The organism is Flavobacterium agrisoli, assembly GCF_016522065.1.
In the GTDB taxonomy this organism is placed as follows: Bacteria; Bacteroidota; Bacteroidia; order Flavobacteriales; family Flavobacteriaceae; genus Flavobacterium; species Flavobacterium agrisoli.
In genome coordinates this window covers 115,343-173,013 of record NZ_JAEHFV010000001.1, presented here as the reverse complement: position 1 = coordinate 173,013, position 57,671 = coordinate 115,343, and the positions used below count along the sequence as shown (strand labels likewise).

Annotated in this window: 38 protein-coding genes (1 of these 38 cut by a window edge); 2 read left to right on the top strand and 36 right to left on the bottom strand. The window is 34.0% G+C overall.

Annotated elements, in window-relative coordinates; translation table 11 throughout:
- Nucleotides 1-100: 100 nt before the first annotated feature.
- The 10 genes from I5M07_RS00665 to I5M07_RS00620 all read right to left on the bottom strand — a co-directional run bounded on the left by I5M07_RS00665 (nucleotide 101) and on the right by I5M07_RS00620 (nucleotide 8,997).
- Nucleotides 101-739, bottom strand: coding sequence for an alpha/beta hydrolase (locus I5M07_RS00665; protein ID WP_200104264.1), 639 nt, complete (start codon nucleotides 737-739; stop codon nucleotides 101-103).
- Between the two features lie 5 nt (nucleotides 740-744).
- Nucleotides 745-1,677 carry a ring-cleaving dioxygenase gene (locus I5M07_RS00660; RefSeq protein ID WP_200104263.1) on the bottom strand — a complete coding sequence of 311 codons (933 nt, stop codon included), beginning with the start codon at nucleotides 1,675-1,677 and terminating at the stop codon, nucleotides 745-747.
- A 46-nt stretch (nucleotides 1,678-1,723) separates the two neighbouring features.
- Entirely contained in the window at nucleotides 1,724-3,091 is a 1,368-nt protein-coding gene (locus tag I5M07_RS00655; protein ID WP_200104262.1) for an alginate export family protein, read from the bottom strand.
- 3 nt (nucleotides 3,092-3,094) lie between these two features.
- On the bottom strand, nucleotides 3,095-3,544 hold the full coding sequence (locus I5M07_RS00650) for a DMT family transporter (RefSeq protein ID WP_200104261.1): 450 nt from the start codon (nucleotides 3,542-3,544) through the stop codon (nucleotides 3,095-3,097).
- On the bottom strand, nucleotides 3,541-3,975 hold the full coding sequence (locus I5M07_RS00645) for a DoxX family protein (protein WP_200104260.1): 435 nt from the start codon (nucleotides 3,973-3,975) through the stop codon (nucleotides 3,541-3,543). Before I5M07_RS00645 ends, I5M07_RS00650 begins: the two co-directional genes overlap by 4 nt.
- A gap of 79 nt (nucleotides 3,976-4,054) precedes the next feature.
- Complete coding sequence (locus I5M07_RS00640) at nucleotides 4,055-5,848, bottom strand: amidohydrolase (protein ID WP_200104259.1); 1,794 nt, start codon at nucleotides 5,846-5,848, stop codon at nucleotides 4,055-4,057.
- An 11-nt stretch (nucleotides 5,849-5,859) separates the two neighbouring features.
- Nucleotides 5,860-6,549, bottom strand: a complete 690-nt coding sequence (locus I5M07_RS00635; protein ID WP_200104258.1) for a hydrolase — start codon at nucleotides 6,547-6,549, stop codon at nucleotides 5,860-5,862.
- A gap of 29 nt (nucleotides 6,550-6,578) precedes the next feature.
- Nucleotides 6,579-7,109, bottom strand: coding sequence for a YceI family protein (locus I5M07_RS00630; RefSeq protein ID WP_200104257.1), 531 nt, complete (start codon nucleotides 7,107-7,109; stop codon nucleotides 6,579-6,581).
- 70 nt (nucleotides 7,110-7,179) lie between these two features.
- On the bottom strand, nucleotides 7,180-7,995 hold the full coding sequence (locus I5M07_RS00625) for an alpha/beta fold hydrolase (protein WP_200104256.1): 816 nt from the start codon (nucleotides 7,993-7,995) through the stop codon (nucleotides 7,180-7,182).
- A 180-nt stretch (nucleotides 7,996-8,175) separates the two neighbouring features.
- Nucleotides 8,176-8,997: an alpha/beta fold hydrolase gene (locus tag I5M07_RS00620; protein ID WP_200104255.1), complete on the bottom strand. Its 822-nt coding sequence runs from the start codon at nucleotides 8,995-8,997 to the stop codon at nucleotides 8,176-8,178.
- Nucleotides 8,998-9,293: 296 nt separating this feature from the next.
- Between I5M07_RS00620 and I5M07_RS00615 the strand changes: the two genes are divergently transcribed.
- Together I5M07_RS00615 and I5M07_RS00610 are read left to right on the top strand one after the other, a co-directional pair.
- Nucleotides 9,294-11,555, top strand: a complete 2,262-nt coding sequence (locus I5M07_RS00615; protein WP_200104254.1) for a histidine kinase dimerization/phosphoacceptor domain -containing protein — start codon at nucleotides 9,294-9,296, stop codon at nucleotides 11,553-11,555.
- 13 nt (nucleotides 11,556-11,568) lie between these two features.
- On the top strand, nucleotides 11,569-13,491 hold the full coding sequence (locus I5M07_RS00610) for a sigma 54-interacting transcriptional regulator (RefSeq protein WP_200104253.1): 1,923 nt from the start codon (nucleotides 11,569-11,571) through the stop codon (nucleotides 13,489-13,491).
- A 755-nt stretch (nucleotides 13,492-14,246) separates the two neighbouring features.
- Here the strand turns inward: I5M07_RS00610 and I5M07_RS00605 are convergent.
- From I5M07_RS00605 to I5M07_RS00480, 26 genes are all read right to left on the bottom strand, one after another.
- Complete coding sequence (locus tag I5M07_RS00605) at nucleotides 14,247-16,319, bottom strand: protein-disulfide reductase DsbD family protein (protein ID WP_200104252.1); 2,073 nt, start codon at nucleotides 16,317-16,319, stop codon at nucleotides 14,247-14,249.
- A 130-nt stretch (nucleotides 16,320-16,449) separates the two neighbouring features.
- On the bottom strand, nucleotides 16,450-19,272 hold the full coding sequence (locus I5M07_RS00600) for a M16 family metallopeptidase (protein ID WP_200104251.1): 2,823 nt from the start codon (nucleotides 19,270-19,272) through the stop codon (nucleotides 16,450-16,452).
- A gap of 2 nt (nucleotides 19,273-19,274) precedes the next feature.
- Nucleotides 19,275-20,663 carry a TlpA family protein disulfide reductase gene (locus I5M07_RS15955; protein WP_233621900.1) on the bottom strand — a complete coding sequence of 463 codons (1,389 nt, stop codon included), beginning with the start codon at nucleotides 20,661-20,663 and terminating at the stop codon, nucleotides 19,275-19,277.
- 15 nt (nucleotides 20,664-20,678) lie between these two features.
- Nucleotides 20,679-22,166, bottom strand: a complete 1,488-nt coding sequence (locus I5M07_RS00590) for a retropepsin-like aspartic protease (protein ID WP_200104250.1) — start codon at nucleotides 22,164-22,166, stop codon at nucleotides 20,679-20,681.
- A 28-nt stretch (nucleotides 22,167-22,194) separates the two neighbouring features.
- Nucleotides 22,195-23,040, bottom strand: coding sequence for a thioredoxin family protein (locus I5M07_RS00585; protein WP_200104249.1), 846 nt, complete (start codon nucleotides 23,038-23,040; stop codon nucleotides 22,195-22,197).
- Between the two features lie 75 nt (nucleotides 23,041-23,115).
- A complete protein-coding gene (locus I5M07_RS00580; protein ID WP_200104248.1) occupies nucleotides 23,116-24,606 on the bottom strand; it encodes a PKD-like family lipoprotein in 1,491 nt (496 codons plus the stop codon).
- 30 nt (nucleotides 24,607-24,636) lie between these two features.
- The gene (locus I5M07_RS00575; RefSeq protein WP_200104247.1) at nucleotides 24,637-25,404 is read right to left on the bottom strand and encodes a DUF4843 domain-containing protein; all 768 of its coding nucleotides are present in this window, start codon (nucleotides 25,402-25,404) and stop codon (nucleotides 24,637-24,639) included.
- 17 nt (nucleotides 25,405-25,421) lie between these two features.
- Nucleotides 25,422-26,867 carry a RagB/SusD family nutrient uptake outer membrane protein gene (locus I5M07_RS00570; protein WP_200104246.1) on the bottom strand — a complete coding sequence of 482 codons (1,446 nt, stop codon included), beginning with the start codon at nucleotides 26,865-26,867 and terminating at the stop codon, nucleotides 25,422-25,424.
- A gap of 10 nt (nucleotides 26,868-26,877) precedes the next feature.
- Nucleotides 26,878-30,198, bottom strand: a complete 3,321-nt coding sequence (locus I5M07_RS00565) for a SusC/RagA family TonB-linked outer membrane protein (protein ID WP_200104245.1) — start codon at nucleotides 30,196-30,198, stop codon at nucleotides 26,878-26,880.
- A 171-nt stretch (nucleotides 30,199-30,369) separates the two neighbouring features.
- Nucleotides 30,370-31,536 (bottom strand): FecR family protein, encoded by a 1,167-nt coding sequence (locus I5M07_RS00560; protein ID WP_200104244.1) that lies wholly within the window; start codon nucleotides 31,534-31,536, stop codon nucleotides 30,370-30,372.
- A 117-nt stretch (nucleotides 31,537-31,653) separates the two neighbouring features.
- Nucleotides 31,654-32,193 (bottom strand): RNA polymerase sigma-70 factor, encoded by a 540-nt coding sequence (locus I5M07_RS00555; RefSeq protein ID WP_200104243.1) that lies wholly within the window; start codon nucleotides 32,191-32,193, stop codon nucleotides 31,654-31,656.
- Nucleotides 32,194-32,737: 544 nt separating this feature from the next.
- Nucleotides 32,738-34,396, bottom strand: coding sequence for a sigma-54-dependent Fis family transcriptional regulator (locus I5M07_RS00550; protein WP_200104242.1), 1,659 nt, complete (start codon nucleotides 34,394-34,396; stop codon nucleotides 32,738-32,740).
- A 21-nt stretch (nucleotides 34,397-34,417) separates the two neighbouring features.
- Nucleotides 34,418-34,825: a hypothetical protein gene (locus I5M07_RS00545; RefSeq protein ID WP_200104241.1), complete on the bottom strand. Its 408-nt coding sequence runs from the start codon at nucleotides 34,823-34,825 to the stop codon at nucleotides 34,418-34,420.
- A 570-nt stretch (nucleotides 34,826-35,395) separates the two neighbouring features.
- Nucleotides 35,396-36,373 (bottom strand): M20/M25/M40 family metallo-hydrolase, encoded by a 978-nt coding sequence (locus tag I5M07_RS00540; protein WP_200104240.1) that lies wholly within the window; start codon nucleotides 36,371-36,373, stop codon nucleotides 35,396-35,398.
- Nucleotides 36,374-36,403: 30 nt separating this feature from the next.
- Nucleotides 36,404-36,733 carry an L-rhamnose mutarotase gene (locus I5M07_RS00535; protein ID WP_200104239.1) on the bottom strand — a complete coding sequence of 110 codons (330 nt, stop codon included), beginning with the start codon at nucleotides 36,731-36,733 and terminating at the stop codon, nucleotides 36,404-36,406.
- A gap of 12 nt (nucleotides 36,734-36,745) precedes the next feature.
- On the bottom strand, nucleotides 36,746-37,789 hold the full coding sequence (locus I5M07_RS00530; RefSeq protein ID WP_200104238.1) for a sialidase family protein: 1,044 nt from the start codon (nucleotides 37,787-37,789) through the stop codon (nucleotides 36,746-36,748).
- 11 nt (nucleotides 37,790-37,800) lie between these two features.
- Nucleotides 37,801-39,129, bottom strand: a complete 1,329-nt coding sequence (locus I5M07_RS00525) for a sugar MFS transporter (RefSeq protein WP_200104237.1) — start codon at nucleotides 39,127-39,129, stop codon at nucleotides 37,801-37,803.
- Between the two features lie 96 nt (nucleotides 39,130-39,225).
- Complete coding sequence (locus I5M07_RS00520; RefSeq protein ID WP_200104236.1) at nucleotides 39,226-40,815, bottom strand: SusD/RagB family nutrient-binding outer membrane lipoprotein; 1,590 nt, start codon at nucleotides 40,813-40,815, stop codon at nucleotides 39,226-39,228.
- A 17-nt stretch (nucleotides 40,816-40,832) separates the two neighbouring features.
- The gene (locus I5M07_RS00515) at nucleotides 40,833-43,928 is read right to left on the bottom strand and encodes a SusC/RagA family TonB-linked outer membrane protein (protein ID WP_200104235.1); all 3,096 of its coding nucleotides are present in this window, start codon (nucleotides 43,926-43,928) and stop codon (nucleotides 40,833-40,835) included.
- A 265-nt stretch (nucleotides 43,929-44,193) separates the two neighbouring features.
- The gene (locus I5M07_RS00510) at nucleotides 44,194-46,854 is read right to left on the bottom strand and encodes a glycoside hydrolase family 3 protein (RefSeq protein WP_200104234.1); all 2,661 of its coding nucleotides are present in this window, start codon (nucleotides 46,852-46,854) and stop codon (nucleotides 44,194-44,196) included.
- 13 nt (nucleotides 46,855-46,867) lie between these two features.
- Nucleotides 46,868-49,060, bottom strand: coding sequence for a GH92 family glycosyl hydrolase (locus I5M07_RS00505; RefSeq protein WP_233621899.1), 2,193 nt, complete (start codon nucleotides 49,058-49,060; stop codon nucleotides 46,868-46,870).
- 59 nt (nucleotides 49,061-49,119) lie between these two features.
- Complete coding sequence (locus tag I5M07_RS00500) at nucleotides 49,120-50,604, bottom strand: alpha-L-fucosidase (protein WP_200104232.1); 1,485 nt, start codon at nucleotides 50,602-50,604, stop codon at nucleotides 49,120-49,122.
- 25 nt (nucleotides 50,605-50,629) lie between these two features.
- Nucleotides 50,630-52,951 carry a glycoside hydrolase family 20 protein gene (locus tag I5M07_RS00495; RefSeq protein WP_200104231.1) on the bottom strand — a complete coding sequence of 774 codons (2,322 nt, stop codon included), beginning with the start codon at nucleotides 52,949-52,951 and terminating at the stop codon, nucleotides 50,630-50,632.
- 13 nt (nucleotides 52,952-52,964) lie between these two features.
- Complete coding sequence (locus I5M07_RS00490) at nucleotides 52,965-56,099, bottom strand: glycoside hydrolase family 2 TIM barrel-domain containing protein (protein WP_200104230.1); 3,135 nt, start codon at nucleotides 56,097-56,099, stop codon at nucleotides 52,965-52,967.
- 9 nt (nucleotides 56,100-56,108) lie between these two features.
- On the bottom strand, nucleotides 56,109-57,122 hold the full coding sequence (locus tag I5M07_RS00485; RefSeq protein ID WP_200104229.1) for an isoaspartyl peptidase/L-asparaginase family protein: 1,014 nt from the start codon (nucleotides 57,120-57,122) through the stop codon (nucleotides 56,109-56,111).
- 32 nt (nucleotides 57,123-57,154) lie between these two features.
- On the bottom strand, nucleotides 57,155-57,671 hold the 3' end of the coding sequence (locus tag I5M07_RS00480) for a putative glycoside hydrolase (RefSeq protein WP_200104228.1). Its footprint extends 563 nt past the window's final position; the window shows 517 of its 1,080 coding nt (coding positions 564-1,080); its start codon lies off the right edge, out of view; it ends in the stop codon at nucleotides 57,155-57,157.

The window sequence follows — 57,671 nt, the reverse complement described above, 5'->3', positions numbered from 1 at the left end:
TGCTCACACCTTCATAAAAAATTTATCCGATGAACTTAGCTTTTTTTCTTTACTTAAATTAGTAAAGCGCTATAAAGTAATATTAAAAATAGTCACTGACTTATTTAAACCTATTCATATAAGATTCTATTAACCATTTTTTTGCCAGAGAGATATCAGTAGTAACTAAATTATGGCCTGCTTTTAGATGGTTTAATGTTACAATGAAATTATTTGTAGTTAAGACATCTTTATATAATTCGATTTCTAAAAGAGGAACCATTGTGTCAAAATCTCCTGAAATGATCAAGATTGGAGTCTTTTTAATAGATTTAAAAGATGGAATGTTTTTGTATGGCATCATTGGTCTAAATAAAATGGCACCCGATAAAAAATTTGGATAAAGCATTACTATCGAACCCGCTATATTGGCTCCATTTGAATATCCTACAGCAATAAGGTTTTCGAGATTAAAATTTTCAGTCCTTGAAACTGATTTCAAAAAATGAACTAATTCATGAGTTCTAAATTTTAAATCCTCTTCGTCAAAAATTCCTGCTGCAATTCTCCTAAAGAATCTGGGCATTCCATGTTCAAGAACGTTACCTCTTACACTTAAAATATTAAAGTCCTCTCCTAAATTTTTCCCAATGGCTAGCAAATCATTTTCATCTCCACCAGTTCCGTGAAATAATAATAAGGTGATTGCGTTTGGAATACCAGAAGCGATGTATACGTATTTTAAAGGTTGAAATTCCATTTGCTTTAATTTATTTTGATTAAGTGAGATTCAATTTCATTTCTCATGGACTCATATTGCGGAGGTAGTTTTAAATTCTTTCCTAATTCAGAAAGTGGTTCATCGACTGTAAACCCAGGATTATCTGTAGCTATTTCAAAAAGTACTCCTCCTGGTTCCCGAAAATAAAGGGAATGGAAATAGTTTCGATCTATTTTGGGAGTTATCCCTAACCCGAGTTTATTAATTTTATCATGAAACTGCATTAAAACCGCATCGTTTTGTACTCTAAATGCCACATGATGAACTGTTCCATTAGCAACTAAACCCTTTTTTTCATCTGGCAATTCTACTAGGTCAACTATGGCTGCATTTTCAACAGAATCTACGCTGTAGCGAAACCGATTTGATTCGTTAGCAACTAATTCATAGCCAAATATGTCAGTTAATATAGCTGCGGTTGCCTTACTATTATTAAGTGTTAATGTAACTGAATGAAATCCATGTATTGCCATTTCTGGCGGTATTTCATTCGTTTTCCAAGGTATTCGGTTATCCTTTGTTTCCACAAGTTCAAATTTTAATCCGTCAGGATCTAAAAATGTTAGGTATTTCTCATTGAACTTTTTAGCGGGTTTGTTGTATATTACATTGTGTTTTTCAAAATGCTTAGTCCAAAATTCCAAACTACCATAAGGTACTGAAAAACCAATTTCTGTTGCCATTCCGGATCCTTTTCTCCCTTGTGGAATTCCATCTCCCCAGGGGAAGAACGTTAGAATTGTTCCTGCATTTCCAATTTCATTTCCATAATAAAAATGATAGGATTTTGGATCATCAAAATTTACTGTTTTTTTTATGAATCGTAGTCCCAATACAACATTGTAAAATTCATAGTTTCGAATGGGATCACTAGCTATAGCAGTGATATGATGTAGACCTTGTATTTTAGTTTCCATAATTTTAAGTTTTACTAATTATTTTATTTTGAGAATATATTGATACCTAGAATTTATATTCCAAGGAAATTACTGCATGAAAAAGGGTTGACGATTTATGATTGGTTTTAAAGTAATCAGCAGGAAAGATGGTATTGGTTTCAAATTCGAGGTTTAAATGATTTGTATAATCGCACCCAATGACGGTTCCAAATTGTTGAGCCGTAAAAGATTTTGTATTGGTAGCCAAGTAGTCCGGATGTAAAGAAGCACCATAAATCGCATCGTATACAGAATATCGCCAGAAGAGTTCATAATCCAATTCTACATAATAGTTTTTTTTTAATTTTAAGTTTATGTAAGGATGCAAATCAATTAAATTAGAAGGGCCAAATTTAGCGACTCTACCAAAATAGGCTCCCCTCGGGTATAATGCATCGAAGGTATTAAGTTTGTTATCAGTAGCATTTTTGTCACCGCTTATTAATTCTGTTTTTAATCCAATTATATCGGTATTCGAAACTAGATTGATATTGTGCGAACAATTTATAGATAGGGTGTAAGCACTAATTTTTTGATTGCCAAAATTACCCCATTGGTATACCGCTTCATTATCGAATTTAATAGAATGTAAACTCCCAAATAGTCGGGTGCCGATGCTGTAACGACGTTCATTTGCTGTGCCAGTTGCGTACGTTGTATTGTCATCCTTTTGGTAAAATCCGTATAGATCTATATTACTAGTTTCACTAAGTGCTTTTGTTAAGTAAAAACCACTAAAAGTTTCTTGAAAATCTAAAAAGTCATTATCAAAAGCATAATAGTTAGGCTGAACAGGAATTGAAAAAAAAAGGGCTAGTTGTAAATTATTTTTCGAATAATTGAATTTAATTAAATCGAATGATCTTCTAACATTGGGACCTTCACGATAATCGACTAATCTTCCGGAACCGAGTTTAATATTTTCTCTTCCTAAATGCAATTCATAATTAGGGAAAAAATTGTACTTGATAAATACTTGATTGGTTGCTACTTCATCACGATCAACTGGCGAAACATCTCTTTTATTGTTTACCAAACTTGAATTTAATTCAAGAAAAAAATCAAGTTTGGTTCCCAATTCAAATTTAGAATAGAACATCAATCGATTTAGAAACCAAATATTGTCTTCCTTTTCAGTTCTACTAAAGTCCTGGTTCAAAAAACCTTCGGTCTGAAATCGATAACCACCTCCAAATGACATTGCATAATTTTTAGCAATAGGAATCCATTTAGAATCTTCATAGACCGTTTTGTTTTCTTTGGTTTTTAACATCGAAATGTCATCATTCTGACGCAAAACGCCAAACTTTAAAGTGTCAGTTGTTTGACTATAACTTTTTGGATAGCCTAAAATTAGTAGTACTAATAAAGATCTCAAGAAGTCACTTTTCATTGGTTAATGTTTACGAATGAATATTACACCGAGTAAAAGCAATAATATACCAATTGTTTTCTGCCAGTTTATTTGGTTTATTGGTAAGCCAAATAGCCCGAAATGATCTAAAAGAACAGATACTAACATTTGTCCGGTTACCACTAATCCAAAGGTTAAGGCCGTACCTAATTTTGGAGCCAGGATAATTACTGCGGCAACATAAAATGCTCCTAATAAACCGGCTGTCCAGACCACAGCTGAAGCTTCTTTAGTTTGAGTCAACGTTGAAAAATCAAATTTTAAATAGATTAGGTAAGTTAGTAACCCCAAAGTACCAAGTAAGAATGAAGCAAATGCAGCGAAAATTGGTTGATGCACTGTTTTACCCAACTGCATATTAAAAACAGCTTGAAAAGGCAATACAGCACCAGCAATTACAGCAAATAGTATGGGAATGATTTGTGATTTCATTTTATGAGTTTTTTATAAATTAAGAAGTCAACAGAAAACTTACCAGGCCCCACTAGCAAGATAAATAGATAAGCAATTGAATACATAAATGGCACATCTCTTATTAGCAGATTGTCCTGAGCATGTAACACAAAATAGCCTGTAAGGGTAACTGCTAAAATAGGCAGCGTTGAAAGCCTGGTTAATACCCCTAACATGATAAAAAATGGAAACACGATGTTAGCTGCCGTTGCAAAGCTTTGATTTAAAACTTCAGGTAAACTTAAAGGATTAGGAACTACCTCAGCAATAGGGACACCAATACCTAATTTTTTAAATCCATGTACTATGATTAATTCTAGTGAGAGAACTACCCTAAAAAACAAAAGAGCTATATTAAAATAGTAAGCTTCTCCATCTGTGATGAAACAAAGTTTAAAGAAGTTTTTCATTAAGATTATTAAATTTATAGAATAGAGTTACTTATTAGCGATTAAAAAAAATGGCTTTTCAGACTTTTATTGAACTGTATTATTTTGGTAGTTGATACCCTCCGTAAAATTTGACTGGAGACCAGTTAGGGATTATCGCTGAAGTATTTGGATCTAATGATTTGAAGTCGTTGGCTGCATACACTATTTTACCATTTACAACGGTCAATTCTGATGTGAGTCTTTTAATGTGTTCCTCCGGTATCGTAAAATAATCATCGGACAGTATCGCAAAATCAGCATACATACCTAGTTTTATTTGACCTTTAAGTTCTTCTTCATTTGAGAACCAAGCACTACCATGCGTAATGGTTTCTAATGCCTGAAATCTAGAGAGTGTGTTTGATTTATCGTATAATTGTAAACCACCCCATGTTTTTCCTGATACTGCCCAATATAAAGTAAGCATAGGATTGTAACTAGAAACTCGAGTACCATCTGTTCCAAACCCCATCGGAATTCCCATTTTAAGTATTTTTGCCATTGGGGGACTATTTTTTGCGGCCTCATTACCATAACGATCAACAAAATATTCACCTTGAAATAGCATCCTATCTTGAACAGCAATTCCACCTCCTAGCCGTTTGATACGTTCTAAATTGGCATCATTTATTGTTTCGGCATGATCAATAATCCATCGAACTTTGTTAAGAAATGGGTATTTCTTATCCACTTTTTCAAACACATCTAAAAAACGCTCAATTGATTCATTATACGTGGCATGGATCCTAAATGGAGTTTTATTTTTGGCAATAATTGACACAATTGAATCTAGTTCATTTTCCATCTTATCGTGCAATTCAGGTCGAGGCTCTAGAAAGTTTTCAAAGTCTGCGGCTTCCCATGTTAAGTTTTCTCCAGCTCCTTCATATGTGTATCCGTTAGGTTTAAACATATCTTGATTTGATCCACTTTGAAGTGCAGGCATCCAAGTAGTGAAGAAATCTTTTTCGCTTCCTTTATCCACAGCAAAGAGGTAATATGAAGTTCTTACATTTAATTTTCCTTGCTTGGCTAATTCTAAAGATACATCATAATTATTAGGATAATACTGCCCACCTCCACCGGCATCAATTGCACTTGTTATTCCAAAACGATTTAATTCTCTATAGAAATGCAAGGTTGAATTTAATTGTTCTTCATGGCTTAATTTTGGAAGAAGTGTTAAGGTTTTATAAAGGATAAGAGCGCTTGGTTTAGCAATAAGCATTCCGGTTGGTTTTCCATTTTTTAGAACTATTTCACCACCAGGAAATTTGGTTAATTCATTATAATTTAATTTCTCAATACCCATTTGATTTAAATATCCTAAAGAGTACAAATACATAATATAAACAGGTTTATCCGGTACTGCAGCATTTATTTCCTCTAAAGTAGGTAATCGCCGTTCTTTAAATTGGTATTCGCTCCAACCTCCAACAACTCTAATCCATTGATCCTTTGGCGTTCTTTTGGCTTGTTCCTTTAGCATTTGTAAAGCTTCTTGGATACTAGAAACGCCATCCCAACGTAACTCAGCATTGTAATTTAGGCCTGCGCGAATTAGATGTGCATGAGAATCATTTAGCCCTGGTATTACCGTTTTGCCTTTTGCATCAATAATTTTTGTTGCCGCACTTTTTAGTTTTAAGATGTCTTTATTTTTTCCAATTTTATAAAAGTTCCCATTTTTTACTGCAAAAGCCTCTGCAAATTCCCCTTCTTTTTGGAGTGTCACTTTAGCATTGAAAACAATTAATTCTATCCCGTCTTCCAACGGGATTTCATTTGTACTTGTAAAAGTTGGGCTTATAATTGAAAAAGTGAATAAAGACAATAATGTCGTAAATTTCATTTTTCTGCTATTTAGTGTTTTAACATTTTATGAGCATATAAAATTCCATTTCCATAAGCACCACCATACTTTTTAACTAAATCAGTCACGGGTACGTACGTTTCAGCTCTAGCCCAATCTCTTTGGAGTTCTAATAAGTATTGAATGCTAGTCATTGGTTTAACACCGGCTTGAACCATGCGGGTAACGGCTTGCTCGTGTGCTTCTTTAGACACATCTCCACAGGCATCCGTGATAATGTATACATCATACCCATCAGCTTTTGCTGATAGTGCAGGCCCAACAATACAAACACTTGTCCATAAACCCGCAAGTACTATCTTCTTTTTGTTATTTCCTGTAATCGCTTTGTATGCATTTAAATCTTCCCAAGTATTCATTGTTGTTCTGTCAATGTAGTTAGTGCTTGCTTGAGGATAGAATTCTTCGATTTCAGCAAAAACAGGACCACTAAATGATTTTTCTGCAACAGTGGTAACTACAGTTGGCACTTTAAAAATTTTTGATGCACCAGCTACAATTGCAGTGTTATTCCGGAGTTCTACCATTGGAATACTAGCTGTAGCAAATCCCATTTGCCCTTCATGATCAATCAAAACCAATGAATGATTTGATGGACTAAGTAATTCAGAACTTGGTTTTTGAGCAAAAGAGAAACTGCTTAAAAGCAAAATGATAATGGTTGAAAATGTTGTTTTCATTGTTATAAAATTTTAGGTTAATGATTTATTTATTGTTTGATGAATTGTAATTCAATTTGTAAAGTCACTTCTTCTCCGACTAACACCCCTCCTGCCTCTAAGGCTGAATTCCAGTTGAGTCCCCAATCTTTTCGGTTTATTTTACCCGTAATTTCAAAACCTGCTTTTTGATTGCCCCAAGGATCATTCATTACTCCATGATATACTAGGTTTAGAGCTACTGGATTAGTAATTCCTTTAAGCGTCAAATCGCCCTCGAGTTTGTAAAGATCTTTACTTACTTTAGTTAAGGCTTTGGAGTTAAAACTAATACTCGGGAAATTTTCAGCATCCAAAAAATCAGGACTAATTAAATGATTATCACGATCTGCATTTCCAGTGGTTATTGATTTTGTAGTTGCGTTAAATTGAAAATCAGCATTGTTTTCAAAACCATCATCAGTTGTTGCAGTAGCAACATATTCATTAAAATAACCCGAGACATTGGTAAACATCATGTGTTTTACTTTAAAACCAATTTCCGAGTGCGTTGGATCTATTATCCATTTTGTTGTTTCCATTTTATTAGTTTTTGATTAATAATTAGTATCTAAATTTTTAGTAGTGAGAAAAGAATTAGCTATATGTTTTTCAGCCACGATGTTGTTTTATCCAATTCAATACATATGCTGCAGTTTGACTCCATTTTTTACCACTTATGACAAAATGATTAATTCCTTCAAACTCCTTATAATCTGTGATGGATGGCGAATATTGGTACATTTTGTAATTTTTAAAATTCAAGTTGGCAGGCATCATATTATCTTTACTTCCAGCAATAAATAATAGTGGATATTTTTTTTTACTGTAGTCTACTTTTGCTGTATTGGTAAACAAACCGCGAATAATTCTCCTAGACTCCGGAATGAGATAGGTGTCATAAGCATCTTTTTGGTCTTTTAAACTCATCGTATTTGTAAAAGCATATTGCCATTCTTTTAGTGACATTAAATGGGGTATTTTTTTTGATTTGAAAATACCTATTGATTTCCATAAGGCTTTATAAAATGAAAATTCAAGGTTTGTTATTCCTTTTGGAGGAACAGAATGTATGGCAATCCCCATAAACAAAAGGTTTTCTTGCAAGAGTAATTGCACAATAAGTCCTCCAACAGAATGACCTATAGCAATAGGCTTTTCCTCTTCTTTTCTAAGTAATTCTATATAAAATTTCACCAGTGCTTCTAGGCTAAGCTTACCCAAAATTGCGTCTGGGTGCTTTTTCCGAAGTTCTTGCACTGTTCCTTCCTTTGCAGGCCAAACAGGAATTATAACTTCATATCCTTTCGATTGAAAAAATGTTTTCCAATAATCCCAACTATTTGAGTTGATAAATGCACCCGATATAAAAAATATTTTCTTTGTATTCATTAATCTTATGATTGTTTTATTTGAATGTAAGTGCATTTTCATTTGATTTTGATATTCAATCGCAACGCAAAACCGTACTGTTTTGATGAAAAAAACTCGTAGTTATTGTGGTATGATTTTATAATAGAATGAAATTGAAAAATCTTGACTCCGTATTGAGATTGAAAATTTCATTTTACACTTATTGAAAATTTTATTTTTTAAACTGTATAATTGCTACGAATTGATGAAAGACAGTATATCATTATTGAGGATTTCTGCTTCTGTGGTGGGCATTCCGTGAGAGAATCCAGGATAGAGTATTAATTTGCCGTTTTTTAAATAGGTAATGGCAATTTCGGCAGTCGTTTCATAAGGGACAATTTGATCATCTTGCCCATGCATAATTAAAACAGGAATGACTACATCTTTCAAATCCTGTGTAAAATCGCTCTCAGAAAATGCTTTGATACAGTCATAATGTGCCTTAATAGAACCCATCATACCCTGACGCCACCAGTTATCCATTACGGCTTGTGACACCTTAGCACCTTCTCGATTATATCCAAAAAATGGAATGGTAAAATCTCTAAAGTATTGTGCTCGATTAGTAGCTGTTTGCAAACGGATTTCATCAAATACTTCCATCGGCACACCGTTAGGATTGCTTTCTGTTTTCAGCATAATGGGAGTTACTGCACTAATCAAGATTGCTTTAGCGATACGTTTTGCCCCATATTTTGCAGCATATCTAATAACTTCTCCCCCGCCTGTAGAATGACCAATATGAATTGCATTTTTTAAATCAAGCGCTTCGGCTAATTCAAACACATCAGATGCGTAAGTATCCATGTCATTTCCTTCTGAAGTCTGAGTTGATCTTCCGTGCCCTCTCCGATCATGGGCAATAACCCTAAAGCCTTTGTTAAGAAAGTACATCATTTGCAAATCCCAATCATCGCTAGATAAGGGCCAGCCATGATGAAATACAAGCGGTTGCCCCTGACCTAAATCTTTGTAGTACAACTCGGTTCCATCTTTTAATTTTAATATTCCCATTGTTTTAAAAATTTAACGGTTAATAATCCTGTTCGGTGACTAAATACCAAATGTTATTCCTAATTGAAAAATGTAGATAAATAAAGGATTAGCAGTATTTTTAACTCAATTAAATTGGCGAAATATCGCTAATTAGTGGTGGTTTTTGTTGAATTTCGATATTTAGCCAATTGTAAAAAACACATAAGTAGATATCGTAATATTTTAAATAATTGGTAATATTTTTGAAATATATGCGATACTATTTTTATTAAACAGGCGTTTTTTTTAATTTTATTTCAAAATATTTACGATGTATGGACAAGTTCGTTAGCGCTTTTTTTATTGCTTTTATTTATCTGATAACTAGTCCGTTTGTATATTCACAAAAGAAAGATATAAGCGAAAATTCTAATTCCCGAAAGAATGTAAAAGTGGCGATTACGAAGAACGTAGAAATGGGTAAAAAATACTTGTACAAACCAGAAAGTTTTCGTTCTGATATGGATAGTGCTAATTTCTATTTTAAAAAAGCATTAAAGTTGGCCACAGCTGCAAATTTTGAAGAATCTAAATATGCTGCTTACTATTATTTGGCCGAAACCTGTTTCGAGGAAATGAAGTTTCAAGAAGGCTATACAAATTATTATAAAGTTATTGATTACTACCAAAAACATAAATGGTTTGAAAAGGAGGCCGAAACTTGGTTAACAATGGGAATTAGGACTCGTAACGAAATTAGTATCGATAATCCACTTTTTGATACAGGTGAGGTTTACCTAAAAAATGCATTAGCCCTTTACCGAAAATTAGGTAGTAAACCTCAAGAAATAAGTGTGATGAAGGAATTAGGCGATTATTATCTTAACAAAGGTGAATTACTTAAATCGGAAGATATCTTATTGCAAGTTTTGGAACAATACAAACAAATAAATTTTAAAAGAATTTACCACACCTATAATTTAATGTGCGTTTTGTATCGATTAAAGGGCGATTATAATAAATCGATATATAATGGATTATTGGCCGTTGATTTAATGATTAAAGAAAAGGATACATCAAATGCTCCTTTTTTTTATGGCAATTTAGGCGATTGTTATAGGGAATTAGGAGATGTTAATGAGAGTGTGAGATGGTATAAAAAAGTGTTTGAAAATTGGGAAAAAATTGAAAGAGAAAACCGCGCCTATTTGTATAGAAATTTAAATTTTTTATCAAAGGAACTGGTTTTACTAAAAAAAGCAAAGGAAGCCTTAGATTTTTCAATTGAAGTATCTCGAAAAAAACCACCAATTACACCCTATCAACAATCAGCTCTTAGCAGTGCAAAAGCTGTCGCCTACTATGGTCAAAATAAATTTGATTTAGCCGAGATTGAGTACAATAGCGCTTTAAATGCATTAGTTCGTAATAAAAATTCTAGTTATTTTATTTTTATTTCTGAAGCACTACTGGATCTAGGCGATTTTTATTTAAAACAAGGTCTCTATAATAAGGCAAAAAAGTATATTAATGCCTCTCTACAGATTCCAAAAGGAATTACAACGCAATCCAAAATTAAAGATGCACATTTGATGTTGTTCAAAATTGATTCCACTCAAGGCAATTACCTAAAAGCAATTTCATATTATCAAATTTATAAACGTATTAATGATTCTATCTTCAATGAAGTAAAAAGTAAACAGATTGAAGAATTACGCATTAAATACGAAACGATTAAAAAGGAAAATGATATTAAATTACTACGAAATCAAAATTTGGAACAAAATTATATTTTAACTCGTTCTAATTTGCAGCGTAACTATATTTTGATTGGTTTTTTATTACTACTTGTTTTAAGTATATTTTTGTATAGAAGTCATATACGAAAACGACGAACAAATCGACTTTTAGTAAGTCAAAAAGGGGAAATTGCCCAACAAAATAATTCTTTACAAGAACTTTTGAAAGAAAAGGAATGGTTATTAAAGGAGATACATCATAGAGTTAAAAACAACCTTCAAATAGTAATGAGTTTATTGAATACGCAAGCCAATTATATTACCAACCCTGCTGCTATTTCTGCAATTCAAAATAGTCAACACCGATTATATGCGATATCACTAATACATCAGAAACTATACAAAACGGAAGACTCAACCAGAATAGACATGCATTCGTACATAAAGGACTTAGTTGGCTATTTACGTGATAGTTATGATGTAGATTCTTATATTGAGTTTAAACTAAATATTGAGCATATTATGCTTCATGAGTCCATGTCTATACCGGTAGGTCTTATTTTAAATGAAGCTATAACCAACGCAATTAAGTATGCATTTCCGAACAAACAAAAAGGTATTGTAGCGATTACGATAGTAGCAACAGGCGATAATTATCGTATTTCTATTGAAGATGACGGAGTTGGCATTCCAGAATCATATTCTCATGATGCCACTTTATCTTTAGGGCTAACATTAATTAAAGGCTTAACCAAACAATTGGATGGCACTATTGAAGTTAGAAGTAATAATGGAACTATGATTGAAATAGTTTTTAAAGAGAAGTTAAATGAAGATAGTTTTTCACCTAGTTTTTAAAGAGATATTATAGATGAACAAAAGAGTATTGATCGTAGAAGATGAATTTATAGTTGCTAATGATATTGCTTGCTTTTTAAAAAAAGAAAATTATGATGTTATAGGTGTAGCTTCATCGGTAGATGAAGCCATTGTATATATCGAAAAAGAGAGACCTTACCTAGTATTGTTGGATATTCATTTAAAGACAAAATTGACAGGAATAGATTTGGCTAAGATTTTACAATTAAGAAGTATACCTTTTATTTATTTATCAGCCTATTCTAATAAATCAATTTTACATGAAGCGCAACTAACAAAACCTTATGGCTTTTTAGTCAAACCCTTCAGAGAGAAAGATCTTAGGGTTTCGCTAGAAATTGCAGCCTATCATCTCCTACATTCCGAAAATTACAATTCGCAGTTAGAGCAAAGTTTGCAACAGAATCTTGAAAACATAACTGTTTCTAAAGATTGGAAACAAATTTTTGGAGAGCTTGCTAATGTTTTTCAAAGTAATATTCCCTACAACTATTTCCATATTGCATTAAAAAATGATGACCAAGAATTTACTTTAGGATTCAATCGAATTGGACTAAAAGATTATCAAATAATTGGTGTTCCAGAACTTTCGACTATTTCAAAAATAGATACTGAAACAATACAGAAAACAGTTAACGAACGTAAATTCGGAATTACCTCGGGTGTGTACGACGGTCAACTTTTTGAAGAAGTAGTGCAAAAGTGTGCATTTGAAAATCTAATCTCTAAATTTTTTAATGTTGAGTCAGCGATGTTTATTTCGCTTAGTTTTCCTTATAATATTAAATTAGAGTTGGCATTTTATAATAGAAAAAGCCAAGTCTATAAAAGTTCACATTTGGATGTTTTTAAAAAGACCCAAAAAGAAATAGAGCGACTTGTTTTGCCATTATTGCAAGTTGAATTTACAAGTAAAGACCAGTCTAAAGAATTAGTAAAAACAACCGTTAATGCTGCTGCTTTTGATCGAATTATTGGCAATAGTGCCGAGTTACTATCTGTTTTTGATAATATACGCCGAGTTGCACCAATGCCTTCATCGGTTTTAATTTTAGGAGAAAGTGGAACAGGAAAAGAGTTATTTGCTAGGAGCATTCACGATCTTTCTTTGCGATCTAAGAAACCATACGTTGTAATTAATTGCGGCGCTATACCCGAAAACTTAATCGAATCAACTTTGTTTGGTCATGAAAAAGGTTCGTTTACAGGAGCGACTGAAATGCGAATAGGAAAGTTTGAACAAGCCAACGGTGGAACTATTTTTCTAGATGAAATAGGAGAAATGCCTTTAGATATGCAAGTAAAACTTTTGCGAGTGCTACAAGAAATGGAGATTGAGCGCATTGGAGGCACGAAAACGATTCCTATAGATGTACGAGTGATTGCTGCTACAAATAGAAATTTAGAAGAACAAGTAGAAGCAGGTAAATTTAGATTAGATTTATATTATAGGCTACATGTTTTTCCAATTTACACCCCTGCACTTCGTAAAAGAAAAGAAGATATTCCGCTGTTAGTGAGCTATTTTATTAACAAAATTTGCAAGGAAAAAATAGAAGTAACGAAGCAAGTATTAAATAAAATGATGGATTATCATTGGCCAGGTAATATTAGGGAGTTGGAAAATTACATTGAAAGAAGTGTCCTTTTAGCAAAGAATAGTTGTATAGATCAGTTTCAAATTTCCAATAATAATAGCGCCGTAGATTCGCATAAAACAACAACAGCTATTTTAAAACCATTATTTACAATGGAGCGAGATTATATTTTGTCCGTTTTGCGTATTTGTAAGGGCAAAGTTTATGGAGAAGGTGGAGCAGCTGAAATTCTGCAAATACCCTCCTCTACACTAAATTCAAAAATTAAAAAATTAGGTATAAGCAAAGAGGAAATTTATTCATCTGGCATAAATTAATTTAATTTATAAATACGATTTATCAGTCAAAACTAAACATATTAGCAATAAAACATACATAAAATAACAAATCAATATTTTACATATAAAAAAAACCTCCAAAAATGACAAATCAATTTTGGAGGTCTGGTGATCCTACAAGGAGTAAATTCAAACCTTTTATTGGAAGATTTGAAACTTTTAGCGGAGTCTTTTTGAGATTGTTTGCAATGCACTATCAAGAATAATTGAAATCCTAATTTAAATGGAAATCATAATTAGTGTTTGCAATTTTTATATAAAAAATTCATGGGAATTGCGGATGTGTTGTTAATTGTCAGTCAATCTATTTATTACTTTTCATTTTTATAGCATTTAGTCTGGTTTAAAACACCTCAAATATTTCAACTCTATTTTTTATAAAAATATTCGTGGAAATTTCGATGTAAACTTATAAACTCAACGCTGAATCGTACCATAATACTCAATCATTCCTCTAATTTTCTATATTTCTTAAACTTCCCAGTAAACTCAGTGTAAATCTTAATTTGAAATATGCTGCCTGAAGAATTATGTGTTTTGGAAAATAATAACCTTTTACCCATTTCTGTTGAAAACATTCATTATTTAAAAGATTTAAATCATAATTATCAAATTGTGTTTTACTTAGAGATAGAGGTTCCCTTTCTCAAACTATTCAGCACTATATCTGAATAAATTCGTCTTCGATAAAAAAATCAATAATCTAAAAGTTAATTAAATAATGTACTACGGGTTTATTTAAAATTATTCAGACCTTCCTTCAACCAAGTTAAATATTCATTAATTTCCGGATTATAAGCTGTTGGCTCGTTCAATTTTTCACCGTTATGGTCTATTAAAACGTAATATGGCTGCGCATTGGTTTTGAATGTAACCGTTTGAAATTCACTCCATTTTTGACCTATATATTTGATTTTTTTTCCTGTTAAAGTAGAAATCGTTTGTTCCTTTTTTGGAAGTGCTCTTTTATCATCAACATATAAAGAAATTAAAACTAAATCTCCTTTAAGTACCTTTAAAACTTGTTCGTCGGACCAAACATTGTCTTCCATTTTTCGGCAGTTCACACAGGCATGACCTGTAAAATCAATCATGACAGGTTTTCCCATTTTCTTGGCATAAGCCATTCCTTGGTCATAATCCGTGAAAGCTATAATATGGTGAGGTCCAAACTCAGCTCCATCTGGTAGGACAGCAGCGGCATCATTCTCGTCTGAATTGGCACCCAATCCATTTGGAAATTCGCTATAATTTAAGGGAGGGGGGAAACCACTAATCATTTTTAAAGGAGCTCCCCAAAGTCCAGGAATTAAATAAATAGTGAAGGATAAAACGACAATCCCAAGAGTTAAGCGTCCAACACTGATATGTGACATTGGACTATCATGAGGTAACTGGATTTTCCCAAATAAATAAAGTGCGAGCGTTCCAAAAACACCAATCCAAATGGCAATAAATACTTCTCTTTCCAACCAATGCAACTGCAATACTAAATCGGCATTCGATAAAAACTTAAAAGCGAGTGCTAATTCTAAAAAACCTAAAAAAACTTTCACACTGTTCAACCAACCTCCAGACTTTGGTAACGAATTCAACCAACCCGGAAAAGCGGCAAACAAAGTGAAAGGCAATGCCAGCGCCAAAGAGAAACCAAACATACCGACAAAAGGTGCAATTCCACCCCTAGATGCAGCCTCAACTAATAAGGTCCCTACAATTGGTCCTGTACAAGAGAAAGAAACAATTGCTAAGGCTAATGCCATAAATAGAATTCCTACGATACCTCCTTTGTCTGCTTGATTGTCTACCTTGTTTGCCAAAGAAGTCGGCAGCATAATTTCGAAAGCACCCAAAAATGAAAAGGCGAAAACCAGTAGGAGTATAAAAAAGATAAGATTAAACCAAACATTTGTAGAAAGTGCATTTAACGAATCAGCACCAAAAATCCAAGTAACTACCGCCCCAAGAAAAATATAAATAATAATAATACAAAGTCCATAAAAAAATGCTTTACGAATTGCTTCCGACTTTGTTTTACTTTGTTTGGTAAAAAAACTCACAGTCATAGGGATCATAGGAAAAACACAAGGTGTTAGCAATGCTGCAAAACCAGAAAAGAAAGACAATAGAAATATGGTCCATAAACTTTTTGATGCTTCATGAAAGGGCTTTGTTTTTGTAATTTCTTTTGCTGCTGTAACTTCTTCTTTTTGCAATTCACTACTTACCTCCTCTTCCAAATGATCTTTAGTAATTATATTTTTTGATGAATCTGAAGGCAACAACTCCTTTGTTTCAACATTCGGTGAAACTTCTTTTGTGATAATTTCTTTAGGCTGCACTTGCAAAGTAGTTGGCACCACATTAAATTCAATTTCATCTGTAGTAGGTGGCAAACAGTTCGCATCATTACAAACCATAAATTCGACTTCCGATTTGATTTTAAATGGTTTTGAAGCCGTTACTTTAATGCGTTGCTTAAAAGTGGTTTCTTTCTCGAAAAACGTAATTTGCATTTTAAAAACAGGATCATTAATGGTTTTACCCTTTCCTTCCTTAACCTCTCCTAGCAATTGAAAATTTGCACTTTTAGTAAAAGTAAAATGAGTAGGAATTGGACCATCTTCGGCCACATGCTGACTGTATAAATGCCAACCACTTTCTATGGTAGCTTTAGCTTGCAATTCGTATTCCGTATCCGAGATTTTCTCGACATTGGTTTTCCATTTTATAGGATTATAAATTTGTGCCTGTACCACTATTGCGAATAGCAGTAGAAAGGACACAAAAAACAGTTTCTTTTTCATGATTTAAAATTTTAAAAAGAGGGTTGAATAGCAAAAAACAACCCTCTAAAATCCGCTAAAAACTAAATTGATTACTAATTCAAAACACCGGTTGATAGGGAATATTAACGCTTTTTTCGCTTTGTGAAAGCTATAGTAAAGGTTTGTACACTACTTCGTAAGATTTCGCCTTATTCAAAAAACTATTGGCAAAATCCTGAATATCTTTTTCTGTAATAGCATTTACAATGTTTTCGTAATTTTTAGGATCGTCTATATTATACTTGTTTTTGAAAAAAAGATAAGTCTGATCCATACTGTAACTATTAAAATTTTTATTATCAGCCCTTGATTTCAGAAAATTGGCTCTGGTTTTTTCTAAATCTTCCTTTACAATTTCACCGTTTTTGATTTTATCCATTTCCTGGTAAACAATTGGTAAAAGTTGTTCCACTTTATTGGCATCACAATCAAAGAAGATCGATAACCACACTTGAGGTTTTGGAAGTTTTGATAACCCTGAATCAACGTGAGCACCATAAGTACCCCCTTCCTTTTCGCGTAAACTTTCTGTAAATCTCAATTTTAGAATATCCCCTAAAAATGAAGCTATAATTTTATTTTTTTGAGAAAAACTATAATCGTTTTGGTATCTAATTCGAACAGAACTCTTAGGTGTTCCCATTTCGATAAAAATATCTTTATCTATTTTATCAGAAGCCCAATCTACGGTGTTGTCTTTAAAATTTTCTTTTCTTTCGATTCTTGCAATACTTGCTATATATTTTTCTAATAGGGGTTTTAATACATCAGGAGTTACATCGCCAACGATATAAAATTCAAAATTAGCAATGTCTGAAAAACGATCTTGGTACACTGATTTTATTTTATCGAAAGATAAATCATCAATGTATTGCTGGTCCATTATTCTAATTTTCGGGTTGTTTTTTCCATACACAGCATATGTCAAACTATCTCCCATTTTAGAACGAATATCATTTTCTTTGTTCTTAAGACCATTTTCCATTCTTTGTTTTAAGAGTGCAAACTTGTCTTCATCAAATCTTGGTTTCATGAAACGCAGGTAAACCAATTGCATCATGGTTTCGATATCTTTCACATTGGCAGAAGCGGATACACTTTCTGTTAAATTATCAATATCCACTGAAGCATTAGCGGTATTGCCTTTTAGTACTTTATCCAGATCATTACTCGATAAAGAACCAATACCAGACATCATAGCCAAATTGGTTGCGCGACTCACAGAAGGATAATCTTTGGGATTGTACAAAGAAATGCCACCAAAACTTTCTGCTTTCAATTTGACATCATTTTTATTTTTGTCAGCAAATTTATAATGTACTTTTACACCATTACTTAATACATAAGTTGTGGCATCAATTTCAGTCGTTTTCTTTTCAGATACGATCTTACCCGTTTTCAAATCAACTCCATCCATTAAAGACTTGTTTACAAACGTATCTACATAAGGCTGTAAATTTGAATTGTTCTCCGCTTTTTTTATAATGTCAAATGCTTGGTCCTGCGTCAAATTATCTTCTGTTTCTACTCCAGTCACGGTAACAACACGATTATCTGCAACGTACACTTCATTTATTTTTTTCTGAAGTATCGTAGAATCCAAATTATTCAAAATGACTTTTACCATTTCAAATTCAGCTTTAGGATCGCTTATGGGTTCGTGTTTTAGATAATCGCTTTTGATCATTCCAATCACACTTTTATGAGAAATTTCATTGATCTTTTCAAGATAATTTTCATATCGGGAGCTATTTTCAATAACAGCTCTTTCTATTTCACCGTCCGAAAAGCCAAACTTACATGCACGTTCCCACTCGTTCATAACAGCTGTAAAAGCGGCTGCTTGTTCGTTAGGTTTTGGCGAAACACTAAGATAAAAAACATCATTTAAGCGACTGTACCTTTGATAGCTGATTTGAGCTTTCTTGAAAGAACATTCCTGTTTTTGCGCCATTTCAGACAATCTATTATTGATTAATGAAAATGCGATACGGCGTTGCACCTCTTTTTCTAAATCTTCAAAAGTAGTCGTTGGTTTTTCGGCAGTATGACGAATCATATACGTGATTCCTGTACTCGAAACTTCTTTGTCTAATGCCAATTTAAAAGTGGGCGTACTGTTTTCTGGAATCGCAATTTCGAAACGTTTCTTTGGATTTTTAGGCGCTGGTATGTCTGCAAACAGCTTTTTAATTTTTGCTTCAATTTCCTTCGCATCTATATCCCCAACAATGGCGATTGCCTGTAAATCTGGACGGTACCAATCCTTATAAAAATCTCTCAACGCCTTGTATTGGAAGTTTTTTACAATATCCATATCTCCTATAGGAGCGCGTTCTGCATACAAACAGTTGTTGTAATAAAACGGAGACAATTGGTTGTAAATGCGTTGTCCAGCATTTTGTCTGGTACGCCATTCTTCCGTAATAACACCTCGCTCTGCGTCTATTTCTTCATCGGTTAAAGACAAAAAATTAGACCAATCGTGTAAGACTAACAAACAAGTATCAACAACACTTCCATCTTTTGACGGAATATTATCCAAATTATAAACCGTTTCGTCTGTGCTTGTATACGCATTTATGTTTTTGCCAAATACAGCTCCTTGTTTTTGAAGCGTGTTTAAAATCCCTTTTCCTTCAAAATTTTTGGTTCCGTTAAAAGCCATGTGCTCCAGAAAATGAGCCAGTCCTTTTTGCTGGTCATTTTCTAAAATCGAACCTACATTTTGAATAATATAGTAACTCGCGGTGTTTTTGTTTACCGTTGTAGGGTAAATATAATAGGTCATGCCATTTGGCAAAATTCCTTTTTTTACCGTTTCATTTACGGGTATTGGGTCGCTTGCTTTAAAATTCTGAGCCGCTGAGAAAAAAATATTCCCTACCGCAAATAAAAAAACATAGACAATCTTATTTTTGAAAAAATTCATTTTTACGATTTTAATAATTTATCCAACTGCTCTCTTAACTCAGGATTTGAAGGTCGCATTGCATCAGCATTGATAATATTACCTTTGGTATCAAATAATAAAAATCGTGGAATTGCATTTACATCGTAGTTTTTTGCCACAGCTGAACCAAAATCTTTATCTGCCATTAGCTGTATACCTTTTAGATCCTCACTTTTGACGAAATCTTTCCATTTTTGGGTATCTTTTGCCTTATCTAAAGAAAGACTTATGAATACAATATTTTTACCGTGGTAGTCTTCTTCTAATTTTTTCATTGCAGGAATTTCACGCTTACAAGGACCACACCAAGTTGCCCACAAATCAATGTATACGTATTTCCCTTTAAAATCGGAGAAAGAAACGGGCTTATCGTTCACATCTTTATATGTAAACTCCAGTCCTTTTTGTCCAACACTTTTGTGCAATACTTTTTCATACTCTAACAAAAATTCTTTACTTTCCACAGATGTCATGTACGGTTTAATAGCAGGTGCTATTTTTTCGTACTCTTCAATTTTCATACGAGAAGTAGCCACGGCATTACGAAGAAAAGCATCTTTTAATGATGGGTCCGTGATATGTGTAATGGCTTCTACTAAATCCATACGTTTTTTCACATCTTCAGAATTATTCATGTGAACACTAAAAAAATAGTTCTCCATAAGGGAAACACCATTTGCTAATTTCAACAAATTAGGATCTGTAAATTTTTTATCAGCTTCCCATGTTTTTAGCACAGCAGGAATATTACCTTTTTTAGGAAAAATGGATCTTGGCATTCTGAAAAAAAGGTAGGTTAACTCCTCGACATCAGTAGCTACAGCTAATTTCAATAATTTATCAAAGTTGGCATCTTTTGTTTTAATACTTGCACTAAATGCATTTGCTCTGGCTAAACCACCATCCAACCAAGGATAAAAATCCAAGTACGATATATTACCTTTGAATTGAGCAAAAACCGCAAATTCGTTATACACACCGTTTGCTTTTTGTACCAACTCGTTATGACCTATGTTCTTGCCGCTTAAAACATAATTATCAGTATGTATCACAAGATCAATGTCTAATTTGGGTTCTAAATACAATCGGATTAGTTGATTTCTTCCTTTAAACTGCCCATAATCAACATAATAAAATCCAGGTTCTGCAATCGGAAGCATAAATCCAAATTCGCCAAGAGCATTTAATTTGGCAGTAGCCGTAGCCACTGGTTTTCCTCCCTCGGCTTTGTAAATAGTAAGTTCAGTAATTTTATGGTCAGGAATTTCAATTTTCCCTTTAATAAAAGCATATTCCGAATTGTTGGAAGCAAATCCAAATTGCACCAACAAAAAGGTAATTAGAATTAAATAATAAGCCTGTTTTTTCATAAGAATGTTTTTTAGTTATTTTTTTTTAAGTGTAATTAGTAATGATTGACTGTTTTGCTCGAGAATTACATCGATGCTTTCTTTGTTATTTTTTAATTTTTGTATGTTTTCAGAATGCAATAAATCTTTCGCTTCAAAGTCGCCTATTTGAATAACTTTTGCTCCTATAGTCACTTTTTTCAAATCTTCATTATTGGCTTTCAAAATCTTTTTCACGATAAGATTATTTTGATTATCAAAGCTCAATTCAAGTCCGGATAGGAAGAAAGAAAAAGCGGTATTATAATTTTTATTAGGTTCCAGATAGAGTGTTTTGTGTACCAAATCGATTGTAAAATTGAAACGCTTAATTAATTCGATTCCAAGGGAGCCATCGGCAGAAGCCCATTTTTGGTTATCTTCCTGGTATTCTTGTAAAGCAATAGTAACGTTCTTAAAATCATTTCCATTAATCGCAATATTTGGAATGGTTCCCCCAACAATTTTTGTTTGATGGCCTAAGCTAAAATTGGTAGAAGTATAATCTGGTTTTAAACTTTCCTCTAAATTAAATTCATGATTAAAAGGTCCATAAGCAATTAGATTATATCCCGCACCTGTATCAAAAGTAAAATCACCTTCTACGGTCTTTTTATCTGCAAAAGTCAAATTCATTTTTACTACCGGTAATCCTATTTTATAGTCAAAAAACAATGGTTTTGCTTTACCTTCGTAAACAAATTTTCCAAAATTATACAGGTTGATGGTCTTGGTATCAAAATTGACCTCGGTAATAAAATTGCGAAGTAAATTGGCACCGAATAATCCGTCAAATTCATCGCTTCTGGGAAAAATAACAAGCCCTTGATGGGTCAGCGTTTGATTACCGATACGAATGGTATTATTGGCCGAGTATTCTACCTGTTGGCTTCCTCCTACTACAGATGCCGATTTTTTATTGGTTACCACCACGCCTGCTTTGTAAGCACTGTCAGGATTTAAAGCCATTCCATCTGCACCAGTATCGAATTTCATTAAAAATTCCTTATCAGCATTGTTCAGTTTGATTTTGAGCGCAATTCCGCCTCCTATCATTTCAAAGGGAATACTGGCTACTTTTTTAACTTCGGCATTGCGGTCTACTTTATACAAGCTGTCAAAAAAACTAACATACAGCATTTTATTATCCTTATTAAAAACAATCTCTGAATCTTTCGCTTCTTTACCTTTAAAGAAAAAACGCACCGCCGTATGCGTTTCGCCTTTTACAACAACCGATTTTCCTTCTTGCAATGAGTCTAAATCCGGAAAAGCTTTAAAAATGACTTTAAAATAAAAATCATTTGAAGATGGGTCACCATAGCCCACACTAAATTCAGGAGCTAATAACTCTTTTACAGCGCTATAATCTTTATTTTGGTAGGCTTGCTCAAAAGCCTTTAAGGTTTTTGTAACAGTTACTTTTTGAGCATTCGATACTACCGTCGCTAACAACACCACCACCACCAAGAGTACTTTTTTCATATTTGTTATTTTCTAGTCTTTCTTATTTTTAAGATTTTGCAACATCAAAGTCTTTCATTAGACCATCTTGAAATTTCATCCATTCTTCTTCCGAAAAAACAGGTCTAACCTCCTCCTTTAGTTTTTTAAAAGACTCTAAATCATTTGCTTTTTCAAACTGGATTTTTTTTCGCTTTACGATAGTATAAACATGACTACTAACACTTGCACTTCCAAAATCTTTAGATAAAACCGCTATGTTTTTCAAAAAGAAATCGTCGTATTTATTGCCAACTCTTAATCCGGTAATAATTACAAAAGGAACTTCTGCCAGCAAAGAAGGCTGCGCTTGCAAATAGCTGTCGACAACATCAAACGGGACATTTCTTTTGTTTTCTAAGTAAGCGCTTTTATAGAATTCCGGATAATCCTGTTCTTGGATTTTAGGACTGTATTTTTTAAAAATTCCTTTTTGTCCCACATTTCTTTCCTCCTGCAATAACGCAAGAAATTGATCTGCCGATTTAAAACCCGCTGCATTATCGATTAATTGTCCATCAGCATTTAGAAACAAAAAAGTAGGAAAACCAGTAACACCATACTTCATGCTTATTTTTTTTGCGATTTCTTCTTTCAGGATATCAGACTTAAAAGTGATGTAATTTGCGTCTAAAAAGGCTTTCACCTTAGGGTCTGGAAAAACCTCTTTGTCCATTTGCGCACAAGGTGCACAACCTGTAAAATACAAATCGACTAAAATTAATTTATGCTCTGCAGCGGCTTTCTTTTTGACCAATTCCCAGCTTTGATCTACAGAAGAAGTTTGCGCATTTAAGGCAATAAAAGGACAGGCAAGCAGCATAACTGCACTTGCAATTTTGAAAAAGAGTTTCATAAAATAATTGTTTTTTTTAGAAGCCGAATGATTTTTGAGTGTTCATTTGGCTTCTGTTTTTTTTGAGTTTTAAATTTATCTTTGGCGATAAGCCACATCAACGATTTTACATAAACCTTCGTAGGAGTTTTCTAAAATCAGATCCCCATTCACAGGAGGAACCGTGTACAATTCTAATTTCCCTGTGGTACCGTAACTCCCCACAATTAGTTTTTTAGTGTTATTGGTAGCTCTTGCATTAAAATTAATATACGTAATTTCTTCTGAGCCTTTGTCCAACATCAACTTAGCCGATTGTATTCCGTTATCGTACTCATAAACTTTTCCACCTACAGCATAGAACAAATAGCCGGAATCGGGACTCACCGCGAATTTGGCTGCTTTGTCAAAATCGGGTGCGTTTAGGATTTCCTTATAATAGGTCTGATTCAAACCTCTATTGAAGCGCAACAAATAAAACTTACCGTTCGTCCTATTCTTCAATACCGCAAAATTTTCACCGCCATTAAAACCAGAGGTAGTCATGTACACCAAATCACTATTAGTATTGTTCCAGTCTAAGGTTGTCGAAGAGCCTGCAACAGGTGGCATTATAGAACAATTTCCTTTTGAATAATTATAACGTACAAAGCGCCGTAAATCTTTATCATAAAAAACTGGGGTACCTATTGTTCCGCCATTTTCTGCTATAAAAGGAGCTGCATAAAATGGCTTTGTTTCGGTATCTACTATATTTTGTGGCAAACCATATTTAAGCTGATAAACCCTGTAATAAAAATAAATATCCCCTTTACTATAAATAAAGTTCTCCCCGCCTTTAGGTGAATTCATAAAATCGACACCGAAATTTGTTGCAAAAGTTCCGCCAGAAGTTTCGTAAGCAATGTTCTGTGCTTGTACCCAACCAAATGAGTCTGGATCAATTCTGGAAGTACCGCTTTCAGAAGCCGTTACATATATACCATACAAAATGGGTGTAGAAATTGGTGTTGAAAAACATTCTACATCTACCGCCTTACCTTCTAATTTGAGTGCTGATCCAACATTATCTAAAACATCCGTAATAATTCGTGGTGTTGCCACACCTGGAAGTATCGAGATCATATCCAATCTTGCTTTTCCATCGACATCACCTATAACCATCCAGCCTTCATAAATGGAAGAAACCACATTTAACTTAAAAGGAGTTTGTTGCCAGGTTACACCAGTAACCAAATCTTTTACTGAATAATAAACGGTGTATTGAGCAGGCGGTAATTTTAAAAGGGTATCCAAATCTTTCGTTGTAGCGATAACTGTTTTTGAATTCGCCGGTAATTGCAGAGGATCTATTGCAAGCCATTCATAAGAATATCGCTTTGGATCCTTGTTATCATCCATGGTTGGGTTTAGTTCAGGTTTAATCGTAAATAGCTCTCCTGTGTAAGCAGTATATTCTTCGTTTATTCCGGTCACATGAATTTCGTTAATGTCATGGTAGGCATAATTGCCTTCGTCTGAAGTACAACTCCACCCGAAAGTAAGGAGTACTAATAATGCAAACTGTATTTTTATAATTTTAATCATTGTCGTAGTTTTTTAGTTAGAACGATTTATTTAAGGAAAGTACATTTCGGTACCATCATCTTCATAAATAGTGTTTCCGGAAGCTTTTTGATCGGCCAAGTAACGCTTCATAAAGTCTCGGTAATATGAAAAATCGGATATACCTAAACCTGGCAAACCCCGGTTTTGATTAAACATAGACGGATCTAAGCTCATCAAATCACACATCAAAAATAATTTTTTGGCAGTAAACACCCCTAAATAAGGAACGTACCATCCAATTGGCTGTGTTAGCATATCGTCAAACGTGAGCTTAAAACGTGTAAAACTCAAGGTTTTTTGCGTCAGCACATTGGTTACCTTAGACTGCATGTTGGTTGCGAAATTCTCATTTGCTTCCAGATTTAAAACCAAGGTAAAAGGATGTTCTTTCATATCAGGGGTTCTTTTTACCTTTACCGCAATAGTATCTATTACGCTACCGGCACGCATTACTATATTTTCGGGTAAAGAAAAGTGAGTTCCCAAAACAGCCGAACTAGTAGGGTCAATAGCAACTTTTACTTCTCTATCGACATTACTCATAGTACCTTGCACTCTAATCGGAATGTAATAGGTTTTTTCAGTAACAGACTCATTATCGAAACCAAAACTAAACCCAGTACTATCTATAAGTGATCCATTATTTACAAGAGCGTATACTGCGGGTGAAAAATAAATGTTATCAGTACCTTTATAAGTATCAATTTCATCTTCGCTACAAGACGAAAAACCTAAAATGGCTAAAAACACTATACTTAAAAATGCTATTTTTTTCATATTCAATGTATTATATATTATTGAAAATTAATTTCAGAATCTGGTAATGGCACTACATATTTAAGCTCGTTCATCGTAACATTTCCTGATGCCGCAGAACCATTAGGTATAGAGGTTGTATTATTTCTTTTGTAATAGAAAAATAATTGTCCTTCTCCTATAAACTCTTTTTTATACTCCTTAGTAACCTCAGTAGTTACATTTGCTGTAAGAGGTAAATTAGTTAATCCTCTATTAAAACGTAATGTATTTAGAAAAGCGATAGCATTATCTTTTGTTGTAGCCGTTTCTGCAGCAATAAGATACATTTCTGACAATTTAAACATCGGAATTTGAAAGCGGAAATTTTTAGTTTTATCCACAACATCACTGTATTTAAAAAATGTTTTTTGTGTTTTTCCTCCAGATGCAGGAATTTTCCAGCTTGGTAAATTTCTATAGTCATTGTCGTTTGATTCAAATACGGCAGTCAGTCGATTTAAAAGTGGCGCATAAATCTTAGCATCTTCTAAATTTGCGTCAAATAAAGCTTGTTGTTTTACATATAAATTATAATCGCTAATGGCAAAGAAATTTTCGGAAGAAAATATACGATCCGGGTTAGCAGCATTGGTAGCCTCTAAAAACGGCGTCCAGGTAAAAAAGGAAGTGCTTTTTGCAAAATCAATTACTTCGTTAGCTACAACAGACGCTGCTGCAGTATCTCCCATGTACAAAAGAACACGTGCTTTTAAAAACTTAACTGCCATGTAATTCATTCTTAAACCCCTATTTTGGGAGTAATATGGATCACCATCAAATGCAGTTGTCGCCACATATTTTCCCGAAGTAAGCACGGGATCATTGGCTAAAAGCGACAATGATAAATCAAGATCTGCTAGAACTTTGGTTATCACTTCATCCGCCGGTAAAATCGGGTTGTTGACTGTTACTGCAGCATCATAATACGGAATAGCAGGATTAGAAGGAGCTACTTTATAGATAGGACCAAACAAGCGCAACATATCAAAATGCAACATTGCCCGAATAGCAGTAGCTTCCCCTTTCATCAAATCTTCTTTTTCTTGTGAAACTACCCCGTGGTATTCTTCAATACTTTCTAAAAATTTATTAGATGCTAAAATAGTCGCGTATGCTTTTTCCCAAATACCGGCAATAGTTACTTTTGGTTCTGGTTGTGTATAGGCATAAGTAGCCGTTAAATATTTACTATGTTGTGAATTCATATTGTACTGCTGTCCCCAAATTTCAACGGCATCCATGGTCAATTGTCTTCCGTATAGATTATCGTCAGCTAATAGCAGATACAGACCATTATGGGCACTCTGTACGCCATCTTCCGTACTATACGTTTGAGATTCTAAAATTTTATCTTGTGGTACTACGTCTAAAAAATCACTACAACTGATAGTCGTAAGTAATACAAGAAAAACTAATGTAATTTTATATATAAACTTTTTCATCATTACCTTATTAAAATGATACATTTATGTTAAGTGAAAAGATTCTGGAGAAAGGATAATCGGTACCTCTTTCCGCTTTTATGGTAGCCACACGAAAGAAATCGTTAGCAATCGCATTAAAACTAAGTCCTACTAACCCTGATTTCTTTAACCAAGCTTTATCCGTTATACGGTATCCAAAACGCATCGATTCGCCTGATATATAATCGTTTTTCTGAATGAAGCGTGATGAAATTGGAGTTTTCTCAGTCACACTAATCGCTTTAAATTGCGCCACTTGCCCTGGTGTGGTCCAACGATCAGTTAATGCTCTTACATCCTGATTGTTAAAAATATTGCTTCTGCTAATGTTTTCCACTTTATTATATAGTGCTGAATTAAATTGATCTCCACCAAAACTATAACGCATATATACTGAGAAACTAAAACCTTTATAATTTAAATTAGTAGAAATAACTCCTGTAGCAATTTCTCTTGAATTCCCCATTACAACCTCATCGCTTTTAACCAATTCAAAAGTAGTTTGACCATTCTTCTTCAAGAAGACCTCTCTTCCTGTGGCTGGATCAATTCCTAGCGAAGGCACTGCCCAAAGATCATTAGTACTTGCTCCATCATAATAACGGGTTAAACTAGTGGTATTTTGAGCCGCTTCATTAAGCGATGCCAAAGTATTATTAAAACCTCCTAATTCATTTTTTCCAGTTGATGACAATAAACCTACTCCCCAAATAATATCCTCTTTAGGGTTGTAAATAATATTGTAATTTATTTTAAGTTCTAAACCTTTTGTGGTAAGGTAACCTACGTTCATCGGATATGAAGTAAGACCTGTAGAAGAAGCAAGGTCAATAGCTACAATTTGAGGAGATGTTTTACGTTGGTAAGCGCCTAGCGTCATGGTCAATCGGTTTCTAAACATTCCCAAATCCAACCCTAAAGACAAATCTTTTGTCTTTTGAGGCTCCAAATCAGGATTGGCAACTTGAGACACATTTAAACCCGTTCCAAATACATTGGTATCAGCATCATAAGCATAGACATCGTAAGAAGCATAACCAACCAAATTTTGATTACCCGTTTCGCCATAGTTCGCTCGTAATTTAAAGATATTTACAATATCTTCATTCATTTTAAACTCGTTGTTCAAATTCCAACCTAAACCAACACCCCAATACGGTGAGTATTTTTGATTTGACCCAAAATTGGTAGAGCCTGAAATAGTTTGCGTAAAATCGAACAAATATTTTCTATCGTATGCGTAATTCACCTGATTTGTTAAATCGACATTTCGAATTAATTGATTAGAAGTTCCTGGTTTGGAATCTGCTTGAAAACCGAATGCAAAAGCGGGGTTTCCAGGTACTCCTGACGGAAATCCTCTCAGGATAGAACTAAAAAAATTATTGGTCGTCTCTAAAGCAGAAGCTCTAATTGTATAATTTAAAGAATGAACATTATTAAAAACACTAGAATAGGTAGCTCCAATATTAGCGTTCCATTTTTTTACGGTTTTTTCTTGTTGCGTATAACTTCCTTTTTCTGTTGCTATCGTATTAACATACGCTGTGTTATCGGGTGAAACAAAAATATCAGTATCGGTTGTATTTCGTGATACCGAAATGGCACCGGTAGCTTTAATATGCTTATTTACATCGTAATTAATACCAAAGTTGTTCGTGAAATTAAACACATTACTTTTGTTAAAGCTAGGCAACGAAACATTATATAGCGGATTTGTCGGATTGTTAAGCACAATATCTCTTGAAGTTAAAGGAACATTTCGACCATCCAAGTACAGTGTTGCTACTCCGTTTTCATTATATTTTGGATAGTAGGGGCTCGCATTGGCATAAATATCAAAAGTACCATAAGGCGATTCCTGATTATCACCTCCAGAAACAAAGAAATTATTAGTGAAATTTAATTTGTTTTTTCGATACGTTAAGGTTGTATTATATCCCCAGGTATTGTGCTCAGAACCTTTCATAGTACCACTTAATGTTTTATAGTTTCCAGTAATATTAAATCGAAAAGCTTCTTTTCCTCCCCCTAACGACATACTATGCCCGGAAGTAATACCCACCTGAAGCGGCTCGCTTAACCAATAGGTATCAACTCCTCTACGTACAGCTGCCAAACGCTCATTATAAAGATTATTGTAAGCTAACTGAGTATAATCTGGGTAACCGACAGGAGCTATATAAGCCCCAGATAATCGCTCAAATTCAAGCTTTTGCTCTGCATTCATTAAGTGGTAAACACTTAAATCGGCAACTTCATAAGCTGAATTATACACATAAGAAAACTGCAAATTTCCGGCCACAGGTGCAGTGGTCTCAATTACTACAACACCATTTGCAGATCGAGAACCGTACAATGCAGTTGATGCTGCATCTTTTAATATTGTAATACTTGCTATTCTATTAATATCCAAATCGACTACTTGCTGTAAAGTTGTTGGAAAACCATCTAATATAAACAAAGGTTGATTTGGATCCTCTTTAAACTGACTGTCTAATTGACTTGCGTTTAAACTTGTCTGCCCTCGCACCTCGATAGTAGGCAACGTATTTGGGTTTGAACCTGTTATATTGTTATTTACTACTATAAAAGAAGGATCAAGAGATTTTAATGCCTGGACTACATTTTGTGTTGAAACTTGTCTTAGTTCTTCTCCTTTAAACGTAGTTACGGCACCCGTAATCAATTCTTTTTTACGAACTGTAACGCCCGTATTAACAGTAACTCCCTTTAACTCATTGGTTTCCTGAGCTAGCTTAAAATTAATTACTTTCCTATTATTTACATCAACAATGCTGTTTTTATACCCAATGTAAGTACATAGTAAGGTTCCGTTTACAGGAGCAATTATAGCATATTTACCATCAAAATCCGTTTGAGCCATTACTTTGGTTTCCTTCACTATGATATTAACTCCTGGGATTGGTTCATTTTGAGAATCCGTAACTAATCCTGTAATTTTAATTAAATCTTGCTGAACTGTGGTTACTTTTTGCTCTTTAATTTCTTTGACTACTATAGTATTACCATTGGCAAAGCTGAAATTGAAACCTTTTTTAGGAAAACTGGCTTCTAATAAATCACTTACCTTTATTTTTCCTTTCTTTAAATGTACTTTAGGCAAATTTTTAAATAAATCCTCCTGGTAAATAAAAGTGTAGTCTGTTTGTTGATGAATAATATCGAAAACCTCATCGACCGAGACCACTTTATCAGCGAGAATAGTAACTTTTGTGTTTTGCGAAAAAAGTTTTATAGGAGTAAAACCAAATAGAGTACTGCAAAACAAGAAAATAAAGGATCTCATAATGTTAATAATTAATCCTTTTCTACAAAAGAATAGGATTTCAGTTAATTTAAATTTCATAAATTTACATGTTAATTGGTTAGGGGTTTTAAATTCTGACCTTTTGACTAATACTAAAAAAAGGAATGAGGCGTGGTACCGTAGGAAGTCTAAGCTTCATTTCCTTTCTTTTTATTTGATGGTGATTTTGTGTTCTTTTATTTCATAGGCATTGATAAAATTTATGTTTTTGATGGTGGTTAATATGTCTTCGATTTTCTGATTTTTATTCAGTACTCCATTAAACTTTTCATTTCCTAAAGCTGGATCGGCAAAAATGATATCGACATCATACCAACGTGATAGAACTTTGGCAATATCCTTTAGTGGCATTCCCTTAAAAACAAACAATCCTTTTCGCCAAGAAGTCTCATTATACACATTGACTTCTGTTATTGCTATACCAGAAGAGTTTAAATTTATTTTTGACTGTTGGTTTGGTTTTAAAATCTCTTTCGATGTACCATTACTAATAGCTACTTTTCCTTTTACTAATGTGGTATAGATGGAACTTTCGTCGCGATAGGCTTTTACATTAAACTCGGTTCCAATAACTTCTACATTCTGAACTTGCGTTTTAACTTTAAATTTTGCGCCTTTATGCGCTGTACTTGGAGAAACTTCAAAGTAAGCTTCTCCATATAGCAATTCTACTTGTCTTGTCTCTCCTTCTAGAAAAGCAACCGGATACTTTAGTTGCGATTCCGAGTTCAACCATACTTTTGTTCCATCTGCTAATGTTACAAAAAATTGCCCTCCTCGTGGAATGGTTAAGAAATTAGTTCCTATTTTAGCAGCACTTTCTTTTACTTTTCCATCGTAAACAATTTGTTCACCATTCCCATTTACCGTATTGCTTTTGTAATTAGTGCCCTTTTCCAATGTCACTGTTGAACCATCTTCCAAGGTCAAGGTGGCTTTGCTACTGCCTATCTCGATAGGATTACTAACAACAACCGGAGTTTTAACCCCTGTATCTTTATCCAGGAAAAAATAGGAAAGGGAAAACAATGCCAGTACAGCAGCTGCCGCAGCTCCATATTTGTACCAAAATCTACGCATAGGAACTACTACAGATGTATCTTGAGCTATTTTTGTTTTTTCCAAAATAGCCAACCAAGCTTTGTTTTTATCAATCAACGTATAATCGGAAACTTTCTGAATGATATTTTCAAAATTTTGTTTTTTGGAAAATGGAAATTCAGAACCAAATTGTTGTAACTGCTCTTTTTCAGCATCAGTTAAAACTTTTAGTTTTTTCTTAATTATTAATTTAGATAAGTGAAAAATATCGTTCATTTCAATGTTCGCTTTCTTATAGAACAACAAACAAGTAAAAGAGTACTACTGAAAATGGATATTTTTTTAAAAAAAAGTGAAATAATAGTTAAAAATATGTGAAATATAGCCTTTAACTTACACGCATAAAAAATACAAGACTGTTCCTAAGTCTTTAAATTGATCACGTAAAATACTATAAGATTGCGATTTTAGTGTTTTAACAGTCTGAAGTTTGATTTCTAATAGTTCGGCAATTTCAGTATTTTTGAGACCACGCAAACTCAATTTTATAATTTCCTTTTTTCGATCCGGAAGCAACGCTATTGCTTGATGAAGTTGCCGGACTATTTCCTCTTCTAAGACATGCTCTAAAAAATAATTATCATTTTCAAGCAAAGCAATGGAATTCTCAGCATACTTCTCTTTTACTTTATTATGCTTTAGAAAATTGAAACATTTGTTTCGAACCGTTTTATACAAATAAACTTTTAAGGATATTTCGTCAGGAAACACTAAATCTTTTTGCCATAAGTCTACAAAAATATCTTGAACAAGATCTTCGCATTCGTCTTTTAAATGTATAAAACGACCTCCATACGATACGAGTGCTTCGTAATAAGTATCGAATATTTTTTTAAAATCACTTTTAATAGACTTATTATGACTTGATTCCAATAGAATTAACTTGTTTTTTGCAAAAATAATTAAATATTACAATCAACCATAAGTTAGCCTGCTATTTATGTTTATATGATTTTGCGACCCAGATTTTTTTCATATTATCATTTTTGCCCGCGTAATTATATGGAATAAAAATTATCATTTTGGATTTTTAAGCTGCAAATAAATTTTGACTTGCGTGATACATTATTTATAAAAGGAAAAAAATCGTTTCAAATAAAAATTAAAAACATTACACAAATGACTTATAAAATGGAATGGTAGTAAATAAAAAACAAAAAAAATATCCTAAATATTTTTTTCAAATTTGTTGTACCAGTACCAGAGTAGGAAGAAAATCAATGGGGCTCTTATATGGAGTATTTTTTATAAAATATTCGAGGAAATTTCGATGTAAACTAATAAACCCAACGCTGAATCGTACCATAATCCTCAATCATTGCTCTAATTTTCTATATTTTTTCTTTTATGACCGGTTGAAAATTCTAAAGTTGAAAATTCAAATCTTTCACTTAAATCTTTAATAAATTTAGTTTCATTATTGCATATCATCTTTAGATATTCCAAGCTTTTTAATTTTTGAATATAATGTACTTGGTGGTAATCCTAATATTTTAGCCGCTCCATTTGGACCAAAAACTTTACCATTACTGGATTTTAATATCTCTAAGATATAGTTTTTCTCTATTTGATGGATTGAATGAAATATAGTATTTTCCTTACTATTGTACCTACTAGGCAAATAAACATTTTTAATTATATTATTTTCTGCCATTAATATGCTTCGCTCAATCACATGCTCTAATTCTCTAATGTTACCAGGCCAGTTATACAAATAAAGGTCAGCCATAGCTCCATTAGAAATACTCCGAACATCCTTACCAATAGATTTAGAAAATTTTGAAATAAAATGTGATACTAAATTTGGGATATCTTCCTTTCTATCCCTTAATGATGGAAGGAGAATTGGAAAAACGTTCAGTCTATAAAACAAATCGCTTCTAAATCTACCTTCCTCTACCTCTTTTAATAAATTTCTATTAGTTGCTGATATAATCCTGACATCAACTTTAATCGTTTCTTTGCCCCCCAACCTCTCAATTTCCTTTTCTTGGATAGCTCTTAATAGTTTCGTCTGTAACTTTAAAGATAACTCTCCAATCTCGTCTAAGAAAAGAGTTCCTTTGTGAGCAAGTTCAAATTTACCAATTCGTCTTTCAATCGCACCCGTAAAGCTTCCCTTTTCATGACCAAACAGCTCACTCTCTATTAAATTAGAAGGTAAAGCTGCACAATTAACTTTTACCAATAAATTATTTTTCCGAGGGGATGCATTATGAATGGCTCGAGCAATTAATTCTTTACCTGTTCCTGTTTCTCCTAAAATTAAAACGGTACTATTTGTGAATGCCACTTGTGTCAACAAATGGAATACTTTCTGGATTTTAGGGCTAGTACCTATAATATCAGTATAATTATTCCCTTTTGCTACTTCTTCTAGCAAATAGGTCTTTTCATTTTCTAATCGTACCTTATAACTTCTAATTTCTTGCAACTGTTCTTCAATTTTGTCTTTAGAAATAATGTGTGATAATACTATAGCAACTTGAGAAGTAACCCCCTTTAAAAGGTTCAACATTGTAGCAACATCATAATTGTGTGTTGCATATACTAACAAACAACCTAATTGCAAATCTGCTAATCTAAGGGAAATACCAATCAATCTTGTCATTCCCAATTTTCCCCAATACTCTTTGAAAATGGAACTTTCAGAACTAACGGACATTTCATCAAAAACAATAGGTGTATTCGAGTTTACTAAAGCACTCAAAAATGTACTATCAAAGACATACTGTACATCAGATAGGGTTTTGAATTCATTTTTGTTTTTCTGATTTTTATCCTCTTTTAAAAGAAAAGTAAAATCTCCTTCTTTATCTTGATTTATCAAAAAAACTCCAAATACTTTTAATAAAAATAGGTCTTTAAACTTAGTAACTATAACTTCCAATAGCTCATCTTTGTTTTTTACCATGGCCATTTCATTACTTAAAGAAACCAAAATAGATTGTTCTCTTTCCTTACGTTCAATTTCCTCATTTGCAAAAACATTAGCAACTGCTGCTGAAATATGACTTGATATCTGCTGTATAAGTTTTCGCTGCTTCCCGTCGAAAACCCCTACTTTTTCCGACAATAAAACCATGGTACCGAAAACCTAACCTTTATGCATCAATCTCATACCAGCAATTTCTTTTATACCAGCCTCTTGTAAAAAGACAAAATGCCTCATGCCCGATTGAATCAAGTTTGCTACGGATAAAATTACAGTTGCTTCTGAGTCTCGTATAACATTATGTAAACCATCATTAATTGGATACTCCGCAAAGGCTATTTCGTTGAAGTCGGGGTGCTGATTTGAAGTTGCGCATTGTTCGAGGAAAACCTTAAAAGTACCCTTTTCAAGGTTAAATCTAGTTATTGCCAAATCAGAAAAAGAGAAAACACTTTTTAATTGTTGTTGAATAAAATTAACCAAATCGTTCTTTGATCTAATTGAAACGATCGCCTCACTAATAGAAAGAAATAAATTTATTTCGGGACTATAATAATCTTCTTCACGCATTATTTATTATTTATTTTCTTAAATATCAATCATTTAAAATTAGATATTTTTTACGAAAATTCGAAATTCAATGATAATTATCTAAAAAAAAAATGAGTAGAAAAGCTAAATAATTCAAAACTCTACTTTCCATTATACATTTATAAACAGGAGAAACAACTTCTTGTTAAAAAAAAGAGAAAACCTTACAATTCATCCTGTCTCTAATTTACCAAATATCAGAAAATTCAAATACCTATTACGAAATATCGTAAATACGCCAAACTCATTTTCCTCGTGAGTAGCTGAAAAATAAGGCAAATTCACTTTGGCATAAAATTAGAATACAGTATAGGATGTGAATGCCAACAATAAAATTATATTAAAAGACAGCAATATATACTATTTCTATGTAGGGTTATTCCTATGAACTATTTGAGGAGTTTTAGCAATTTTATTCGCTATATTACTTGTTGTACAAAAGGTTGCATTTTCAAGAAATTATGTTAAATCTATTTTTGAATTTAAAGCAAGGATCTCGTTGCTTATAATGTTTCTAATTGCTATATTATATTTGAAAATCGCAGATTATTAATCTTGTTTAATAAATGATAATTTTTCATCATAATTTGCAACTTGAATAAGAACTTTATAAATATAAGAAGTCACTAAAGCGCCTCCTTCATAATTAATTAAACTAAAATCATCTTCTGGAGTATGATACTGAGGATGTCCACCTGTATGAAACCCAACTGCCGAAATTCCGGTTTTATAGAAAGTAACATGATCAGACCCACCAACATCGCCAGCATGTACTACCGGATTGAGTTGTGAATTTTCTCCTAATTCCTGCATAAGTGCTACTCCGTTAGGAAAGGTTCCGGCCCCGCCCATATATAGTTCCTTCTTTTCGTTTAGCCTTCCTACCATATCCATATTAAGCATCAATTTTACAGCTTCTTTTGAAACTGGAAGATGATTTACAAAATATTTAGACCCTAACAATCCTTCCTCTTCACCACTAAAGGAAATGAAAATAATGCTTCTTTTAGGCTTTATCTTCATTTTGGAAACTTCTTGCAAAATACACAACAATGCCGCAACTCCAGAAGCATTATCATCAGCCCCATTATGAATAGCAAGAGTATCTTTCTTTTTGCTTCCAGAACCAATTCCTCCCCAACCCCAATGATCGTAATGAGCTCCAATTACAATAAATTCATTTTTAAGTATATCATCAGAACCTTCAACAAAACCAAGTACGTTTTGTGTCCTGACACTGTCTGATTTCATTTTGTTAATTCCTTCTTTTACAAACAATTGAAATGGTTGGTAGTAGCTTTTCCCAAATTGTGTTAAATTATATTTTGTAAAATACTTTTTGATATAAGCTGCCGCTTTTTTATTGCCTTTTGTCCCTGGAAAACGCCCCTCTAATCTATCTGATGAAAGGTATTTATCGTGTTTATAGAACGTTTTTGCCAAACTATTTTCCTGTGCATTGGCACAAAAACTAACTAATAGTAAACTCAAAATAAACCTACTTTTGACACCGTTAAATATTTTCATACTTATTTTTTTTACTAAACTATTCCTGTTTTACAATTGAAAAATTTTTTCCATTACAATCCATTTTTCTCCCGATTTTGCTTGGGGTAATGCTTTCTGAAATTTCCACATTAATGCTTCCCATTCTTGTACTTTTGGATTTTCTGCATCTAATTTGGCTTTTTCTTCAAATGTAAAATGTGCTTCAGCTTCTATAATCATTATTAATCGATTTCCAATATTATAAATTTCGAGGTTTTTAATTCCAGCAGCTTCTATGCTTTTTCTAATTTCAGGCCAAACATTTTGGTGATGCGTTATATATTCTGCAATTAATGTAGGGTCGTCGTGTAAATCTAAAGCGAGGCAATATTTTTTCATAATTTCTATTGTTTATTTTTGTAAATCAAATGAAGTATGTTTGATCCATTTCCTATTATACGTATACAAGATATGAATGGTTTTATCTTCGGTTTGAATGATAGCAGGATAACTAAATTCACCTTCGGGTTGGTTTTCTAAATCAAATAATTTTTTCCATTTCATTCCATCTTTAGAATATTCAACATCCAAAATATTTCTTCCATTAAACCAATCTTTTCCCATTTTTAAGGGATTATTGACTAGCAAAAAATAATTTTCAGATAACGTTAGTGCATCTACTCCTGAATTAGAATTTACAACATGTATGGTGTCGGTTTTTTGCCACGTTTTACCATTATCTTCAGACCAAGAGCTTATCAATTTATTATGCCTGCTGCGGGATAAAATCTGAATTTTATTATCATCGTGCACTAAAAAAGTAGGCTGAATAATATCGAATTTTTTTTTATCGCTGATTCCTGTGGTACTCCAACTATCTGTAGCCTCGTGGTAAGTTTCTATAAAAACTCGCCATTTATTATCCTCTATGCTTTCCGTGCTGCTTCCACATAAAATAATACCGGGCTGTATTTCAATTGGTTTATTTCGAATAGGACCTAGAATTCCTTTTGGCAAATACACAGGATTGCTCCAAGTTTTTCCATTATCTTTAGAAACAATCATAGCTCCAAACCATTCGCGTGGATTTTTCCCAATTTTATAAAACAAATACAAATTTTGCTGTTTACTTTTAAACAAAACTGGATTCCAACAAGGTAATGTGTCGCCATCTTTTATAAGGGGTTCTACACATTTTTTAGGATTTGACCATTTTTTATCTTTAAATGAGGCGATATAAATACTAACATCTTTGGCTCCCTCATGCGTTCCACCAAACCACGCGGCTAGAATTTCATTAGGTCTATACTCTACCAAAGTTGCTGCATGACTGTTATTGGTCAGTGGAGGATTCGCTACATAACGACTCTCTTTGTGAATGACTTTTTGGGCATTTCCCAAATAAAAGCAAAATACAATGAGTAGAAATTTAATTGTTTTTAAGTTGTATTTCATAATCCAATCCGTTATTTCTTCAAACCTATCTTATGTCCCCAAAAAGCATAATATAAAATTACCAAATAACACGGCAAAATAATCCAATACCCTTGTGTTGAAGCCATAGCTGTTGCCATTTTATCACTTAGTCCTTGCGATATGAAAGACATTTTATGATAATCCACTAACTTTCCGTATAGAGGTGGAATAATGGCTCCTCCTGAAATTCCCATCACTAGTAATGCCGAGGCTGTTTTGGTAAATTTTCCTAAACTATTTAATGCCAAGGGCCAAATGGCAGGCCAAACCAATGCATTGGCAATTCCTAATGACGCTACAAAAAGAATGGAGAGAAATCCAGATGAGAAAACAATACAAATAGATAGAACTATACCCAAAATAGCACTTAACTTTAATGCTGTTGTTTGACTTATGTATTTAGGAATTAATAACACTCCTAAAGCGTAGGTAACTACCATTGCTGATAAGGTGAAAGTTGTGAAAAATTTTGCGTCGTCAGCAGGAAAACCTAATGCCATGCCGTAAGCTATAATGGTATCGCCAGCAATTACTTCAGCTCCCACGTACATAAAAAGAGTAAAAACTCCTAACCAAAGATGTGGGAACTGAAAAATGCTCGTTCTCGAAATACCCTCGTGTTTGATAGTTTCTTCGGTATTGGCTTCTACTTCTGGAAGGGGTGCTTTTAAAATTAAAATTGCAAGTAGGCACAATACAATGGCCATAATAATATAAGGCATTACCACACTTTCGGCCATTTGATCTAGCATAATCACTTTTTCCAAATTGCTTAGTTGGGATAAGCTTTGCTGAATTTCATCAATTCCCGATAATAAAAGAGCTCCAAAAATTACCGAACCCAAAGCACCCGCAATTTTATTACAAATTCCCATAATGGCAATTCGTTTAGCCGCACTTTCAAGAGGCCCTAAAACGGTAATATACGGATTAGAAGCCGTTTGCAATAAAGTCATGCCCGCACCTTGAATAAAAATGCCACTTAAAAACATCCAATAAGTTCTAGCTTCTGCTGCAGGAATAAAAACCAAAGCACCTAAAGCCATGATGAATAACCCTAAAGACATTCCATTTTTATAACCAATTTTTGTTAAAATAAAAGAAGCAGGAATTGCCATAACCACAAAAGAAATATAGGAAGCAGAAGCCACTAAAAGCGATTGTGCCGCTGTTAGCTCATTTATGGTTTTCATAAACGGAATTAAGGCACCGTTTATCCAAGTAACAAATCCGAAAATAAAAAATAGCCCTGCAATAATGGCTATTGGTAACAACGATTTTTTTGAATCGTTTACCACTGCGTTTGTGTTGGTATTCATATTAAATATTAATTTTTAAACTATAAAGAAAAAGGAGAGTCTCCTCTCCTTTTTCTTTAATTATTAAGTAACGAATCGAAAACTACGTTATGTTATTTATTTAACATCCCACCAAAGTTTGGTTCCTCCTGTATCTGGACCTCCTAATTTGGTGATACCATCTAAAACTGCTTCATTGTTTGCTGAATACTCGTTGGTTACGTAGATGATACGTTTCATTAAACTCTTACCTACCCCAGCATCTAAGTTATCTGTATTTAGAGGCGGATAAATTACTTTTTGATCACTTCTACGCATATCAGACCATGATTCCCATGATTCGGGGAAAATGGCTAGGTATTTTTGAACTGCAATTTGCGTACGTTGACTGGCTTCTGAAGTTGACCAAGCTACTGGTAATTTAACCGGCACATCAAGTAAATCGGTTAAATTTGGATAAGCAGCTATAATTTGAGGTACAACTGGCAAACTAGATCCTGCGATATACGCATTGATTCTGGCTGTATCTGTAATTCCCCATTGTCTCAATGACAAGGCAATACCTTGCTCGTATAAACTTTGGGCACTTCCATTCATATTCCATCCATTTAAAGCACCTTCTGCACGAGTCAAATAACATTCGGATGCCATTAAAATTTCGATGTTTTTTGTTTCGCTTATGGTTCCAGTACTACCATTTCCTAAAATATCATTGTTAAAAGTTGAAAAGGGTGTCGTACCAAATTGATCTTGTAAACCTCCAATTGGTTGGCCTTGGTAACCTCCAGTTGCAATTTCCGAAAACCAAAGCGGCAATCTTGGGTCGTTGTATCCAACCAAAATACTTTCCATAGAAGCTGTCATCGTATATCCCCAACTATTTACAATCATGTTTAGGTTGTTTGGAGTGATATTGCTTACTTTAAAATAGGCATTTTGATCATTTGATTCAATTACACCCGCTGCTACAGCTGCCTCGGCTTGTGCTTTTGCCTTATCGGGTTGTACATCCGAAATACGCATTGCCAAACGCAAACGCAAGCTATTTCCAAATCTTCTCCATTTATCGGTACTTCCTTGGTATACCCTATCATTTGGTTGCAACAAACCAACTGTTGCCGAAGTGCTACTAGTTAATGTAGCGTTTGATTCATCTAACAACTTAAAGAAATCTTCATAAATTGCTTCTTGCGAATCGTACATTACTTTTTCTTTTCCATTTCCGGCTTCAGTGTACGGAATCGGTCCATAGTGATCGGTCATTTGGTTGTACATGTATACTTTCCAAATTTTCAACACAGCTAATGCCTGTTCATCACCTTCGGCTGCTTTAAAAGCATTGTTCAAAGCTGGCACCGCTACGGTATAAAAACGCAACCAACCTCTACCTTCGTAACCATTTACAAAAGCATTTCGTTCGGTACCATAACCACAATTTAAATACTGAATAAAGGTCGAAGACAAAATACCTGTTGCAATTCCCCAAGTTCCTTGGTCATCAACGCCAGGCGAAGAATATGAACCATTATGAATTCCTGCATAAAGCGCAGATGCAAAAGAGGGGCCTGCTAAACTAGCATCTAGTTGATCTTCTGTTAACGAATTCGGATCGGTGTTGATATCATCAAAATCGCCTGTACAACTCGATAAAAGTGTCGCCATCGATAAGATAACTCCTAATGTTTTAATTTTATATCTATTTTTCATGATCTTTCTTTTTTTGATTAAAATCCAAATTTCACATTAATACCGTAATCTCTCGTTGACGGGATATTAAACGATTCAATTCCTTGCAAGTTTCCAGTACCTGCACCTGCCTCAGGATCAAAATATTTAGCTTTGTTAACAAAGAAGAATAAATTTCTTCCCACTAATGAAAAATCAATATTAGTAAACCCTGTATTGTTTAATAATTTTTTTGGTAATGAGTATCCAAAAACTAATTCACGTAAACGAATATTAGTTGCATCGTAAATAAATGGTTCTGCTATCGGAGTTCTTTGTCCAATTTGTGTCCAATATTGCTCGGCTGTAATACTTACGGTATTAGGGCTAAATGAACCATCTCCGTTAGCTACCACACCATCTACTACAATTCCTCCATCTCTTCCTGCCAAGGTGATATCGTTAACGCCCAAACCGGCTTGTCGGGCTTGTGTATATGAAATTACCTCTCCACCAATTCTAAAATCAACTAAAAAGCTTAAAGAGAAGTTTTGGTATCTGAATCGGTTGCTAAAACCAGCCGTCCAATCAGGATTAAAGTTTCCAGCTCTAACATCAAAACTATTGGTAGCCAACGGTAAACCAGCAGCATTTACAATTATTTCTCCCGTATCGGTTCTTTGAAAACCTTTAATATATAAATCACCATATTCACCACCTTCAACTACTTTACTTCTTACTAAACGTCCTTCACCCAAAACCAACTCATCTCTTCCATCATAAATTGATTTAATTTTAGATTTATAAGAAGCATAATTAGCTGTAATATCCCAAGAAAAATCCTCTGTTTCTATCGGAGTTGCGGTTAGAACAAACTCATATCCTTTATTTTGGATTTCACCTCCATTTACTACTCTTCGTGAATAAGCAGAAGATTCTGGTGTATTGATGTAAAAAATTTGATCTTCGGTATTGGTTTTAAAATAAGTAAAATCCAAACCTAAACGATTGTGAAAAAATCGAACATCTGCTCCAAATTCAATAGAGTTTGACATTTCTGGACGCAAATTTGGATTTGCTGCTGTAGTTTGACCATATAACATACCACCATTACCACCAATATAAGACAGTCTTGAACTGGTTTGATACGGATCGGTATCATTACCTACTTTTGCATACGAACCACGTACTTTTGCATAACTAATTGCTTCTGGAAGTGAAACCATATCCGAAACAACTGCCGACAAACCTACAGAAGGATAAAAGAAGGACCTATTATCTGCTGGTAAAGTTGAAGACCAATCGTTACGAGCAGTTAAATCTAAGAATAAGAAATTTTTATAACCAATTTGTGAAAAGCCATAAACGGAATTAATTTGCTTATCTGCCGCTGTGGAAACGGATTGTGGCGTTGCTACATTCGATAGCGCAAAATAATTTCTCTTACTTAAAACACCTCCAGAACTTAATGCAGAACTATTTTGTTGCAACATATTGGCACCTAAATTAACTCCAATAGAGAAATCTCCAAAAGTTTCATTATACGAAAGCAATGCATCTGTATTTAACTCACTTACCGTTTCATACGACTCGCTATAAGAACCCAAGTTGTTATTAAATTCAGCAGTTGCATACCTGTTTCTAACATATTTGTTTGTCATTTGATCTAAACCGGCTCTTACTTGTAAACTTAATGTTTTCGTAAATTCATATTTAAGAGAAGCTAATCCAATAAAACGATTTCTTTTATCGCTACGAGAATCATCGCGCAATGCTGACCAATATGGATTTCCTGAAGGTGAACCAGTTTCATCTAAAAACCAGTTTTTTTGCAATTGGCCTGCCGCATCGTAGTATTCAAAATCCTTGTAATCATTATACTTAATACTACGAGGCATTAAATAAACTGAAGTACCTATGGACTCCTCACCTGTTCTTAACAAATTATCAATATCCTGAACAATGTAGTTAGTTTTAACATCCATCGACAATTTATCCGAAAGTTTACTAGTTAATCTTAAATTCAAATTGTGACGATCTAATGCATTCCCACCTACAATTCCTTCTGCTCTAGTATTGGTATACGAAAAATACCCTTGAGCCTTTTCGTTTCCAGAAGTAATGGTTAGAGTATTGGCCAAATTATAACCTGTTTTAAAGAAATCCATTGCATTATTGGGTTGCGGAGTATAACTTGTGGTAGCTGGTCCTCCATAATTTGGATTTCGAACCAATTGCCACGCCGAAACTTGACTACCATCTAAACGACCTCCCCAGCTCGAACTTGAATTTGCAGTATAAACACCATTAGTTCCTTGACCATATTCGTTTTGAAAATTGGTTAAGTCATAAGCTGATGAAGCCATAAAATTTGATGACAAAGAAATAGCTGTTTTTCCTGCCTGACCTGATTTAGTTGTAATTACAATAACACCATTACTAGCTCTAGTACCATATAGTGCCGCTGCCGAAGGGCCTTTCAAAACCGTCATAGAAGCAATATCCTCTGGATTAATATTGGAAATTCCATCAGGTTGTGTTGTACCTCCAGTATCAATATCCGGATTACCATTAGTGGTTCCGTTACTAATTGGCACACCGTCAACCACGTACATTGGTTGATTATTTCCGTTTAAGGAACGATTTCCTCTAAGCGTAATTCTAGAAGAAGACCCCACACCATTGGATGTAGTGGAAAAATTCAAACCAGCAACTTTTCCAGAAAGTGAATTCGCAACGTTTAATGACCTTGCTTGCGAAATTTCATCAACCGAGACATTTTGTGCCGAATAAGTAATGGCTTTTTTATCCCTTTTAATCCCTAATGCAGTTACCACAACTTCTCCTAATTCCTGAGTTGAAGCCACTAAAGCCACATTAATAATTGATTGAGACCCTACTGTTACCTCTTTTGATGCTGAACCAACATAAGAGAAAACCAAAATTGAAGATTGATTTGGAACTGCAACACTGTACTTACCATCAAAATCTGATGTTGCACTAGTTTGTGTTCCTTTCACAATAACATTTGCTCCAGGAATCGGAAATCCGCTCTCAGCATCAGTTATCGTTCCTGTTACTGTTGTTTGTGCTTCTAGATTTTGAAATCCAAATAAGCAAATCACAAACAGTAATTTTAGTACGTCCTTGATCATGTTTTATTGATTTTTTTGAGTTAATAACATGTTAAACTTAAGAATACATTTTGTTAACAACGTATAATTTCGACAAATGACAATTTTCAAAAGGTGTTCGTCGAAATATTACGTTTTATATGGTTAAAACATTCTAAAAAAACAGCTTAATTCAGTAAATTCTTTTATTTAATTTTAGCATAATTCTAACCAATTTGCCATTTTTACAAACACATTCTTTTCAATTAAGCCTATTTGATAAAAATTATTTTTCAAATTCCATATTTTAGTTTAAAACCTTAAATTTCATTTTTAACAAATCTATTGAGTTTCCTCCAACCATTACTTCAAAATCTCCAGGTTCTACCACCCTTTTCATTTGTCGGTTCCAAATTGACAATTCATCTGGTGTTAATGAAAACTCGATTTTTTGAGTTTCTCCTTTTTTAATATGTATCCTTTTAAAGCCTTTTAAAGTTTTTTCTGGAGTTGTGGTACTACTATACACATCATTAATGTATAATTGCACTACTTCATCTCCATCTCTATCGCCCGTGTTTTTTACATTAACCGAAACTTTTAACTCACCATCGGGCTTAATTTCAGAAGTACTTAGTTTTAAATTAGAATATTCAAACTTCGTATAACTTAATCCATACCCAAATGTGTATAACGGATGCTCACTCTCTGCCACATATTTGTGAATAGCAGATGGTTTTTGGTTGTAATATATGGGTAACTGCCCAACCGATTTTGGAACTGTAATAGGCAGTCTTCCACCTGGGGTGTAATCTCCAAATAAAACATCCGCTACTGCTCTGCCTCCCAACTCACCTGGAAACCATCCTTCCAAAACCGCAGGAATATTTTCAGCAATCCAGTTAGTAGAAAGCGGACGACCGTTTAATAATACACAAACCACTGGAGTTCCTGTTTTTTTGATTTCTTCAATCAATTGCTGTTGAATTCCAAATAAATCTAAAGAAGCCACATCTCTGTTTTCTTCTACCAATTCGTTAGATTCTCCCAAAACAACAATCGCAACATCTGCTTTTTTAGCCGCTTCGATTGCTGGCTGTAAGTTTACTTTTTCTAAATTCCAACGGAAATGCGCTCTGGCTCCCCAGCCACCTTCCCACATTTCAATACGGACTTTGTATTTTTTACCTTTTTCGATGTTTTTGGGAGTTGTAACCATACTTGTCGCACCTTTTGTCCAGTTGTCAATCACCAATTGGTCATCGATATACATTCTGATTCCGTCATCCGAACTTAAACCTAACCAGCCATCCAATGCCTGATCTGATTTTAAAAATCCTGTCCATCTGATAGAAAAATCATCCACATTTACCCCATCACCTGGTGCCCATGGCCAATCAAACTCTAACTGACTGTCGATACGTGTCAATGCGGGAGTTCCCTCTAAGTTTCTGTTGTTGAAATATTCTCCTTTTAATCCGTTTTGAGATTCGTCTGGAGTGAATAAGTATTTAGATGGAATAATTTGCCCTTTTACAATAAGCGGTACACCTTCTTCATAAACTACATTAGCCGTTTTTCCAACCAATTGCTGTACACCTTCATAAACTGTCATTCCGACACTATTTTTTGGAGCATAACCTCCCAATCTTGAAGCATTCGCATTGGGTCCGATAACCGCTATATTTTTTAAATTTTTACTTAAAGGCAATGTGTTATTATCGTTTTTCAACAAAACCATAGATTTTTGAGCAGCCTCCAGAGCAACTTGCTGATTTTCTTTTGTATGAAAACGCTCTTTTATCAGACTTTTTTCTGTGTACGGATTTTCAAATAATCCTAATAAGAATTTCAATCGCAAAACGCCCCCCGCTGCACGATCGATGTTTTCCATTGTCAATTTTTTCTCATTTACCAATTCAATAATAGTATTTTGCCAAAATTCATTAGAGAAATCATAAAACTGCATATCAACACCAGCAGAAACTGCTTCTCTAATCGCATCTTTTGGAGAATCAGCCACTTTGTGAGTCGTCTGAATGTATTTTATAGCACCTAAATCAGAAACTACCAATCCTTTAAAACCCCATTCGTTTCTTAAAACATCTGTCAATAACCAATGATTGGCAGCACATGGAATTCCGTCCAATTCAGAATATGCACACATAGTTCCTAAAGCGCCTCCTTTTCTGAAAGCTTTTTCGAAAGAAGGCAAATGATCTTCTCTCGCAGAACGTTCACCAACTAAAATTGGGGAAGAATTTCCTCCCGCCTGTGGAATACCATGAACCGCAAAGTGTTTGGGCTCTGCAATAATAGAACGATCCGATTTTAAATCGTCTCCCTGCATTCCTTTTATAAACGCCAAACCAATTTCACTGTTCAAGTAAGCATCCTCTCCAAAAGTTTCTGCAACACGGCCCCATCTTGGTTCGCGTCCTAAATCTAAGTTAGGCCCAAAACCAAAATGAACGCCATGCGCTCTGGCTTCCATACCAATTACTTTACCCACTTTGTCCATGGTAGCCACATCCCAAGTTGCTCCAAGTCCGATATTCATTGGAAAAGCAGTACTCCCTTCGTCTAAATATCCGTGAAGCATTTCACACATAATCAACGCCGGAATCCCCCACCGGTTTCCTTTTATTACATTGGTTTGAAGATCATTAATCATTTTAGCCGAACGGGGATACAAATCATGAATCGCTCCAATTCCTAACTTTCCAATTTTTTCTGCTGATTTCGATTTTGCAAAATCTTCTTTATCTTTAAAAAAATCGCCTCTATACATATCCATCTGACGCACTTTTTCTTCAAGAGTCATACGGCTTAACAAATCTTGAACTCTTTCTTCTACTGGCAATTTAGCATCCTGATAGGGATACTTTTTCTGGGCTTGGGTCTGGTTTAAAAAACCCACAGCCATCACAATAATAATGGCTGTTTTTTTTATTTTCAATTCTAACATAGTTATATGAGTTTTAATTTTGAATCACTTTGAGTATTTTTCCGTTCACCAAATCCTCGTGTGAAATAAAATAGCTATTTAATGTTATCCCGTCTAATTGAATTGCTTTGATTTTTCCGTCACTATTGACTTCTTTCTCAATTACAATGCTTTCTTTTTTATAATATTGAGGGTCTAATTTGATGGTAATTCTATCAAAAATTGGCGTTGTAATGGTATAAATTGGATCACCAGGAGAAACTGGATAAATGCCCATCATGGAATAGACTAGCCAAGCCGACATGGTTCCGGTATCATCATTGCCTGGTAATCCTTTTGGTTCATTTTTGAAATATTCGCGAACCAATTTCTTCACCATTTCCTGAGCTTTATATTCTTCACCTTTCACATAATTGAATAAATACGGATTGGCAATATCCGGTTCGTTTGCCATATCGAATTGTTTGCTATCAAAGATTTTCTGCAATTGATTCGAAAAAGCTTTTTCACCACCCATTAATTTTTTCAATCCTTTAATATCGTGTGGTACCATAAAATTATACTGCCATGCATTTCCTTCGATAAAACCAACATTTTCTTCAAAATTAGCTCCAGATGCAGGATCAAAGGGTTCGTACCATTTTCCATCAGCTGTTCTTGGGCGAAGTAATTTTAAGTTTTTATCGAATAATTTTCGGTAAGACAAGGAACGTTCTTTAAAACGTTTTGAATCTGCTTTTTTACCTAAAGCATCTGCTAAAAGTGAAATTGAATAATCTGAAATATTGTATTCCTGCGTAGTAGAAACAGGGCCTTTGTTCTCGGTAGTCAAATATCCTTTTTCGATATAGTCTTTCAAGCCCGGACGGAGCGGATTATTTTTTATCTGATCAGCTCCTTTCAACATCGCTTGATAGGCTTTATCCACATCAAAATCACGAATTCCTTTTAAATACGTATCAGCAATGACGATGCTTGCTGGATCACCTACCATGGTAAAGGTTTCGGTAGAATTGAGTTCCCATTTTGGTAACCAACCGTTTTCATCATACATTTCTAACATACTTGTTACCATATCCGATTGCTGTTTTGGATAAACAAACGACATTAATTGATGTAAATTTCTGTACGTGTCCCAAAGCGAAAAAACCGTATAGCGGGTTGCTGTGGTTTTACCAATCTTACTTCTTTTTATTTCTGGAAACTCTCCATTGAAATCATTTAAAGTATTCGGATGAATTAACGTGTGATACAAAGCGGTATAAAAAATGGTTTTGTCATCTTTTGAATCTCCTTCCACCGTAATTTTAGAAAGTTCTTTGTTCCATTCGTTGTAGGTTTCTTTATAAATAGCGTCAAAAGATTTTGTTCCCGTTTCTTTTTCTAAGTTTTCACGCGCATTTTCGATGCTTACATACGAAATGCCTATTTTAACTTCAACTATTTCTTCTTTATCGAATTTATACGTAAAATAACTCCCAATACTATCTCCAACAACCGTTTTGATTGTATTTTCCATCATTCTGGCTTTTCCGTTGTACCCCATCCATTGTGATTCAACACCATTATATTTCGCTGGCTTTTTCCAAACTCCAAAATTATCGGCTGGTTTTGAAAATTTAGCTACAAAATAAACTGGATAAGCATCTTCTGGGCTATTGTAACAGAAGGAACCAACCGAACGCATTCCTTCAATTTCTGTCGCAGAAACAACTTTTACCATTGCGCCTTCTTCATTGGTTAAACCAACTCCCAAATTCAATAAAATATTTGATTTTCCTTTCGGAAAAGTAAATTTGTTTACGCCAACTCTTTTTGAAGCAGTGAATTCTCCTTTGACTTTATATTTATCGATGTTTACACTGTAATAGGCAGCTTTCGCTACTTCATTAGAATAAGTAGAACCGTATTTTAAATGATCAACTTCTACTTCTCCAGTTGTGGGCATTAGTAAAATAACACCCAATTCAGGGCAGCCTACACCACTTAAATTCACTTGACTGAATCCGGTTAAAAACGTATTTTCATTCACATACGGATTCGAAAGCCATTGGCTGTCTTTTTCTAAAGGTCGATTTTGTGGACCCGAGACATTAAAGGGGCTAATACTTGCCATTCCTCTTGGTGCAATTGGTCCAGGAAAAGTCGCACCGAAATTAGAAGTTCCAATAAAAGGATTAACGAAATCTGCTGGTTGTTGCGCCCAACAAATGTTAAAAAACAGCATGCTTAAAAAACATGCTGTTTGAATTTTATATTTTTTATTTATAACCATAGGCTTTATTCTTATCTGTTAACTGCTTCAATTTTTAAAGTCCATGCTTCTTTTGCAGGTAAATTATTTCGCAGGCTTTCCGGAATTACAACTTTAAACCCGTTGCCTACTTTTATCCATTTTAAAGATGTTTTAGAACCTAACATCGTGATTTTTGTTCCTCTTTTAGGACTAATCGATTTTACAGTTATTGTTGCCGGTATTTTGTCTTCTCCGTCTTTAGCTAAATAAAACGCAAAAACATTTCCGGCTTTATTTTGTGTAAAACAGATATTATCTTCTTTGTAAGGTGCAATTGGTTTAGTATTATAAATTGCTGTATTGTTCACTTTCATCCAATCACCGTATGCCTGAAGCAAATCATAAGCTCCTTTATCCCATTCTCCTTCCGGACTTGGTGCAATGTTCAACAATAAATTGCCCCCCTTGGCCACAATATCAATCAAGAGATGAATTCCTTGTCTTCCAGTCATGTATTTTGCATCAGGGGTATACGACCAGCCTCCTCCTGATGGAATACACGATTCCCAAGGATAAGGCAATGTTTTTTCCGGAACGCGCCCTTCTGGCGTTAAGTAATTTTGATTTTTACCATGAACCGCTCGATCAACTACAATTAAACCCGGCTGCTTAGCACGTGCTTTAACCACTAACTCATCCATTTTCGGATCTTGATCTACCACTCTGTGTTTAATGAAACCATTTTTAGATTCGTTTTCAGTAAATTTTTCATCGTAGTTTTCTTTGATATTCTGCTGATCTCTTTTTCTAACCCAACCTCCGTCAAGCCATAAAATATCAACTTTCCCGTAGTTGGTTAAGATTTCTAAAATTTGGTTGTGTGTAAAATCAACATATTTTTGCCATTTTTCTGGATATAATGAAGGGTCGTAATTTACATTTCTGTCAAAAGGCGGAAAATAGGGATCCCAGTAGTACTCACTATGCCAGTCTGGTTTAGAGAAGTAAGCCCCAGTTGAAATATTTTCAGCTCTAAAAGCATTAAAAACTGCTTTTAAAATATCTGCTTTTGGATTTGTGTGAAAAGGAACATCTTTACTAGTAATCTTGTAATCACTATATTGGGTATCATACATATTAAATCCATCATGGTGTTTGGTGGTAAATACCATGTATTTCATTCCGGCATATTGTGCGGCTTTTGCCCATTTTTCAGGATTAAATTTCACTGGATTAAACGTCTTTCTCAATCCTTCGTAATCTTTAATATAATCGTTGTAATTAGACGGATTACTCCCTTTTTTACGTTCGCACCATCCGTAATCCTCTGGACAAATTGACCATGATTCTACAATACCCCATTGGCTGTATGTTCCCCAGTGCATTAATAATCCAAATTTTTTGCCCTGCCATTCTTCTAAGTTTTTCAATACAGCTGGATCTGTTTCGGGCACATAACGCTCATCTTCATAAATGGCTTGTGAGAATGCCTGTAAGGACATCAATACTGCCAAGGCTAAAATTACTTTTTTCATTATATATTAGTTTTTTGAGTTTTTTCTAATTCACTATTATTTCATCTACAAACAACCAAGTATCACCTCCTTCTGGATTTTTTCTTAGATTTTTGGCTATCACTTTAATGTATCTTGTAGAAGTTGGCTTCCATTGTATTTTAAAATCATTTAAATCAACATTTACATTTGGAGTAAATGCTCGTTCTATTGTGCCCAATGGCTCGTATTTTTTACCATCAAGAGAACCATAAACAGAAATTTCAGTTGGAAAATAAATTCCCGAACCTTGGCTTTCGAGGCTTCCCAATGTCACGGAATTAATTTCTCGTTTGCTTCCCAAATCAATTACTGCCTCCATATCATCTCGAAGCCAAGCCTGCCATTGACCATCATGAAAATTTTTAGTTCCTCTGATGATGTTCACCAAACTTAAATTACCATCTCCTTTGTAATTTTCATTAAAAGGAGTTTGAAATTCAATATTACTTCCTACAGCTTTATGAAAAACAATAGTGTCTTTAAATATTTTTCCAATAGGCTTATTATCTTTAAATAAAGAAGCCTGAATAATGGTCGTTTTATCAATTTGAATCGGTTCTTGGTAAGGGATAGCCTTTGAATCTAAAGGCTGATTACCCAAAACATATCGAATATCGGGCGAAGGAAATTCATTCTGCAAACCAATCATAACCTTTTTGGTAGTCAAGTCAACCCTACTAGTTGGGGTAATTAAATAAGCACTTTTTGCATAATTGATACCTAAGATATCATAACGTTGCAACATTTTTTCTAATCGAGTAGTAAAATCTACCCAATTTCGCGATTCTTTTGTACTCCATAAAACTTCGGACATCGCAGCTAAACGTGGAAATAACATATATTCGGAAAGTGATTCAGAGTCAATGTGTTCTGCCCATAAGTTGGCATGTCCTCCTAAAATATGTTTGCTAACTTCAGGAGTCATGGCATCAGCAATGGGATCAAACTCATAAACTGTATGTAATGGTAGAAAGGCATTAAAAGCAACAGGTTCTTCATTTTGAGGTCCTTGATAAAAGTTAAAATAACAATGCGATTCGGGTGTCATAATCACATCGTGTTGCTGTTCTGCTGCTTCTATTCCGCCTTTGGTTCCTCTCCAACTCATAACTGTAGCCTCGGGAGGCAAGCCACCATCAATAATTTCGTCCCAGCCGATCATCTTTTTCCCTTTGGAATTGATGTATTTTTCAATTCGTTTCACAAAATAGCTTTGCAATTCATTTACATCTTTCAAACCTTCTTCTTGAATTCGCTTTTGGCAATGCGGACAAATTTTCCAATTATCTTTAGCCGCTTCATCTCCTCCTATATGAATATATTGAGATGGAAAAATAGTAATCACTTCGTCTATTACATCTTCTAAAAATTCAAAAGTTGATTCTTTTCCGGCACAAAAAATATCGGTAATAGGCCATACTCCACCCGAAGGGACTCCTATTGGTTTATTGAAACAGGATAAATGTGGATAAGCAGCTATTGCTGAACTAACGTGTGCTGGCATTTCAATTTCGGGTATGATTTCCACATTTTTAAAATGTGCATATTGCACAATTTCTTTTAAATCAGATTGGCTCAAATAACCTCCATAAGTGCCCTTATCATTTGGGTCATTTTTCGCTCTAGAATTCCAAGCTTTATCTTCTTGATTTACGCGCCATGCACCTATTTCTGTCAATTTTGGATATTTTTTCACCTCCATTCGCCAACCTTGATCATCCACCATGTGTAAACGCAAAACATTCATTTTATGCATCGCTAACCGATCAATGGTTTTTAGAATATACTCTTTATTGAAAAAATGACGACATAAATCCAACATCAAACCTCGCTGTTGGTATCGAGGTTCATCTTTAATAGACACAGCAGGAATTTCCCATTTAACCCCTGTTTGTTTTGACTGTTTTTCTATCGCCATTGGCAACAATTGTCTTAGGGTCCCTATAGCATACATAAAACCTCTACTTGTTTGGGCAGTAATGGTAATATTTTTGGGAGTAGCCTTTAATTCATATCCTTCTTCTGAGACGTTATTTGAAACAATAAATGCTATATAGTTTTTTTTTGGTCTTTTGGATACTATTTGCAATTGCATGTTTGATACTGTTTTAAAAGTATCTAAAAATTCCTGCACACTTCTTTTAGAAATTGTATCAGTAAGATATACTTTTGTTTTGGCTGAAATAGCAAAAGAACCTTCTGCAAAAATTACTTCAGTAGGTTTGGGAATTATTTGAATGGTTGTTTTTCTCAGGCTATTTTGCGCTACAATAAAATTGCATAACAATACGGCTACTAAAATTAAAAAATGGTTTTGCTTTTTCATTTTGGCTTTTATTTTATTCTTTTACAAATGGGATTATGCTAAATTGATACTGATAGCTTTTCTTCTTCAATAAATATTGGTCTAATGGCCAAGCTCCCCAGCTATCAATACCTCCAACTCCCATTTGTTTATAATCAATTTTTAAACTGGTTAAATCTCTTTCAGATAAATCAGCTGCGTTACGTTGGTCTTTTTCTAAACCATCATCTAAATCTTCCGTGAGATAATGCAAAGCGCTCATGGCAAATAATTCATTAGATTGAATAGTTATTTTTACGGCATTATTTGAAATCTCAAGCCATCTTACATCTGTTTTATTTCCTGTTTCTTGTGGTCGGATGTATGGATAATATTGCTCTGAAACCGTTTGATTGAATACTCCAACTTTGGTATTGTATTTTCGATCTTCGTAATTTTCTGATGGTCCTCGTCCATAATAAACCAAGTTGCTGAAGTTTTTTGGCAAAATAATTTTCATTCCAAATCTTGGTAGCATTGGAATTTCTTTGTTTTTATTAATATCCAAAGATTGATTGACAAGTAAAACACCTTCACTATTCATCTCATAGTTGAGTATTAAATCAGCATCAACTTGAGTCAATTTATAAATTGCTTTCACTAGTATTTTATGATCTTTAGAAGTAGAATACTTAAAACTCACTAAAATTGGATTTTCCATTGCTTGTTTCCATACCAACAAGTTTTTTTGAAAATTAGCTCCCATATCATTGTCTGTTGGTGCTCTCCAAAAATTAGGTCGCAATTCATAACCTTCTTTTAGAATGGATTCTTTATTAAAAGTATAGCCGCTTATAAATCCTGTTTTTTTATCAAAAATAATTTCGGCTTTATTACTTTTAAAAACTATAGTTTTACCCTTTTTTTCGACACTAATTTTTGATTCGCCTACAACTGTATTGGCATTTTTCCAATTCCCTTGCAATTGTAATTGTTCGGTAGCAATTTCAAAATCTTGAGGTAAAAATGGTTCTTCATCTTTTAGCGTATAACTAAAATTCACAAAAGCTTCTTGGAATTGTTTACCATTTAAATCAATAGGCAATTGAATTGAAATTGCTTCTTGTGGATTGATATTTAAGCTTTCAATTGTTCCTTCTTGGGTAGAAATGCCATCTAAAACTAACTGCCAATGCAGGCGAACATTATCAAGATTCTTAAAGAAAAACTCATTAAAAACTTTTACTGTAACTGTTTCTTTTTTTTGCCAAGAAGTCAATATATTTTGCAAAACATTTTTGGCTTCAAAAGCATGCGGATTTGGTTTTCTTTCAGGATTAAAAACACCATTGTTTAAAAAATTATTGGCGCTAGGTACATCTTTGGGTCCAAAATCACCTCCATAAGCAAATACTAACGAACCATCGCTTTTCGTTTTATAAATCGACTGATCAATCATATCCCATACAAAGCCACCTTGAAAATTGGGATATTTTCGAAATAAATCCCAATAATCTTTAAAATTCCCCATTGAATTCCCCATAGCATGCGCATACTCACTCAAAATATAAGGACGTTTTGGATTTGGATTGTTCTCAATATATTCTACCATCCCTTTCGGCGAACTATACTGTGGGTCAATTATATCCGAATTCCATTCAAATTTCATGCTTTTGCCTTCCCACCCCGCAGTTGATGCTCTTTCGTACTGAACGGGTCTAGAAGCATCTCGTTTTTTTAACCAAAGATATTCTCGGTAAAAATTATAGCCGTTTCCTGCTTCATTTCCCATACTCCAAATAATAACCGACGCATGATTTTTATCCCGTTCCACCATTCTTTCAATGCGTTGGTGATGAGCCAATTCCCAACTAGGATTATTTCCTAAAGTTTGAGTTATCACGTACCCCATTCCGTGTGACTCTAAATTGGCCTCATCCACAACATAAATTCCGTATTTATCACACAATTCATAAAAATAATCATCATTGGGATAATGTGACATTCGAACAGCATTAAAATTATATTGTTTTAACAACTTAAGATCTTGTTCCATTCTTTCTCTAGAAAGAGTTTGTCCCATTTTGGGATCTGTTTCTTGCCTGTTAACTCCTTTTATATAAATCGCTTTGCCGTTAACTAATAGTTGACCCTTTTTTATTTCAATTTTTCGAAAACCTACATTTTGATTAATAATTTCAAGCATTTTTCCTTTTTTATTTTTGAGTAAAAAAGAAACCTGATACAAATTAGGCGTTTCAGCTGTCCATTTTTTTGGATTATCTACAGTAAATTCAATTGTTTGTTTTGGCGTTGTTACCGCAATTGTTTTAGTCGCTACAACAGTTTCTTTATCTTTAAACTGAATCTCTAAAGTATACTTGTCTTTTTTATTTAATTGAGAGAATTCGGTATTTATTTTTAAACTTCCGTTTACATAATCAGAATCTAAATTTGGGATAATTTCAAAATCTTTTAAATGCATTTTATTTCGGGCATACAGATAGGTATCTCGAGTAATACCACTCATTCGCCAAAAATCCTGACATTCTAAATAGGATCCATCACTCCATTTCATCACCTTTAAAACAATGGTGTTTTCTCCAGCTTTAAGAAAAGGTGTTATATTAAACTCTTGTGGTAATTTCCCATCCTCGCCATAACCAATATAAGTTCCGTTTATCCAAACCGTAAGATTTGATTTAGCGGCACCCACATGTAAAAAAATGGTTTTATTATTCCAATCTTTGGAAATATTTATTGTTTTGCGATATATCCCTGTTGGGTTATAATCCGTCGGAACAAAGGGTGGATTAATTGGAATATATTTTTCAAAATCGTAGGTTGTATTGGTATAAATGGGATATCCATAGCCGTTTACATCCCAATTAGCCGGAATTTTAAACGTATCCCAATCCGAATCATTAAAAACTTTTTTTTCAAAATCAGCAGGTAATTGTTTGGGACTGTCTGCATATTTAAATTTCCAATTTCCGTTTAAATTCAGGTAATTTTCGGATTCTTGCCAGTTGTTTTTAGAAGCTACTTCTTCATTTTCATAAACGTAATACGAAGCATGCATTGGCTCACGGTTATCTTCATTGATTTTTTCGTTTAACCAAAAAGATTTTTCCTGTGCTATGACAGATACAACCGATAGTAATGCTAATAATAACAACCTTATATTCATTTTTCTACTTTATTTATCCCAAGACATTTTAAATTTAGCATCTTCCATTCTATGCCCATTTTCGTCATCCGAAATAGCATAATTAAATCCTGAACGCAAACTGTAAGCACCGTGTTCTCCATTTTTATTTAATGCAATAAAACCAACTTGCAGGTATTCCATGTCTTTGTGATTTTTATGTTTGTTGTAAATACGTTCTGTAATTTCTTTACAGGCTTCATAAGGTGACTTTCCCTGACGCATTAACTCAACAACCATGGCACTTCCGGCAGTTCTAATAACTGCTTCTCCTAAACCTGTTGCCGCTGCAGCACCTACTTCATTATCCAGAAAAAGGCCCGCTCCTATAATTGGTGAATCGCCAACGCGACCATGCATTTTCCAAGCTGCGCCACTGGTTGTACAACCACCTGCTAGATTTCCATCTTCATCAATCATCAACAAACTAATCGTATCGTGATTTTCTATATTAATAACAGGTTTGTATTTGGATTCCTCTAGCCATTTTTTCCAATCTTTTTCTGAATCTGGTGTGAGCAAATTTTCTTCTTTAAATCCTTGGGATAAAGCAAACTGTAATGCTCCAGCCCCCGAAAGCATCACATGTGGTGTTTTTTGTAAAACCAATTTAGCTACAGAAATAGGATGTTTGATTCCCTGCAAAAAAGAAACAGAACCACAATTGCTGTTGTGATCCATAATACAGGCATCCAAAGTTACTTTTCCTTCACGGTCTGGATATCCGCCATAACCTACACTACGAACATTTGGATCTGCTTCAGGAATTTTCATTCCAGCTTCAATAGCATCAAGAGCTGGTTGTCCTGCTTTTAATTCTTTCCAAGTTTCCTGATTGGCTGGTAAACCATGATTCCAAGTTGAAATAACAACCGGTTTTTTGATTTTTTTGGGAGGTGTTTCTAAAATACCTTTACTTTCTTTAGCCAATCCACTGAATCCAACAGCGGTTACAGCTGCTGTACCTAAAGCTGCTTTTTTTATAAAATTTCTTCTATTTGACATACTTTTACTTTTAATCGAATTTTAGAAACTAATTATTGTAAACTGACTTTTGTTTCTTTAATCGTTTTTAAATTACTTTCAGACAAGGCATTTCCGTCGAAAAAAGAAACTCCAGTTGCACCATTTTCTTTGGCCAGTAAAATAGCTTCTTTTAATTCCGCATCATTTTTTAATCCGGGAATATAAACTCCGGTATTGATTTTTGTTTTTTTGCCTTCTAAGTCAGCTACGCCTTGTTTTGTTGCATAACCAACCCAATCAATTTCTTCATCATAAAAACTATGGTAAATCATTGGGTAAACCTCATCAATATTCCATTTGTCCCAACGCTGACGCACCATGTGATCGGCCATTTCTGGATATGGAAACACCGCCGCAGTAAGTTGCTTGTTGTGTTTATGAACAACTTCATAAGCATCATCTACAAGCGCTTTTATAGCATTCAATCGGAAGTTTTTCCATTCCATATCAATTGAGGTATTATGGCTTTCTTTTGGATTTTTATGATGAATTTTTTCGAATGCTTTTACACATTCATCACAATAACAA

Excerpts from the sequence above, each read along its gene's own strand:
- I5M07_RS00665 (WP_200104264.1), bottom strand. The coding sequence starts at position 739 with ATGGAATTTCAACCTTTAAAATACGTATACATCGCTTCTGGTATTCCA.
- I5M07_RS00660 (WP_200104263.1), bottom strand. The coding sequence starts at position 1,677 with ATGGAAACTAAAATACAAGGTCTACATCATATCACTGCTATAGCTAGT.
- I5M07_RS00655 (WP_200104262.1), bottom strand. The coding sequence starts at position 3,091 with ATGAAAAGTGACTTCTTGAGATCTTTATTAGTACTACTAATTTTAGGC.
- I5M07_RS00650 (WP_200104261.1), bottom strand. The coding sequence starts at position 3,544 with ATGAAATCACAAATCATTCCCATACTATTTGCTGTAATTGCTGGTGCT.
- I5M07_RS00645 (WP_200104260.1), bottom strand. The coding sequence starts at position 3,975 with ATGAAAAACTTCTTTAAACTTTGTTTCATCACAGATGGAGAAGCTTAC.
- I5M07_RS00640 (WP_200104259.1), bottom strand. The coding sequence starts at position 5,848 with ATGAAATTTACGACATTATTGTCTTTATTCACTTTTTCAATTATAAGC.
- I5M07_RS00635 (WP_200104258.1), bottom strand. The coding sequence starts at position 6,549 with ATGAAAACAACATTTTCAACCATTATCATTTTGCTTTTAAGCAGTTTC.
- I5M07_RS00630 (WP_200104257.1), bottom strand. The coding sequence starts at position 7,109 with ATGGAAACAACAAAATGGATAATAGATCCAACGCACTCGGAAATTGGT.
- I5M07_RS00625 (WP_200104256.1), bottom strand. The coding sequence starts at position 7,995 with ATGCACTTACATTCAAATAAAACAATCATAAGATTAATGAATACAAAG.
- I5M07_RS00620 (WP_200104255.1), bottom strand. The coding sequence starts at position 8,997 with ATGGGAATATTAAAATTAAAAGATGGAACCGAGTTGTACTACAAAGAT.
- I5M07_RS00615 (WP_200104254.1), top strand. The coding sequence starts at position 9,294 with ATGGACAAGTTCGTTAGCGCTTTTTTTATTGCTTTTATTTATCTGATA.
- I5M07_RS00610 (WP_200104253.1), top strand. The coding sequence starts at position 11,569 with ATGAACAAAAGAGTATTGATCGTAGAAGATGAATTTATAGTTGCTAAT.
- I5M07_RS00605 (WP_200104252.1), bottom strand. The coding sequence starts at position 16,319 with ATGAAAAAGAAACTGTTTTTTGTGTCCTTTCTACTGCTATTCGCAATA.
- I5M07_RS00600 (WP_200104251.1), bottom strand. The coding sequence starts at position 19,272 with ATGAATTTTTTCAAAAATAAGATTGTCTATGTTTTTTTATTTGCGGTA.
- I5M07_RS15955 (WP_233621900.1), bottom strand. The coding sequence starts at position 20,663 with ATGAAAAAACAGGCTTATTATTTAATTCTAATTACCTTTTTGTTGGTG.
- I5M07_RS00590 (WP_200104250.1), bottom strand. The coding sequence starts at position 22,166 with ATGAAAAAAGTACTCTTGGTGGTGGTGGTGTTGTTAGCGACGGTAGTA.
- I5M07_RS00585 (WP_200104249.1), bottom strand. The coding sequence starts at position 23,040 with ATGAAACTCTTTTTCAAAATTGCAAGTGCAGTTATGCTGCTTGCCTGT.
- I5M07_RS00580 (WP_200104248.1), bottom strand. The coding sequence starts at position 24,606 with ATGATTAAAATTATAAAAATACAGTTTGCATTATTAGTACTCCTTACT.
- I5M07_RS00575 (WP_200104247.1), bottom strand. The coding sequence starts at position 25,404 with ATGAAAAAAATAGCATTTTTAAGTATAGTGTTTTTAGCCATTTTAGGT.
- I5M07_RS00570 (WP_200104246.1), bottom strand. The coding sequence starts at position 26,867 with ATGAAAAAGTTTATATATAAAATTACATTAGTTTTTCTTGTATTACTT.
- I5M07_RS00565 (WP_200104245.1), bottom strand. The coding sequence starts at position 30,198 with ATGAGATCCTTTATTTTCTTGTTTTGCAGTACTCTATTTGGTTTTACT.
- I5M07_RS00560 (WP_200104244.1), bottom strand. The coding sequence starts at position 31,536 with ATGAACGATATTTTTCACTTATCTAAATTAATAATTAAGAAAAAACTA.
- I5M07_RS00545 (WP_200104241.1), bottom strand. The coding sequence starts at position 34,825 with ATGCGTGAAGAAGATTATTATAGTCCCGAAATAAATTTATTTCTTTCT.
- I5M07_RS00540 (WP_200104240.1), bottom strand. The coding sequence starts at position 36,373 with ATGAAAATATTTAACGGTGTCAAAAGTAGGTTTATTTTGAGTTTACTA.
- I5M07_RS00535 (WP_200104239.1), bottom strand. The coding sequence starts at position 36,733 with ATGAAAAAATATTGCCTCGCTTTAGATTTACACGACGACCCTACATTA.
- I5M07_RS00530 (WP_200104238.1), bottom strand. The coding sequence starts at position 37,789 with ATGAAATACAACTTAAAAACAATTAAATTTCTACTCATTGTATTTTGC.
- I5M07_RS00525 (WP_200104237.1), bottom strand. The coding sequence starts at position 39,129 with ATGAATACCAACACAAACGCAGTGGTAAACGATTCAAAAAAATCGTTG.
- I5M07_RS00520 (WP_200104236.1), bottom strand. The coding sequence starts at position 40,815 with ATGAAAAATAGATATAAAATTAAAACATTAGGAGTTATCTTATCGATG.
- I5M07_RS00515 (WP_200104235.1), bottom strand. The coding sequence starts at position 43,928 with ATGATCAAGGACGTACTAAAATTACTGTTTGTGATTTGCTTATTTGGA.
- I5M07_RS00510 (WP_200104234.1), bottom strand. The coding sequence starts at position 46,854 with ATGTTAGAATTGAAAATAAAAAAAACAGCCATTATTATTGTGATGGCT.
- I5M07_RS00505 (WP_233621899.1), bottom strand. The coding sequence starts at position 49,060 with ATGCTGTTTTTTAACATTTGTTGGGCGCAACAACCAGCAGATTTCGTT.
- I5M07_RS00500 (WP_200104232.1), bottom strand. The coding sequence starts at position 50,604 with ATGAAAAAAGTAATTTTAGCCTTGGCAGTATTGATGTCCTTACAGGCA.
- I5M07_RS00495 (WP_200104231.1), bottom strand. The coding sequence starts at position 52,951 with ATGAAAAAGCAAAACCATTTTTTAATTTTAGTAGCCGTATTGTTATGC.
- I5M07_RS00490 (WP_200104230.1), bottom strand. The coding sequence starts at position 56,099 with ATGAATATAAGGTTGTTATTATTAGCATTACTATCGGTTGTATCTGTC.
- I5M07_RS00485 (WP_200104229.1), bottom strand. The coding sequence starts at position 57,122 with ATGTCAAATAGAAGAAATTTTATAAAAAAAGCAGCTTTAGGTACAGCA.